The sequence below is a fragment of the Methylobacterium sp. E-016 genome (assembly GCF_022829745.1).
GTDB lineage: Bacteria > Pseudomonadota > Alphaproteobacteria > Rhizobiales > Beijerinckiaceae > Methylobacterium.
The window spans coordinates 56095-104237 of sequence record NZ_JAKSYF010000103.1; the positions used below are offsets into that span (position 1 = coordinate 56095).

Below are 48143 nucleotides of genomic sequence, written 5' to 3' on the forward strand. Positions count from 1 at the left end.
CCCGGCGGGCCTCGCCGGCATGCGGCGGGAGCGCCCGCTCGAGCCCGGGCTGGCGCTGGCGCGGCCCTTCCTCGACATCGCCAAGGTTGACCTCGTGGCCTGGTGCGAGGCGCAGGGCGTCGGCTTCGCGCGCGACCCCTCGAACGCCGACGAGCGCTACGGCCGGGTGCGCCTGCGCCGATTGCTGGAACGCGAAGGCCTCAGCGTCGATCGCCTCGTCCGCCTGGCCGAGCGCGCGGCCCGCGACGAGGCGGCCTTGGGAGAGGCGGCGGCGGCGGCCTTCGCGAGCGTGCATTCAGATCTCGTGTCAACGAACGCGCACGGGCCTCCTCTCCCAGGGGGGGAGGGAGCCGCGCCTCTCCCTCCCCCCGCAGTGGGGGGAGGGGGTGCTGCGGCGATCGTCCCGCTCCGTCTCGACGGCCAAATCCTCGCCGCGCTCCCCGACGCGGTCGCGCTGCGCGTCCTCGACCTCGCCCTCGACCGGGCCGGCGGCACGCTGCCGCGGCGGCTGGAGCGGCTGGAGCGGCTGGTCCTCGTCGACCTGCTGCCGGCGCTGAGATCGGGGCGCGCGGTGCGGCGCACCCTGCGCGGGCTCGCCATCGCCGCCGACCCGGCCCGCCGCGTGACGATCCGGCCCGCTCCGCCCAGGCGAGGGGACGGCCTTGCCGCAGGGGCGCCCGACTTACTTGGCAAGGGGGAGGGCTCTGCCTACATTGGCTTGGCGTGCGCGGACGAACCCGCAGCGGCGGGCAGCCGGCCCACACGCCCCAGGGATTGATCGATGAACCCGAATTTTCGCAATTTTGCTCTGTGGGTCGTCATCTTCCTCCTCGTCCTGGCCCTGGTGACCCTGTTCCAGAATCCGGGTCACCGCGGCGGCGGGAGCGAGATCGCCTACAGCCAGCTTCTCAACGACGCCGATGCCGGCAAGATCCAGTCCGTCGTGATCTCGGGCCAGGACGTGTCCGGTTCCTACGTCGGCGGCGGCAGCTTCACCTCCTACGCGCCGAACGATCCGGGCCTCGTCTCGAAGCTTTCGGGCAAGGGCGTGCAGATCACCGCGCGCCCGCCGTCGGACAACACGCCGTGGTTCATCCAGCTGCTGGTGAGCTGGCTGCCGATCCTCGTCTTCATCGGCGCCTGGGTGTTCCTGTCCCGGCAGATGCAGTCGGGTGCCGGCCGCGCCATGGGTTTTGGGAAGTCGAAGGCCAAGCTCCTCAATGAAGCGCACGGGCGCGTCAGCTTCGATGACGTCGCCGGCGTGGAAGAGGCGAAGGAGGATCTGCAGGAGATCGTCGAGTTCCTGCGCGACCCCCAGAAGTTCCAGCGGCTCGGCGGGCGCATCCCGCGCGGCGTGCTCCTGGTCGGCCCCCCCGGCACCGGCAAGACCCTGATCGCCCGCGCGGTGGCGGGCGAGGCCAACGTGCCGTTCTTCACCATCTCCGGCTCGGACTTCGTCGAGATGTTCGTCGGCGTCGGCGCCAGCCGCGTGCGCGACATGTTCGAGCAGGCCAAGAAGAACGCCCCCTGCATCATCTTCATCGACGAGATCGACGCGGTCGGCCGCCATCGCGGCGCCGGCCTCGGCGGCGGCAACGACGAGCGCGAGCAGACCCTCAACCAGCTGCTCGTCGAGATGGACGGCTTCGAGGCCAACGAGGGCGTGATCATCATCGCGGCGACCAACCGCCCCGACGTGCTCGACCCCGCGCTGCTGCGTCCCGGCCGGTTCGACCGCCAGATCATGGTGCCGAACCCGGACGTGACCGGCCGCGAGCGCATCCTGCGCGTCCACGTCCGCAAGGTGCCGCTGGCGCCGGACGTCGACCTCAAGGTCATCGCCCGCGGCACCCCCGGCTTCTCGGGCGCCGACCTGATGAACCTCGTCAACGAGTCGGCGCTGCTGGCCGCGCGCCGCGGCAAGCGCATCGTCACGATGCACGAGTTCGAGGACGCCAAGGACAAGGTGATGATGGGCGCCGAGCGTCGGACCCTCGTCATGACCGAGGACGAGAAGCGGCTCACCGCCTACCACGAGGGCGGCCACGCCATCGTCGCCTTCAACGTGCCGGCCACCGATCCCGTCCACAAGGCGACGATCATCCCGCGCGGCCGGGCTTTGGGCATGGTCATGCAGCTGCCCGAGCGCGACAAGCTGTCGATGTCGTTCGAGCAGATGACCTCGCGGCTGGCGATCATGATGGGCGGCCGCATCGCCGAGGAGATGACCTTCGGCCCGGACAAGGTGACGTCGGGCGCCCAGTCCGACATCGAGCAGGCGACGCGGCTCGCCAAGATGATGGTCACGCGCTGGGGCTTCTCGCCTGAGCTCGGCACCGTCGCCTACGGCGACAACAACGACGAGGTCTTCCTCGGCATGTCGATGGGCCGCCAGCAGACGGTGTCCGAGTCGACCGCCCAGAAGATCGACGCGGAGGTCCGCCGCCTGGTCGAGACCGGCCTTGAGGAGGCCCGCCGCATCCTCGCCGACAGGAAGGACGACCTCGAGGCGCTCGCGCAGGGGCTGCTCGAGTACGAGACGCTGTCCGGCGACGAGATCAAGAACCTGCTCAAGGGCCGTCCCCCGGTCCGCGACGGTGGCGACGTGCCCCCGACGCCGGCCCGCGGTTCCTCGGTCCCGTCGGCCGGCCGCGGCCGCCCGAAGGAGAGCGACGGCGGCCTCGAGCCGCAGCCGCAGGGCTGAGAGCCTCACCACCGACGAACGGGAAGGGCGCCACGACGGCGCCCTTTTTCGTATGTCCAGCATCCGAGACGGACAGGCATGGGAGACGCAGCGCGGGTTTTCCCTCACCCCTCTGCGGGGGAGGGAAGAGGCGGCGTCGATTCACCGTAACGGGACGCGATCCGTGCGTGCCGTGCGATCGATGATAGGTTGCCCGCAACGTCGCGTGCCCGATGGGACGGAGAGTTTCGTGAGAAAGTATTTCGGCACCGACGGCATTCGCGGCCGGGCCAACGGGGTGATCACGCCGGAGCTGGCGCTGAAGGTCGGCCAGGCGGCGGGCCTGGTGTTCCAGCGCGGCGACCATCGCCACCGCGTCGTCATCGGCAAGGACACCCGCCTGTCGGGCTACATGATCGAGACCGCGCTCATCGCCGGCTTCACCTCGGTCGGCATGGACGTGCTGCAGCTCGGGCCGATGCCGACGCCGGCGGTGGCGATGCTCACCCGCTCGATGCGCGCCGACATCGGCGTGATGATCTCCGCCTCGCACAACCCGTTCGAGGACAACGGCATCAAGCTGTTCGGGCCGGACGGGTTCAAGCTCAACGACGCGATCGAGCGCGAGATCGAGGCGCTGATCGACGGCGAGCTGCACACCCGGCTCGCCGGCTCCATGTCGCTCGGCCGGGCCAAGCGCATCGAGAGCGTGCATGCCCGCTACATCGAGTTCGCCAAGCGCTCGCTGCCGCGCAACGTGACGCTGGACGGCCTGCGCATCGTGGTCGACTGCGCCAACGGCGCCGCCTACCGCGTCGCCCCCGAGACCCTGTGGGAGCTCGGCGCCGAGGTCATCGCCATCGGCGTCGAGCCGGACGGCTTCAACATCAACCGCGACGTCGGCTCGACCGCGCCCGCCGCCCTGGTCGGCAAGGTCCGCGAGCTGCGCGCCGACATCGGCATCGCGCTCGACGGCGACGCCGACCGGGTGCTGATCGTCGACGAGAAGGGGCAGGTCGTCGACGGCGACCAGCTCATGGCCGTCGTCGCCCGCTCGTGGAAGGAGGACGACCTCCTGACCCAGCCGGGGATCGTGGCCACGATCATGTCCAACCTCGGGCTGGAGCGCTACCTCGGCGGGATCGGCCTCTCGCTCGCCCGCACCGCGGTGGGCGACCGCTACGTGCTCGAGCACATGCGCGAGCACGGCTACAACCTCGGCGGCGAGCAGTCCGGCCACATCATCATGTCGGACTACGCCACCACCGGCGACGGGCTGGTGGCCGCGCTGCAGGTGCTGAGCGTGGTCCAGCGCAGCGCGCGGCCGGTGAGCGAGGTCTGCCACTGCTTCGACCCGCTGCCGCAGATCCTGAAGAACGTGCGCTATCGCTCCGGCGAGCCGCTGCGCGCCGACAGCGTCGTCACCGCGATCGAGCACGCCCGCGAGCGCCTCGGCAACGCCGGCCGCCTCGTCATCCGCCCGTCCGGCACCGAGCCGGTCATCCGCGTCATGGCCGAGGGCGACGACCGCGGCCTCGTCAACGACGTCGTCGACGCGGTCGTCGACGCGGTGACCCGCGCCGCGGCGTGAGCGTTTCGGCCTGAGCGATCCCGTCTTCCCTCCCCCGTGGGGGGGACGGGCTGCGGCGACGACGCGCTTCCTGAGCCGATCTGAGAATGAACGTTCATTGACACTAGAATGAACGTTCATTACACGGGGGGCGGCACGCAGGAATCCGCCATGGGCCTTTCCGTTTCCGTTTCCGATCCCGGCACCGCCCTCCGCCTCGCGGAGCTTCGCGCCGTGGCCACGCCGGCGAACCTCGCGCTCGTCGGGATCCTCGGGCTCGCCTGGGTCGCGCTGATCGGCTGGACCGGGGCCGGTCCCGACGGATGGCAGGTGCGGTCCTGTGCCGGGCTCGCGGTTCGTCCCGCCGCCTGCCAGGGCGTCCCGCCCGCGAAGGACGCGAGCCGCATCGTGCCCCACGTCTTGGCGGCGAGCCTCGCGCGATGAGCGCCGGCAGCGCCGTCTCGGCGCGGATCGAGCCGTCGGCCCGGCGCGAGCACATCCTGGCGGCGGCCGAGGCCTGCTTCGTGCGCAACGGCTTCCACCGCACCACGATGCAGGACCTCGCCCGCGAGGCGGCGATGAGCGCCGGCAACGTCTACCGCTACTTCGCCTCGAAGGAGGACCTCGTCCTCGGGCTCGCCGAGTGCGAGCGCGCCCGCGGCGCCCTGCTCGTGGCCGAGCTGGAGCGCGACGGCGACCGCCGCGCGGCGCTGCTCGGCATCATCACCCGCTACTTCGTCTCGATCACCCGTGAGACCGCGATCCTGCGGGTCGACATCTGGTCGGAGGCGACGCGCAACCCGGCGATCGCCGCGATGACCGCGCGGGCCGAGGCCGAGGCGCGGGGCTGGTTCGTCGAGACCTTCGCCGCCCTGGCGCGGTCCCCCGCCTGCGACCCGGCCGCGCTCTACGCCCTGCTCGGCCCCCTGATGAAGGGGATCATCGTCGACCGGGCGCTGCTGCCCGGCTACGACCCGGCCGCCGCCGTCGCCCAGCTCCTCGCCCTGCTCGATGCGGGCCTCGACGGGCGCCTTCCCCTCGCCTCGACGCCCGCGGAGACCGGCCGATGACCGTTCGCGCCCATCGCCTCGGCCTCGCCGCCCTGGCCCTCGCGCTCCCCCTGTCCCTGCCGGCACGGGCCGAGACCGCCCCGGCGCCCGCCGCGGCGAGCCCCGCGCCCGCGGTCAGCGTGGTCGAGGCGGCGCGCCGCGAGATCGTCGAGAGCGTGGTCGTCACCGGCACGCTGGTACCGCGCGACGAGATCCTGGTGACGCCCGAGATCGACGGCTACCGCGTCACCGAGGTCCTGGTCGAGGAGGGCGCGCGCGTCGCCCGCGGCCAGGTGCTCGCCCGCCTGTCGCACGACTTGATCGACCGCCAGCTCGCCCAGCAATCCGCCCTGGTGGACAAGGCCACCGCCGCCGTCCCGCAGGCCGAGAGCACCATCGAGCAGGCGGAAGCCGCCGCCGTCGAGGCGCGCCTCGCGTTCGACCGCGCCAAGCAGCTGATGCAGACCGGGAACGGCACGGCGGCGATCCTGGAAGGGCGCACCTCCACCCTGCGCCAGGCCGAGGGCAAGCTCGCCTTCGCCCGCAACGGCCTGGTCATCGCGAAGGCCGAGCTGGCCCAGGCGAAGGCGGTGCGCGACGAGCTGGAGCTGCGGCTCGCCCGTACCGAGATCCGCGCGCCGGAAGCCGGCATCGTCAACCGCCGCACCGCGCGCGTCGGCATCACCGCCTCGTCCGCGGCCGAGCCGCTGTTCCGCCTGATCGCCCGGGGCGAGATCGAGCTCGAAGGCGAGGTCGTCGAGACCAAGCTGCCGCTGCTGCGGGAGGGCCGCCCGGCCTGGATCGAGATCGGCGCGGGCGCACGCGTCCAGGGCAGCGTCCGCGCGGTCTACCCGGAGGTCGACCGGGCGAGCCGGCTCGGCAAGGTCCGCGTCCGGCTCGAGGCCGACCCGCGGCTGCGCATCGGCACCTTCGCCCGCGGCGCGGTCGAGATCGCCCGCACCCGCGGCGTCGCCGTTCCCCAGGCCGCGGTGCTCTACGGCGGCCCGGCGCGCAGCAGCGTCCTCGTGGTCGCCGGCGACACGGTCGAGGCCCGCCAGGTCCGCACCGGCCTGTCCGACGACGACGACATCGAGATCCGCAGCGGGCTCTCCGAGGGCGAGCGCGTCGTCGCCCGCGCCGGCAGCTTCCTGCGGGACGGCGACAAGGTCCGCCCCGTTCCGCTGGCGGCCGTCGCCCCGGCCGTGGCCGAGGCGCCGTCGCCCGAGGCGAGCGCCGACGCCGGCGTCCCCTGAGCCGACGCCGCCCCGCCAAGTGATGCAGAAGGAACGGGCCGCCCGATGCGCCTGAACGTCTCGGCCTACGCGATCCGCAACCCGATCGGGCCGCTGGTCCTGTTCCTCGTGCTGATCGTGCTCGGCCTCGTCAGCTTCCGCGGGCTCGCGGTGACGCGGATGCCGAACGTCGACGTGCCGATCGTCTCGGTGGCGATCACGCAGTCGGGCGCGGCGCCCTCCGAGCTCCAGACCCAGGTCACGAAATGGGTCGAGGACTCGATCGCCGGCGTGCGCGGGGTCAAGCACATCACCTCGGCGATCACCGAGGGCTCGTCCGTCACCACCGTCGAGTTCCGGCTCGAGGTGAACACCGACCGGGCCGTCAACGACGTCAAGGACGCGGTCTCGAAGATCCGCATCAATCTGCCGCGCACCATCGACGAGCCGGTGATCAGCCGGGTCGAGATCGCCGGCCTGCCGATCCTGATCTACGGCGTCACCGCGCCGGCGATGACGCCCGCCGACCTGTCCTGGCTCGTCGAGGACAGGTTCGCGCGCATCCTCCAGGGGGTGAAGGGCGTCGGCGGCGTCGAGCGGGTCGGGGGCGTGGCGCGCGAGATGCGCATCGAGCTGCAGCCCGACCGGTTGCTCGCGCTCGGCATCACCGCGGCCGACGTCAACCGGCAGGTGCGCCTGACCTCGGCCGACATGGCGGGCGGGCGCGGCGAGGTCGGCGGGCGCGAGCAGTCGATCCGGACGCTGGCCGCCTCGCGGACGCTCGCCGACCTCAAGGCCACCTCCATCGTCCTGCCCGGCGGCCGCAAGGTGCGCCTCGCGGATCTGGCCACCGTGCGGGACGCGATCGAGGAGCCGCGCACCTTCGCCCGCTTCGACGGCCGGCCGGTGGTCGCCTTCGCGGTCTCGCGCGGCTCGGGCGCGAGCGACGCCGAGGTCGCCGCCGGCGTCGAAAGGAAGATCTCGGAGTTCGCGACCAGCTACCCCGACGTCAAATTCGAAAGGATCGACTCCTCGGTCTCGGCCACGATCGGCTCCTACGATTCGGCGATGCACACCCTGATCGAGGGCGCGGCGCTCGCCGTGCTGGTGGTGTTCCTGTTCCTGCGCGACTGGCGCGCGACACTGATCGCGGCCTTGGCCCTGCCGCTCTCCGTGTTCCCGACCTTCTGGGCGATGGACGCGCTCGGCTTCACCCTGAACGGCATCAGCCTGCTGGCGATCACCCTGGTGACCGGCATCCTGGTCGACGACGCCATCGTCGAGATCGAGAACATCGTCCGCCACATGCGGATGGGCAAGTCCGCCTACCGGGCGGCGATCGAGGGCGCCGACGAGATCGGGCTCGCCGTCATCGCCATCACCGCGACCCTGATCGCGGTGTTCGCGCCGGTGTCGTTCATGCCGGGGATCGCCGGGCGCTACTTCATCCAGTTCGGGCTCACCATCGCGGTCTCGGTGTTCATGTCGCTGCTGGTCGCGCGGCTGATCACGCCGATGCTCGCGGCCTACTTCCTGCGCGACCACGCCCACCACGCGGAGCGCGAGGGGCCGGTGATGCGCGCCTACGGCCGCCTCGTCGGCTGGTCGGTGCGCCACCGGGTGGTCACCCTCCTCGTCGGGCTGGCCCTGTTTGCCGGCTCGCTCGCCTCCACCGGCCTGCTGCCCTCCGGCTTCGTGCCGAAGCAGGACAACGCCCGCACCCTGTTCATGATCGAGCTGGCGCCGGGCGCGCGGCTCGCCGACACCATCGCCGTGTCCGACCGGGTGGTCGCGCGCATCCGCGCCCTGCCCGAGGTGGTCTCGGTCTTCGTCGACGGCGGCCGGCAGGTCGGCGGCAAGCGGGAGACGCGGCTGGCCACGCTCACCGTCAACCTGACGCCGAAGAACGCCCGCGCCCAGTCGCAGGCCGCCGTCGAGACCGAGATCGCCGGGCTGATCGCGCAGGAGCCCGACATCCGCTCGTGGTCCCTGCGCGACTCGGGCCAGCGCGACCTCGCCCTCGTGGTCGGCGGCCCCGATGCCGGCGTGGTGGCCGAGGTCGCCGCCAGGCTCCAGCGCGACATGGCCGCGATCCCCCATCTCGTCGCGGTGATGTCGACGGCGCCCCTGAACCGCACCGAGGTCCGCATCCGCCCGAAGCCCGGCGTCGCGGCCGATCTCGGCGTCTCGACCGACGCCATCGCCGAGACGGTGCGGGTCGGAACGATCGGCGACATCGGCCTGAACCTCGCCAAGTTCAACGCCGCCGACCGCCAGATCCCGATCCGGGTGCAGCTGCCCGACAGCGCCCGCGGCACGGTCTCGCGGCTGGAGAACCTGAAGGTGCCGGCCAACAACGGCACCGCGGTGCCGCTGGCGGCGGTGGCCGACATCGAGCTCGACCAGGGTCCGGGCGCGATCGACCGCTACGACCGCGTCGTGCGCGTGGCCGTGGAGGCCAACATGGAGGGCTCGGACGCGCTGGGCTCGCTGATCGCCCAGGCGCTGGAGACGCCGACCGCCAAGAGCCTGCCGCCGGGCGTCACCATCCGACAGACCGGCGACGCCGAGATCATGGGCGAGGTCTTCTCCGGCTTCCTTCTGGCGATGGGCGCCGGGATCATGATGGTGTACGCCGTGCTCGTGCTGCTGTTCGGCTCGTTCCTGCAGCCGCTGACGATCCTGTTCTCGCTGCCGCTCTCGATCGGCGGCGCGATCCTCGGCCTGCTCGTGATGAGCATGCCGATCTCGATGCCGGTGGTGATCGGCATCCTGATGCTGATGGGGCTGGTGACCAAGAACGCGATCATGCTGGTGGATTTCGCCGTCGAGGAGATGGGACGCGGCGTTGATCCCGTTACCGCGATCGTCGAGGCCGGCCGCAAGCGTGCCCGCCCGATCGTGATGACGACGATCGCCATGGCCGCCGGCATGGTGCCCTCCGCGATGGCGCTCGGCGTCGGCGGCGAGTTCCGCGCGCCGATGGCGGTCGCGGTGATCGCCGGGCTGATCGTCTCGACCCTGCTCTCGCTGGTCTTCGTGCCGGCGGTGTTCCTGCTGATGGAGGGCTTGAGCCGCGTCCTCGGACGGGTGCTCGGCCGCTTCGTCGGCGCCCGCGACGAGGCCGGCACCGCGCCCGCGGCCCATCCCTCCCCTTCCCCCTGAGGAAACCGAATGACCGTCATGTCCGCCCGCGTCTCGACCTTCGCCCTCCTCGGCCTCGCCGCCGCCTCCGCCCTCGGGGCCAGCCCGGCGGCCGCGGCCGACCCCACCGGCACCTGGTTCACCGAGGACGGGCGCGCCCGGGTGCGGACCGAGCATTGCGGGCCGGGCGGCGCGAACCTGTGCGGCTACGTCGTCTGGGGCTCGAAGCCGCTGGGCGAGGACGGCAAGCCGAAGATCGACCGCTACAACCCCGACCCGAAGCGGCAGGCCCGGCCGCTCCTCGGCCACCAGATGATCCTCGGCCTGAAGCGCAACGAGGAGGGCCGGTTCGTCGGCAAGATCTACAACGGCGACAACGGCAAGTCCTACGACGTGACGATCTGGAGCGAGACCCCCGCCGAGCTGTCGGTGAAGGGCTGCCTGATCTCCGTGCTGTGCCAGACCCAGACCTGGACGCGGGTGGGCGACGTGGTGCCCGGCCAGCTCACCACCGCGACCGACACCCCCGGCGGCCCGCGCTCGGACCCGGAATGGGCGGGGAAGCCCGTAGCCGCGCCGAAGCCCGCGGCCGCCAAGCCGGCGGGTGCGCCAACGCCGAAGTAGCGGCGCGGCGTTCTGGCGAACGCGCCTCGCCCCAAACCACCCCCTCGTCCTGAGGTGCGGCCGCGCGGCGGCCGCCGCGAAGGAGCCTTCCAGTGGTCGCGCGATCCCCGGGAGCCTCCTTCCAGGCGTCCGCTTCGCGCAAGCACCTCAGGATGAGGGCGCGGGCGGGACGAGTGGCTGGAAGTTCCCGAGAACGGGGCCGCTGTCCGCGGCGGGTCAGCCGGTGGTTCCCGGCACGCGGGTCGATCGCGAGTTGAGCGTGCCGTGGCTTTCGGCCAGCGCCCGCGTCGCCGCCGCGACCGCCGCCGCGCCGTCGTCGAAGCCGCGCGTGGCCAACGCCGCGGCGAGGCCGTCGAGGGCGGCTTCGAGCTCGCGGGTCAGCACGTGCTCGCCGAGGGCGGAGAGCGAGCGCTGGGCGATGCCGGCGAGGCGGTCGGCCGTCGGCGCGGCGACGTGGCCGAGCAGGATCGCCAGGCTGTCCATCGCCTCGGCGAGGGTCTGGCACTGGATCGATTCCGAGGCGACGACGATCACCGCCTCCAGCGCATCGGTGGCCGCGGTCGGGGCGTGGTCGGCCAGGATCACGTGCGCGCCCAATGCCTCCGGCGGGTCGACCTCGCCGGGGCTCCAGCGGGCGACGATGTCGCGCAAAGCCAGGAGGACGACGCGGCCGGGGCTGGGGTTCGACTTCGCGGTCGAGACCGAGGTCCAGGCGATGGTCGCGAGCTGGTGCAGGCCGTAGCCGGCATCGTGCCCGAGGTCGCGCCCGTCGTCGAAGGTGAGCGCCCGCCCGCACGCGGCCTCGACCGCCTCCCGCGCTTCCGCTTCCAGCACGAAGCCCGGCCGGGCCCGGATGTCGAAGAGCGGGTCGCCGAGCGCCCGGAAGGTGCCGACCGGAACCCGCATCCGAACCTCGACGGCGTCCGGCGCGGCGCGCGCGATCGCCGCCTGGATCCGGTCTGCGTCGAGGCCGACGACGTAGCCGCGCTCGGTCGCGCGCACCACCGCGCGGACGTCCCAGCCCGGCCGGGGCGTCCGGCGGGTGCGCGCGAGCAGGCGCTCGTCGTCGGCGCGGGCCTCTAGGATCTGCTCGTGGATGAACTGGACGATGCGCTCGGGCCGCATCTGATCGATGGTGTTGTAGAGCATCACGATGACGAGGCAGAGGGCGAAGGTCGTCATTACCAGCGCCAGGCTCGTGCCGAAGACCGGCCGGTGGAACTCGGTGTTGGTCACCAGGGTCATCAGCACGAAGACCGACAGGCCGACGAAGTAGCCGAAGTAGAACTGGTTGGTGCGCCGGGCCATGAACTGGTCGGTGACCTGCGCGGTGAGCGAGGCCGCGCCCTGCTGCACGGCGATGAGCAGCAGCGAGAAGGTGATCGACGTCACGGTGATGATGCTCGACGCCACGGTGGTGAGCAGGCCGCCGAGCGCGGCGCGGTCTCCGAGCAGCGCGCCGAGCCAGCGGAAGCCCGTGGGCGCCGCGCCGCCGGACCACGAGCGGTCGGCGAGGTAGACCAGCGCATTGAGCCCGACGAAGCCGACGATCGTCGCGAGCGGCAGCGCCAGGAACTGCCGGAAGGACCGCCGGACGGCGGCGACGACGCGGTTCGGGACCGTCTCGATGGCTGGCATGGTGGGTGGCGTCGCTCCTGTGTGCCCCTCCTATACGGACATCGACCCGAAAAGGACCGGCCGAAGCGCGAGAGCGACGGAAGCGGCCGCGCCTCAGGATGAGGGCGGTGGCTGGATCGCGGCCAAGGCCGTCGGCGACAGCCGGGATCGCTTCCTCGAAGACGCCCTCAGGCGGTGCCCGCCAGCGCCGCGGCGTAGATCGCGCGCGCGTCGGCGCGGGTCACCGTCCGCGGATTGTTCACCAGGAGCCGCGTCTGCTTCATCGCGTCGTCGGCGAGGCGGTCGAGGTCCGTCTCCGCGATGCCGACCGCCGCGAGCGAGGCCGGGACGCCGCAATCGCGGCAGATCGCGGCGAGCGCCGCGACGAAGCGGTCGGCCGCCTCCGCCGCCGGCCGGTCGCGGGCGTCCGGGTCGAGGATCGGCGCGAGCTCGGCGTAGAGCGCTTGCGCCTCCGGCAGGTTGAAGCGCAGCACGCCCATCAGCACCAGCGCGTTCGAGAGCCCGTGCGGCACGTGGAACAGCGCGCCGATCGGGTAGGCGAGCGCGTGCACCGCCGCCACCGGCGCGTTGGCGAAGGCCATGCCGGCGAGCATCGACCCGAGCAGCATCCCGGAGCGCGCCTCGACATCTCCGCCGTCGGTGCAGGCGATCCGGATATGGCAGGCGAGCAGCCCCAGGGCCTGCCGGGCGAGGCCGTCGGAGATCGGGTTCTTGCGGTGGCGGCTGGTATAGGCCTCGATCGCGTGCACCATCGCGTCGATGCCGGTGGCCGCGGTGACGGCGGCGGGCAGGCCCAGCGTCAGCTCCGGGTCGAGCACCGCCCAGTCGGGCAGCAGGCGCGGGGCGACGACGCCTTTCTTCTCTTGCGTGGGCGTGGTGACGATGGCGATCGGCGTCACCTCCGATCCGGTGCCGGCGGTGGTCGGCACCAGGATCAGCGGCAGGCGCTCGCCCGTGGCGAGGCCGACGCCGTAGATCGCGTCCAGGGCGTCGTCCGAGCGGGCGAGGTAGGCCACGAGCTTGGCGGTATCGAGCGCCGAGCCGCCGCCGATCGCGAGCACCAGCTCCGCGCCCGACGCCCGCGCGAAGGCCGCGGCGGTCTCGACCACGTGGCTCGGCGGGTCCGCGACCACGTCCGCGAACACGTCGATGCGGCAGCCGGCCTGCGCCAGCGCCGCCTCGGCCGCCCGCGTCAGCCCGGCGGCGCGCACGCCCCGGTCGGTCACCAGCAGGATGGTTCGCGCGCCGAACTTGGCGACCAGCTCGGGGATCTTGCCCGCCGCCCCGGCCTCGAACAGCAGGTTCGGCGTGGTCTGGAACAGGAACGGGTTCATGGCCGGGAGCCTCGGCGGACGGATGTTTCGCCGCGCCAGCCTAACCGCTCGGCGCGCGATCGCCAGCGGCGACCCGGGATGCCGCGTCGGGGCGCTTCGGCCTCACCAGACCACCGCCTGCCCGTCGCGGCGCGGGTCGCTGGCGGCGGCGTAGCCTTCGACGCCGGGGTCGCCCATCCGCCAGATGAACTGGCCGGCGCCGAAATCCTGGTAGCTGTCCCGGATCACCGCGACCCGGTGGCCGCGGGCGACGAGGCCGTCGAGCGTGTCCGCCGGCATCGCGGATTCGGCGTTGATCTCGAGGCCCTGGTTGAAGCGCCAGCGCGGGGCGTCGCAGGCGGCTTGCGGGTTCTGGGCGTGGTCGATCATCCGCACCAGCGTCTGCACGTGGCCCTGCGGCTGCATGTTGCCGCCCATTACGCCGAAACTCATCACCGGGGCGCCGCCCTGCGTGAGGAAGCCGGGGATGATGGTGTGGAACGGGCGCTTGCCCGGCGCCACGCAATTCGGGCTCGCTTCGTCGAGGACGAAGCCGTAGCCGCGGTTCTGCAGCGACAGGCCCCACTCCGGCACCACCACGCCGGAGCCGAAGCCCATGAAGTTCGACTGGATGAAGCTCACCATCATCCCGGATTCGTCGGCGGCGGTGAGGTAGATCGTGCCGCCGCGCACCGGGTTGCCGGCGCCGAAATCCTGCGCGCGGCGCGGGTCGATCAGCTTGGCGCGGGACGCGAGGTAGGCGTCGTCGAGCATCGCCTCGGGGCTCACCCGCATCGCGGGCCCGTCGGCGACGTGGGCGTAGGTGTCGGCGAAGGCGAGCTTCATCGCCTCGATCTGCAGGTGCTGCGCCTCCGCCCCGTCCACCGCCATCCCGTCGAGGTCGAAGCTCTCGAGGATGCCCAGCGCGATCTGCGCGGCGATGCCCTGCCCGTTCGGCGGGATCTCGTGCAGCGTGTAGCCGCGGTAGTCCTTGCGCGTCGGCGTCACCCATTCCGGGCGGTAGGCGGACAGGTCCGCCACCGTCATCGCGCCGCCGTTCGCGCCCGCGTGCCGCGCCATGGCCTCGGCGATCTCGCCCTCGTAGAAGGCTTTGCCCTTCGTCTCGGCGATGGCGCGCAGCGTCCGCGCGGCGGCCTTGAGCGTGACCAGCTCGCCGACATCCGGCGCGCGGCCGCGGGGCAGGAAGAACTCCGAAAAGCCCGGCTGGCGCACGAGGTCGGGGACCGCTGCCGCGGCGGCCCATTTCTGCTGCACCACGATCGGCGCGAGGTAGCCGCGCTCGGCGATCTCGATGGCCGGCTCCAGCAGGTCGGCGAAGGGCAGCTTGCCGAAGCGCTCGGACAGGGCGACCCAGGCGCCGACGGCGCCCGGCACCGTCACCGAATCCCAGCCGCGCATCGGCGGCCGCGTGGCCGGGCCGTATTTCCGGGCGAAGTAGTCCGGCGTCCAGGCGGCCGGCGCCCCGCCCGAGGCGTTCAGGCCGTGCAGTTCCTGGCCGTCCCAGAGGATGCAAAAGGCGTCCGAGCCGAGCCCGTTGCTGCACGGCTCGGTCAGCGTCTTCGCCGCGGCGGTGGCGATCGCCGCGTCGACCGCGTTGCCGCCCTTGCACAGCATCCGCATCCCGGCCTGCGCCGCCAGCGCGTGCGAGGTCGCGACCACGTTGCGGCCGAACATCGGCATGCGGATCGAGGGATAGGCGGAGGTCCAGTCGAAGGTTTGCGACATGTCGGGTCAGCTCACTGAGGGTCGGCGCGTGACGTCCGGGTTTCGATAAGGGGTGATCCCTTGTCCGGGGCCGAGGGCGAAGCCCGGTCGGTTCGTCGGGCTCCGCCCGACCCCCGCCGAAGGGACGATCCCATCGGACTTCCCTTCGTTGCGACGCAGGATTCGTGCGCGGATCAGCGCGCCTGCATGCGCAACGCGCCGTCGAGGCGGATGGTCTCGCCGTTGAGCATCGGGTTGCGGACGATCGCCAGCACGAGGTCGGCGTATTCCTCCGGCCGGCCGAGGCGGGCGGGGAAGGGCACCGCGGCCCCCAAGCTGTCCTGGACGTCCTGAGGCAGGCCGAGCAGCATCGGCGTGCCGAAGATGCCGGGCGCGATCGCGCAGACGCGGATGCCGAGCGGCGCGAGCTCGCGGGCCGCCGGCAGCGTCAGCCCGACGATGCCGGCCTTCGAGGCGGCGTAGGCGGCCTGGCCGACCTGTCCCTCGTAGGCGGCGATCGAGGCGGTGGAGACGATCACCCCACGCTCGCCCCCGTCGAGGGGATCGAGCCCGGCGGCGCCCGCCGCCACCAGCCGCATCAGGTTGAACGAGCCGACGAGGTTGACCTGGATCACCCGGACGAAGCCGTCGAGCGAGGCCGGGCCGTCGCGCCCGACGATGCGGGCGGCCGGCGCGATGCCGGCGCAGTTGACGAGGATGCGGGCGGGACCGTGCGCCTCGGCCGCCCGCGCCACGGCGGCCTCGGCGCTCGCCGCGTCCGCCACGTCGCAGGCGATGCCGATCCCGCCGAGCACGGCGGCCCGGGCTTGCGCCGCCGCCCCGTCGAGGTCGAGCAGCGCCACCCGCGCGCCGGCCTCGGCCAGCGCCTGCGCCGTCGCCGCCCCGAGCCCGGAGGCCCCGCCCGTCACGATCGCCGAGAGACCCTGGATCCGCATCGCCCGCTCCCGCCAAGCCCCGCGCGCGCGGCGCGGAGCTCGATGTCTAGCGGATCGAGCGGCGGGCGGAAGAGGCCGGCGCAACATGCTTTTCCCTCCCCCGCAGAGGGGGGAAGGGCGGCACGTCCCCGTTCGGGTCGGGCGCGCTGCGAAAGCCGCCTCAGCGCGGCGGCGGCTCGTTGTACATCGGAACGTTGTCGTTGCGCGGCAGGTAGGCGCGCACGACCGGGCCGTAGACGCGCGGCCCGGCATAGGCGCCGTACCGGCGGTCGAGGCCGGCCGGGGGGAGGGGGCGATGCGCGAGGCGGCGCGGCGCGGCGCGCGGGGCCGCCTCGGCGTAGCCCGGCCCCTCGGCAGCGGCGGGGTCGGCGGCGAGCGTCGCCAGCAGGCCCGCGAGGGCGGCGAGGGGGAGCGAGATCCGAACGGGCATCGGGGTCATCCGGCGCGAGGGAAGGCGGTCGGCGGCTTGCCGGTCAGAACTTGACGGCCGCGCCGCCGCGGACGGTGTTGAGGTTGGCCCTGTGCCCGTCGAAGTCGTTGAACAGCACGTACTGGTATTCGGCGCGGAGCAGGATGCTCGGCGTGATCGCGTATTCGAAACCGCCGCCCAGAGCGACGCCGCCGACCGTCTTGGTCTTCGACTTGCTGACATAGGTGGAGTAGGGGACGCCCGTCGTGGGATCGGTCTGGCTGAACGTTCCGGCACGATAACCGAAGTTCTCGACGTAGGCCGGCTTGCCGACCGTCAGAGCCTGGTTAGCGTTGTAGGTGGTGGCGTTGTATCCCGAATCCTCAATGAACACGCCGTCCGCGATGCGGGCGCGACCGATCGCGAAACCGCCCGTTACGTAAGGCAGAAGGTTGCCGAAGGCGTAGCCTGCGCGCGCGCGGATTGTCCCGAAATCGTTGATCTTGGTGCTCGAGGCGCCGTTCAGGCTGACCGTCTCGAGATAACCGAGGCTGTTGGTCTTGAAACGGGAGATGCCGTCCGAAGACGAGCCGCTGCGCCCGAAGCTGGTGTAGTCGACTTCGATACCGAGGACGACGTCGTCGAACTGGACATTGTAGCCGGCGTACCCGCCGAAGCTCACGTCGCCCACGCGTCTGGGCTTCGACGTTAACAGGTTGGAGGCGCCGAAGTCCGACTCGGCAGTCGAGTTGTGCGTCTGCTGGATGATCAACGGCTGATACGACCTCTGGAACCCGAGCGCAGCCGAGCTGTACCCGCCGTGCCCGCCGACATACACGCCGCTCCAGTCGATCGCCGTGACCGCGACCGGCGGGTCGTAGTCGGGGCCGCGGAGGAAATCGTAGTCGAGGTCGGCGGCGCGGGCCGTGGTCGGGCCGGCCAGGCTCAGGGCGGCAAGAAGTGCGCGGGAAGTCTTACGCATCGCGGTCGTCCTCGGGGCGGCAACACGACCGCACTACGAAACCTGTTCTCTCTTGATAGGAGAGTAACCTTAATGGCTGGTTTCGATATCGGCCGGCGTGCCGTGCCAATGCGGGGATGCGACGCGAAAACCGGAACGAAGACGGGATTTTACCGCACGCCCGCGCCCGGCGACCGGGCCGAGGCTTCGATCCGCGGATCGCGACGCCACCCCGACCGCCGACGCCCGTGGCTTCGGGCGTCGGCTCGCCCGCCGTGCCGCGGACGAGCGCCCGCATGCGACGGTCGCGAGGTGGGAAATCCGATACCGTCCGGGGGCGGTCACGCCCCCGATCCAGCCATCTCGCCGCAGGGCAAGGGGCCGCGCGAGGCCCGCGGCCGCTTCGCGTCCGTCGGCGATCGCCCGGTCGCGGATCAGTTGCCGTAGGCGCTGCCGCCGAGGCCGGCGAGGCTCGGGCCGCTGCCGAAGCCACCGAGGTCGTAGCGCAGGCCGAGGCGGAACTCGTTGGCGGCGATGTCCTTCAGCCGCGTGCCGGCGTTGTAGGCGTCGAGCCCGCTCTTGGCGTTGCCGAAATCGACGTAGCGATAGGCCGCGTCCAGGCTGAAGCCGCCGCCGATCGCGTAGGAGACGCCGCCGGTCAGCGCCCAGGCGAGCGAGGCGACCGAGCGGTTCGGGCGCGTCACGGCGGTGCGCAGGCCGGTGCCGGGGTTGCCGTCGCAGGCGTCGACCGTGCAGGTGGTCTGGGTGTAGCCCCGCGCCACGCCCATGTCCGAGACGCCGATGCCGGCGCCGACATAGGGCGTCAGCCCCCACCAGGTGCCGAGGTCGGCGTAGACGTTGACGAGGGCGGTGAGCGCGGAGACCTGCGCCGCCTCGACGTTGTAGCCGGTGGCGAAGTTCGAGCGCGAGGAGGCGGCGCCGTAGCGGGCCGGCTCGCGCTGGTCGACGGTCGCGTCGACGCGCAGCCACGGGGTGATCCGGTAGCCGACGCCGCCGCCGTAGCCGGCCGCATCGCTCAGGCGCAGGCCGACGAGCGGCGGCATGCCCGGGTCGTTCGCGTCCGCCCGGGTGTCGTCGTGCGGGCGCGCGTAGGCCGATTCGGTGAAGTCGGCCCGCAGGTACCAGCCGCCGCCGACCGCGACCGGCGGCGCCATCGGCGGGGGCGGGGGCAGCAGGTCGGCGGCCTCGGCTCGGCCGATCCCGAGGAGAAGCAGCGCCGCGGCGGCGAAGCGGCGTTCGAGCGCAGCCATGGGGAAAGTCCTCACGCAAGATCAACGGTTGCATCCCGTAGGACGACTTGACGAGGACCCTAAACCCCAAATCTTGTGAACGGCTTAACCGTATTTCGCGGTCCGTGGCGCGCGTCTTGGCCCTGAAACGAAAGAAGACGGCGCGGATCGGATCCGCGCCGTCTTCGATGTCGAGGCCGTGCAGGTTCGGTACGTGTCTCAGTACTTGCGGACGAGCGGGCCCGGGGCCGGCTGATAGTCGGGCACCAGCGGCGGCAGCGGCGCGGCGACGAGGCCGCCGAGCAGGTAGCGCACGCCGATCTTCACGTCGTGGGCCTCGATGTCCTTGATCTTCACGCCGGCTCCGGCCTCGCCGCAGCAGGTGGAGAAGCTGGCGCCGGTCGAGGCGTGGCCGAGGTTCAGGTAGCGATAGGCGAGCTCGACCTTGAACGCGTCGGTGACGTTGTAGGCGAGACCGGCATGGAGCGCCCAGGCGAAGCTGCCGGTGGTCTTGTCCTTGTACGACTTGGTCGTCGCCTGGCTGTTGTAGACCGGCGTCGCGTTGCCGTTCGCGTCGACCGTGTAGGTCGGGGTGTAGTTGTAGGTCGGCGGGGCGCAGGGGCAGCCGCCGTATTGCGGGTTGCCGTAATCGTAGGCGTAGGTCGGGCTCGTGAACTGGCCGTTCGTGCCGTAGCCGGAGACGTGGTTGAAGGCGTAGCCGGCGCCGGCGCCGATGAACGGCGTGATGCCGTACCAGGTGCCGAGGTCGAAGTAGGCGTTGGCCAGAACGACGGCCGAATCGAAGTGGCCGCTCGACTTGTTGATGCCGTACGAGCCGAGGCCGTTGTCGTAGTCGGGGCCCCTGTAGTACTCGCTGCCGCGCAGGCCGGTGGAGTAGCGGTACTCGCCGGTCACGTCGCCGCGCAGGAACGGGGTGAACTGGTAGCCGACGCCGACCCCGGCGAAGCCGCCGCCGCCGACCTCGTTGCCGTAGGAGCGGTTCGCCTCCGGGTATCCGGCATAGTCGTAGGACGTGCTGTACTTCGCCCGGTCGTAGACGCTGGCCCCGACGTCGCCGCGCAGGTACCAGCCGCCGCCGACCTCGATCGGCGGGGCATAGGGCGGCGGGGGCGGGGGCGGCAGCAGGTCGGCGGCTGCGGCCAGTGAGGGCGCGCCGACGCTCGCCGCGAGCGTCAGGGTGCGCACCAAAGCGACGAGCTTGGAGCGGGCCATAAGAATTCCTTCACGCTTAAATGTGCCGGAAGCTTTCGGTGCCGGCTCTGGTGACCTCCCGGACCATGGCGGCAAGGTCTTAAAGCTGGCTTAACGTTAAAACTTAGCGTTATGGATTGTTTGAGGTGCGCAATCCTGCACGTCGCCGATGCGGTCCTGCGGACACAATCGCCGTTCCGGGCGTTGCCTGCACAGCCTCCACCGAGCGAGATCGACATGACGCGCCTGTTCATCGCCGACGTCCGGACCCCGTCCGGCCCGCGCCCCCTGGTCACGGTGCGCGCGGCCTCGGAGGCCGAGGCGCTGCTGTTCCTCGAGGCGCACTACCCCGAGGACCGGATCGAGGCGGTGGCCGAGCCGGGCGAGTGGGCCAGCGATGCCGCGACCGGATCGAACCCCGGCGACGTCCGCGAGCATCCCGGCAGCACCTGGCCGACCAGCCTGTCGCGGGCGCCCGCCGGGCCCTGAGCGGTGCTGCCGGAGGACGTGCGCGCCCTCGCGCTGATGCTGCCGGAAGCGATCCCCGGCGCGCACAAGGGCAACCCGGATTTTCGCGTGGGCGGCCGGGTCTTCGCGACGCTGTGGACCGAGGAGGACCGGCTGGTGCTGCGGCTGTCGCCGGAGGACCAGGAGCGCCTGCTGGAGGCCGAGCCGGGCCTGTTCTCGGCCATCGACGGCGCCTGGGGCCGCCGCGGCTGGACCAACCTCGACCTCGACGCCTGCGAGGAGGAGATTTTGCGGGACGCCCTGCTCGCCGCCTGGCGCGCCACGGCGCCGGCCGGGCTGGTGTCGGTCTACGAGCCGACGGCGTGAGGGCGGCCGTCCCGTGAGCCGGTGCTGAGCGCCGCCCGCTTGCGTCATTCGGCCCGGCGCCGTGGTGGTGATCGGGACGGCCCGGCGGCCCGTCGATCGCCGGGCGGGTCGTCGGGCTCGCCTCAGGCCTCGGCGAGCAGCTTGGCCGCGAACGCACCGAGCATGCCGCCCATCAGCCAGCGCTGCGCCCGCATCCAGGACGGGCGCCGGGCGAGGCCGGCCGCCAGCGCCCCGGCCGTGGTGGCGATGACGACGCCGAAGGCGAGGTTGAGGGCGATGTGCATCAGGCCGAGCACCAGGGTCTGAGCCAGCACGCTGCCGTGGCCGGGGATCACGAATTGCGGCAGCAGCGCGAGGTAGAGCAGCGCCGCCTTGGGGTTCAGCAAGGTCGTGGCCAGCCCCATCGCGAGCACCCGGCATGGGCCGGCCTGCGGCAGGTCCGCGGCCTGGAACGGCGAGACGCCCCCGGGGCGCACTGCGGACCAGGCGAGGAGCAGCAGGTAGGCCGCCCCGGCGAGCCGCAGGGCATCGTGGGCGTAGGGCACCGTCGCAAGCAGTGCCGTGATCCCGAAGGCGGCGCAGGTCATGTAGAGCAGAAACCCCAGCGCGCTGCCCACCAGCGAGACCAAGCCGGCCCGGCGCCCCTGCGCGATCGAGCGCGAGATCAGGTAGATCATGTTCGGCCCCGGCGTGATCGCCAAGCCGAGGATCACCGCGCCGTAGGCGACGAGGGTGGGATGGTCGGGCATCGTCGGGCTCCTGCCGCACGCTTCGTGGCGGCGCAGCCCCGGATTTCCCATCCGCCCTTCGATCGGTAAAATACCATTTTAAGATCCCTGTGATACGGCTGGGCTATCGAAGTGACCGTGGACGTCCGGTTGATCCGGCACCTCTGGCTGTTCCTGGCAGTGGCCGAGGCACGGCATTTCGGGCGTGCCGCCCAGCGGCTCGGCATGTCGCAGCCCCCGCTGAGCGAAGGCATCCAGACCTTGGAGCGGATGCTGGGCGCGCGGTTGTTCGACCGCGACCGCCGCGGCGTGCGGCTCACGCCCGCGGGCGCCGCGATCCTGCCGGCGGTGCAGGTCTTCGCCGGCCAGGTCGAGCGCTTGGAGCGGGCCGTGCGCGAGGCGGTCGCAGGCCGGACCGGCACGCTGACCGTCGGCGCGATCAACTCGGCGCTTCTGGAGGACTTGCCGCCGATGGTGGCGCGCCTGCGTGCGGCCCGGCCGGGGCTGACGATCGCCGTGCGCGAGATCGACAGCGTCGAGGCGGTGCCGCTGATCGAGGCGGGCGAGATCGATCTCGCCTTCGCGCGCCTGGAAGGGGAACTCGGCCCGAACATCCGCTCGCGGCCGGTCGCCACCGATCGTCTCGCCGTCGCCCTGCCGCGCGATCACCGGCTGACCGGGATGGCGGCGGTCCCGCTGGCGCTGCTGGCCGATGCGGATTTCGCGATGTTCGCTCGCCGCTCCAGCCCGGTCTACTTCGACCGGGTGACGGCAGCCTGCCACGCGGCGGGGTTCGCGCCGCGCATCGTGCACGAGGTCCGCGCCGTGACCTCGCAGATCGCCTTCGTGGCCTGCGGGCAGGGTGTCGCGCTGGTGCCCCTGCGCTTCGAAGGGCTCGCCCCGCCCCAGGTCGTGATCCGACCGCTGGCCGAGAACGTCGAGATCGTCGCGGCGGCCCTGGTCTGGTCGGACGCCCGCAGCAATCCCCTGGTCGACGCGGCCATCGCGTCGTTCACGGAGCCGACCGGATGAGGCTTCCCACCCCGAGCGGTCCCTCCGGTCACGACACCGGGCCCGACCGGAGCCGCCGCCGCTACAGCCGGAAATCCTCGCCGAGGTAGAGTCGGCGCGCGTCGGCGTTGGCGACGATCTCCTCCGGGGTGCCCTCGGTGAGGATGCGGCCGGAATGGGCGATGTAGGCGCGGTCGATCAGGCCGAGCGTCTCGCGGACGTTGTGGTCGGTGATCAGCACGCCGATGCCGCGCTGCTTCAGGTGCTTGACGAGGTCCTGGATGTCGCCGACCGCGATCGGGTCGATGCCGGCGAAGGGCTCGTCGAGCAGCATGAAGGTCGGCGACGAGGCCAGCGCCCGGGCGATCTCGCAGCGCCGCCGCTCGCCGCCCGAGAGCGCGATCGACGGGGACTTGCGCAGGCGCGCGATGTCGAATTCCTCGAGCAGCGAATCGAGCTTCCTCGCCCGCGCCTTGCGGTCGGGCTCGGCGACCTCGAGCACGGCGCGGATGTTGTCCTCCACCGTCAGGCCGCGGAAGATCGAGGCTTCCTGCGGCAGGTAGCCGATGCCGAGGCGCGCGCGCTGGTACATCGGCAGGTGGGTGATGGCTAGGCCGTCCAGCGTGATGTGGCCGCGGTCGGCCGCCACCAGCCCGGTGATCATGTAGAAGATCGTGGTCTTGCCGGCGCCGTTCGGCCCGAGCAGGCCGACCGCCTCGCCGGTGCGCACCGTGAGCCCGGCCTCGTGCACGACGGTGCGCGCGCCGTAGCTCTTGCGCAGGCCGCGGACGCTGAGGATACCGGGGCCGCCCTCGACCTCAGACGGCACCGCCTCGGGCCGGGCGCGGCCGAGCACCCGCCCGAGCCAGGACGGGCGCGGGCTCGCGGTCTCGGACCGGTGCGGGGAGAGGGCCTGACCGCCGGGGACGCCGATCGAACCGCTCAATTGGCCTGGGCCCGCGTCTTGCCGTCGGACTTGCCGTCGCCCTTGGCGGCATCCGTCTTGGCTGCGTCACCCTTGGCTGCGTCGGCCGGCTTCGGCGCGGTCCTGGCGATGCCGGCGGGCTGCGCGCAGCCCTTGGCGGGCTTGTCCTTCTCGGCCTTCTCGCCCGGCACGAACAGGGCGGAGACGCGCCCGCCCGGCACCGGGTCCATGTTCGCGCGGCCGGTGTTCATGTCGTAGACGAGGCGTTGGCCGCGGGTGACGTTCTGGCACTGGCTCAGCACGACGTTGCCGGTGAGCACGATGCGCTTGGCCGCCTGGTCGAACACCGCGCTGTCGCCGGTGGCGACCTGGTCCTTCTGCACCACCGTGACCGGGCCGGCGCATTCCACCTTCTGGATGCCGTTCTCGCCCATGCCGGCCGCATCCTTGGGCTTGTCCTCGGCCTCCGCGGCCGGGCTCGCCTTGTCCTTGGCGTCCTTGTCCTTGCCGCGCTTGTAGTGGACCGTCATCGTCGAGCAGCGGATGGTGCTCTCGCCCTGCACGGCCACGACGTTGCCGGCGAAGATCGCCTTGCTCTCGCGGTCGAACACGTCGAGCCGGTCGGCGTCGATCTTGATCGGCTCCTTGCCGCCGCCCATCGATCCGAACGGCGAGGTCGGATCCTTCTTCGGCGCCGCCGCGACGGCCGGCTTCTCGGCCCGGGCGGGCGCGACCGGCAGCGCAACGGAGAGAAGCGACGCGGCCGCGAAGGCGGCGGCGAGCCGCGCCGGCAGACCGGACAGGCCGGTCATGGGCGGCCGTCCGTCGGCTCGGCCGAGGAGGTGAGGACGCGCAGGGGCGCCTTGGCCGGCTCGGCCTTGTCGTCGGCCTTCGCGTCCTTGGCCTTGTCCTGGTGGAACACGGTGTGGACGTTGCCGATGAACGAGATCACGCGGCCGTTCTCGACCACGTCGAGCCCGTCGGCGACCACCTGGCCGCTCGGCACCGACACGGTGACGGTCTCGGCCGATTTCACGCTGCCGGCCTTGAAGTCGACGGCGGCCGATTGCAGCCGCGCCTCCTCGCCCTTGTCGGTCCAGATCCGGATGTCCTGCTTGAGGTCGAGCGCCTCGCGGGTGGTGTCGAACAGCCCGGTCGCCGCCTCGATCCAGGCGAGGCCGCCCTTGTCGTCGGTGGCGACGTGGCCGCGCATCGCCTCGAGCTCGATCAGGCTCGGCTTGCGCATGTCCTGCAGCGCGGCGGTGGCGGTGACCTCGTAGCCGCGGTCGCCCTTGCGGAAGCCGGAGAGCTTCGGGTTCTCCATCCGCACCTTGGTGCCCGACAGCGTCACCGGCCCGACGCTGACGCCGGGGATGACGGCCGCGAACGGGTTGAACAGCCAGGCTCCGAGCGCGATCACCGCGCCGCCCGCGACCAGGGGCAGCACCCGGCGCAGCGTGCGCACCTGGGCGCTGTGGCGATGGGCGCGCGCATGCGCGCGGGTGCGGCGCAGGTCGGTCCGACCGCTCGCCTGGGCGTACCCGTTCATCTCGACCGCGTCGACGACCTGCATGACGATTCCGATGCGCGACGCTGGGGCGATGCGCCCGCGAGCCCGGCCCCGACGCTTCGCGCGCCGCGCCGACTCGTCCGGGATGCGCCCGGCCGATGGCGAAGTTATGGCCCAAGCGTTTCCGAATGTTCAACTGTCGCCTGCATCCGGAAGCCGTGCGGGCGAGGATTCGGCGGACGCGCCGTGCGTTCGCGCACGGCGATGGCGCGGCCGTTCCCGGATGGCGTGCGCTGGCGGCGCCCGACCCGGGCGGGCCGCTGTCGGACTGTCCTGCGACGCCCGATCGCCCGTCCCTCCCGCCCGGCGGGGGAAAGGGCGCCTTTCCCGTTCGAGAGAGGCGGCGCGGTGCGTGGCGGGATCGATCCGGCGCCGAGACCCCGCGCAGCCGCGAACCGACGGGCCGGGCAGGAAGGCGTCGCGGCGGCGCCCCCGAGGCGGGACCGCAGGCCGGACGAGGCCCGGCCTGCCTCGGCCGCCTTACGCCTGCGCGGCGTCCGCCGGCGCGCCGGCCTTCGGGCCGCCCTTGGCGACGCCGACCAGGGCCGGGCGCAGGGTCCGGTCGCCGATGACGTAGCCCGACTGGACCACCTGCACGACGGTGCCGGCCGGCACCTCCGGGTCGGGCACCTCGAACATCGCCTGGTGGCGGTTCGGGTCGAAGCGCTGGCCCTTGGGCTCGACCACCTTCACGCCGTGGCGCTCCAGGGTCTTGGCGAGATCCCGCTCGGTCAGCTCGATGCCGTCGATCAGGCCCTTCAAGGCGCCCTCGGCCGAGGCCCGCGCCTCGGCCGGGACGCTGTCGAGCGCGCGGCGGATGTTGTCGGCGACGTTGAGCACGTCGCGGGCGAAGTTGGTGACCGCGTAGGTCCGGCCGTCGGCGACCTCGCGCTCGGTCCGGCGGCGCAGGTTCTCCATCTCGGCCAGCGTGCGCAGCGTGCGGTCCTTCAGCTCGTCGCGCTCGGCGGTCATCGCCGCGAGCTTCGCGTCGGCGGCCGACCCGTCCTGGGACGCGGGGGCGTCGTGCGGCGCCTCGTGCGCCACGCCGGCCCCGGCCTCGACCGTGCTCTGGCGCGGGTCGTCATGCTGCATGTCGTTGCTCGTCATCGCGAAAAGGGCTCGCCGGGTGATTTCGGGGTCGGCGTTGATATCAGGCGCGCGGGCCGCGAAATCAACCCGGCGAAGCACATCACGCCTCCCGCGGCGGCGGCGCGGCGACGAGCGCCTCGAGCCCTTCGGCCTTCATCACCGCCACGTCGCCGGCGAAGACCTCCATCACCGCGCTGCGGATCGCCGCCTGGCGGTCGGGCTGGGTGACGCGGGTGCCGGTCAGGTCGGTGACGTAGAACACGTCCACCGCCCGCTCGCCGAAGGTCGCGACATGCGCCGAGGTGATGTTGAGGTTGAGGCGGTTCAGCGCCGTGGTCAGCTCGTAGAGCAGGCCCGGCCGGTCGAGACCGGTGACCTCGACCACCGTCTCGCGGCTGGACAGCGCGTTGTCGATCGCCACGTCCGGCGGGACCAGGAAGGTCTTGGCCCGGCCGGCGGAGGGCGGGTGCTTGTCGGCCACGAGCTCGGCGATCTTGATCTCGCCCTTGAGCGAGCGCTCGATCGAGGCGGTGATGCGCCGGCCGCGGCGCATCTCGTCCTCGTCGCGCTCGAAGGCGCGGGAGATGAAGATCGAATCGAGGGCGAAGCCGTCGCTGGTGGTGAAGGCCTGGGCGTCGACGATGTTGCCGCCGGCCGCCGCGCAGGCCCCGGTGACGATGGCCAGCAGCCGCGGGTGGTCGGGCGAGTACACCGTCAGCTCGGTGACGCCGCGGACCGGATCGGTCTCGACGTCGGTGGCGCTGGTGCGGCCGGCCTCGATCGCCTGGCGGATGAAGCCGGCGTTCTTGAACTGGCGCACGCCGTCGACCTTCAGCCAGTAGGCCTGGTTGTGGCGCGCGGCGTAGGCGTCGAACACCTCCGACGACCAGTCGGGCAGCTGCTCGCGCAGGCCCATCTGGATCAGCCGGACGCGGTCGGTGCGGGCGATCTCGGAATGGCCGCCCGACAGCACCACCTCGGTCTCGTCGTAGAGGGTGCGGATCAGCGTGCCCTTCCACGCGGTCCAGACGCCGGGGCCGACGGCGGTGATGTCGGCGACGGTGAGGATCGTCAGCAGGCGCAGGCGCTCCAGCGTCTGCACCACGGCGGCGAACTTCTCGATGGTCTTCGGGTCCGAGAGGTCGCGGCTCTGGGCGGTCATCGACATCAGGAGATGGTGCTCGACGAGCCAGGCCACCGTCTCGGTCTCGGCCTGGGTCAGGCCGAAGCGCGGGCACAGCTTCTGCGCGATCGCCGCGCCGGCGATCGAGTGGTCCTCGGGCCGGCCCTTGGCGATGTCGTGGAGCAGGATCGCGACGTAGAGCGCGCGCCGGTTGTGGATCGCGTTGACCAGGCGCGAGACCAGCGGGAACTGCTCCTCGGTGCGCCCGGAATCGATCGCCGCGAGCACGCCGAGCGAGCGCAGCAGGTGCTCGTCCACCGTGAAGTGGTGGTACATGTTGAACTGCATCATCGCGACGATGCGGCCGAAATCCGGGATGAAGCGGCCGAGCACGCCGGCCTCGTTCATCTGCCGCAGCACCGATTCCGGCGAGTTCTTCGAGGTCAGGATCTCGAGGAAGAGGCGGTTGGCCTCCTCGTCGGCGCGCAGGGCGTGGCCGATCAGGCGCAGGGAGCGGTTCGCCAGGCGCTTGGCGTCGGGATGGATCGCGAGGTTGTGCCGGTCGGCGAGCCAGAACAGGCGCAGGAGGTTGACCGGATCGCGCTCGAACGCGTCCTCGGCGCGGACGTTGACCCGGCCGTGGTCGAGCCAGAAATCCTCCGCCTCGATCGCGGTGGCGCGGAACCGGTCGCGGAACTTGCCGATCCAGCGGTCGAGCACCGGCGTGCGCTTGGCGTGGCGCGCCTCCAGCTCGGCGCAGACGATGGCGGTGAGGTCGCCGACGTCCTTGGCGATCAGGAAGTACGCCTTCATGAAGCGCTCGACGCCCGACAGCCCGCCGCGCGGCCCGAAGCCGAGGCGCTCGGCGATCTTCGGCTGCAGCCCGAAAGACAGCCGCTCCTCCGCGCGCCGCGTGACGAAGTGCAGGTGGCAGCGCACCCGCCACAGGAACTCGTCGCAGCGCTCGAACAGGCGGTACTCCTCCGCCGTGAACAGGCCGGCGGCGACGAGCTCGACCTGGTCGCGAACCCGGTAGGTGTACTTGGCGATCCAGAACAGGGTGTTGAGGTCGCGCAGGCCGCCCTTGCCGTCCTTGACGTTGGGCTCGACCAGGTAGCGCGAGGAGCCGGCCTTGGTGATACGGCCGTCGCGCTCGCGCAGCTTGGCCTCGACGAACTCGTGCGCGGTGCCCATCACCAGCTCGGCGTCGAAGCGCGTCACCAGCTCCTCGAACAGCACCCGCGTGCCGAACAGGAAGCGCGCCTCCAGGAGCGCCGTGCGGATCGTCATGTCGGCGCGGGCCTCGCGCAGGCATTCCTCGACCGAGCGGGTGGCGTGGCCGACCTTCAGCTTGAGGTCCCACAGCACGTAGAGCATCGCCTCGACGACGCTCTCCGACCACGCGGTCTGCTTGTAGGGCAGCAGGAACAGGAGATCGATGTCGGAGCCCGGCGCCATCGTGCCCCGGCCGTAGCCGCCGGTCGCCACCACCGCGAGCTGCTCGCCGGTGGAGGGGTTGTCGTTCGGATAGAGCCGCCAGACCACCGCGTCGTGGATCGCGCGCACCACCGCGTCGGTCAGGTTCGACAGGGCGCGGGCGCAGCGCATGCCGTCCCGGTCCTTCAGAAGCTGCGCCTCGGCCGCCGCGTGGCCGGCCTCGATGACCCGCTTCAGCTCCGGCACCAGAACGGCGCGGAGCTTCGTCGGCTCACGAGCCTCGCGATCCAGGGCATCCAGAACCTTGTCCAGGGCAGCGACGGCATCGAACATGGGTACCCGTTAGCATGAACTGCCGGTGCTGCCAGCGGGGCCGGGCTTCCGGACCGGCGCGCGGCGTCGAGCCAGGGTCCTCGAGCCGGGGCTCGTCAACGAAGGGCCTCGGGCGAGGGGCCGCGAGCAAGAGCCACGCCGAAGCCACGCTCGATCCGGATCCGCCGGAGCGGGCGGGGTGCCGGTGGGCGAGCTTTGACGCGCCGTCCCGGGGATCGTATATACGAAGTCGATACGTTGATGCGAGCGCGGCACGGTGCCGTTCGAAGCTTGGTCATAGCCATGCCAGGGAGGTGCGCGTGATCGTTCAGTTCTCCCGATGGGGCAACAGTCTCGCCCTCCGCATTCCGGCGCAGATCCTGCGAGACGTCGGCGCTGCGGAAGGCAGCACGGCCGAACTGAGTGTCGAGGAGGGGCGGATCGTCATCGCGCCGCGCGCAGAGCCGCCGCGCTACACCTTCGACGGCCTGCTTGCCGGCATCACCAAAGAGAACCTGCACGACGACCAGTTCGAGGGGCGGACGGTCGGTGACGAGATCTGGTGAGCCGCCCTATTGCCCTGATCTCGGCGACCTGATCTTCCTCGAGTTCAGTCCGCATCTTGGGACCGAGCAGGGCTTCACCCGGCCCGGGCTCGTCCTCACGCCGCGGTCCTACAACGGCCTCGTCGGGCGCTGCTTCGCGTGTCCGGTCACCAGCCGCGGACGTGGCTACCCTTACGAGGTGGCCCTGCCGTCCGGGCTGAAGATCCACGGCTTCGTCCTTGCGGACCAGGGCAAGCCGCTCGCCTGGGCCGAGCGCTACGCGCGCTTCGTCGACGTCGCGCCGGCGGCCGTGATCGATGACGTGAAGGCGAAGATCGCAGCGTTCCTGCAACTTGGTTGATGCCGATCGTCCACGGCTGTGCGTCCTATATTGCGGAATTGTCGTTTGACATAAAGAACGCACCGGCCTAGCTCGGATCAAACGCCCGATCCGAAAAGGACTATCCTCATGCGCCTTGCCCGCCGCGCGCTTCTCGGTGCCGCCCTCGCGCTCGCTCTCCCGGTCGCCCTGCCCACCGCCTTGTCTGCGCCCGCCGGCGCCGCCGAGGTCAAGGAGGTCCGCCTGGACTGGGCGACCTACAATCCGGTCGGGCTGGTCCTGAAGGACAAGGGGTTTTTGGAGGAGGCGCTGAAGCCGAGGGGCATCACCGTGCGCTGGGTCCAGTCGCTCGGCTCCAACAAGGCGCTCGAATTCCTCAATGCCGGCGCGATCGACGTCGGCTCCTCGGCCGGCGCCGCCGCCCTCGTGGCGCGCATCAACGGCAACCCGATCAAGGCGGTCTACGCCTTCTCGCGGCCGGAATGGACCGCGCTCGTCACCCGCAAGGACAGCGGCATCGCCCGGGTCGCCGACCTGAAGGGCAAGCGCATCGCCGTGACCCGCGGCACCGACCCGCACATCTTCCTGATCCGCGCCCTCCAGGGCGCGGGCCTGACCGAGCGCGACGCCAAGCTCGTCCTGCTCCAGCACGCCGACGGCCGCACGGCGCTCGACCGCGGCGACGTCGACGCCTGGGCCGGCCTCGACCCGATGATGGCCGCGGCCGAGATCGAGAACGACGACGTGCTGTTCTTCCGCGACGCGAGCGCCAACACCTGGGGCCTGCTCGACGTGCGCGAGGCGTTCGCCCAGGAGAACCCCGAGCTCGTCCGCACCGTGATCGCCGCCTACGAGCGGGCGCGGCTGTTCGCGATCCAGAACCCGGACGCGCTGAAGGCGGCCCTGGTCGCCGCGACGAAGCTACCCGAGCCGGTGATCGCCCGGCAGGTCGCCCGCACCGACCTTTCCGAGCCGGCGGTCGGCAAGGCCCAGGCGGCCTCGATCCAGGCGGCCGGCCTCGCCCTGCAGCAGGCCGGCATCATCCCCGCCGGCACCGACGTCGCCGCCGCCGTCGACGGGCTGATCGACACGCGCTTCAACCCGGCGCGGTAGGCGAGGGCGTATCGAGCCCCGCTCGCATCGTTCGTCGCAGAGCCGTATCGTCCGCGCGATCCGCAGCGCGGCTCCTTCTCCCAGGGGGAGAAGGGTGGGATGAGGGGCGTGCCTCAGACGGAAAGGTCACACCCCTCACCCTGTCCCTCTCCCCTTGGGAGAGGGGGCCCGCGCCGCGATATGCCCACGGTTCGGTCGACGCACACAGCAGGAGCGACCGGAGGCATGCCCGAGATCACGAACCTCCTCGCCTTCGCGCTGGTCTCCCTCGGCATGGTGCTGACGCCGGGGCCGAACATGGTCTACCTGGTCTCGCGCTCGCTCTCGCAGGGGGCGGGCGCCGGGCTGGTCTCGCTCGGCGGGGTCGCGGCGGGGTATCTCGTCTACATGCTGGCGGCGGCCTTCGGCATCACCGCGCTGCTGCTCGCCGTGCCCTTCGCCTACGACGCCCTGCGCCTTTCCGGCGCGCTCTACCTGCTGTGGCTGGCCTGGCAGGCGGTGCGGCCGGGCGGGCGCTCGCCGTTCCAGCCGCGGATGCTGCCGCCCGACGGGCCGCGGCGGCTGTTCGCGATGGGGTTCCTGACGAACCTCCTCAACCCGAAGATCGCGGTGATGTACCTGTCGCTGCTGCCGCAGTTCATCACGCCGGGGCACGGCAGCGTGCTGGTGCAATCGCTGGTGCTGGGGTCGGTGCAGACCGGGATCAGCGTCGGCGTGAACGCGCTGCTCGCCGTCACCGCCGGGTCGGTGGCCGGCTTCCTCGGCGGGCGCCCGGCCTGGATGGTGGCGCAGCGCTGGCTGATGGGCACCGTGCTCGCCGGCCTCGCGGTGCGGATGGCGACCGAGGCGCGGCGCTGAGCCCGCGGCGGTGCTATAGGGCCGCCGACCCTCCAGCTCCCGACGGTCCGATGCCACACCTTTCCGAGCTCTACGCCCGATGACCGGACCCGCGGCCGCTCCGGCGGCGAACGCCGCTTCCAACCTCGCGCCAAGCGCCGCCCCACGGGCCGGACGCGCGGTCTCCCCGCGCTTGGGCCGGGCCGGCCTCGGCCTCCTGCTTCCGCTGGCGCTGGCTCTGGGCTGGGAGGCGGCGGTCCGTGCCGGCCTGGCGCAGGGGCGGCTGCTGCCGCCGCCGAGCCGGATCGCGGCGACGCTGTGGGAGCTCGCCCGCTCGGGCGACCTGTGGATGCACGTCTCCGCGACGCTGGTGCGCGTCGGCCTCGGCTTCGCGCTCGGCGCGGCGGCGGGGATCGTCGCGGGCGCGCTGACCGCGACCCTGCCGACCCTGCGCCGGCTCGTCGACCCGAGCCTGCAGGCGTTGCGCGCGGTGCCGTCGCTCGCCTGGGTGCCGCTGTTCATCCTGTGGTTCGGCATCCTCGAGACGCCGAAGGTGATGCTGATCGCGGTCGGGGTGTTCTTCCCCGTCTATGTCGGGGTCGCGGGCGCCATCGCCTCGGTCGACCGCAAGCTCGTCGAGGTCGGGCGGATCTTCCGGCTGTCGCGGGCGGCGCAGGTGCGGCGCATCCTGCTGCCCGCGGTGCTGCCGGCCACCGTCACGGCCTTGCGCACCGGCCTCGGGCTCGGCTTCCTGTTCGTGGTCGCGGCCGAGCTGATGGGAGCGTCCGAAGGTCTCGGCTACCTGCTGATCGACGGCCAGCAATTCTCCAAGCCCGAGCAGATCCTCGCCGCGATCATCGCCTTCGCGGTGGCGGGCAAGCTCGCCGATGCTTTGCTGGTGGCGCTCACGACCCCGCTGGTGCGCTGGCAGGACACGGCGCGGGACGCGCTCTGATCACGATCGCCGCGGGACGCGCTCCGACGGGAGACGCGTCGGGTTTCGCGCTCGGGGCGCGTCGCCTCAGTCCTGGTCGGGCTCGTCGGTCTCGGCCCGGTCGCGATCGTGGACCGGGCGCGGGTGCGTCGTCACCGGCGGGAACAGCTCGGCGAGCCCGGCGGCCACCCCGTAGAGCACCGGATCGGACCCGGGCCCGGAATGCGGCGGGTGGAGATCGCTCTTGACCATGGAATTCGTCACCTTCGGCGCCCTATTCATCCCGTTGCCAGCGCCGTCGTAAGCCTGACGGACAGCTCCAAGACTGCCCTTAGGGCTTGTCAAGTCGTGCTTTGGTCCAGGGTTTCATGCCGGCGAAAAGAAAGTTTCGGTGTGCCCGTCGATGGTTGCAGACGACCGCGGGCCGAACCATCCGAGGGTTGAGGCCGGGATGCGAACCGGTAGTTTATTGCACGGCAGCATGACGTGCACTCCGAGGCTCCGTTCTGTTGCGGTGCAGCATGACAAATCGGACGCGTTGAAAATGCCGCGCTCGTGGGTTCGTCCGTAGGGAAGCAGAGGGCCGGACCCCGATTTCGACAGAAGACCTTTGTCGAGCGACCGATCTGCACGATTGAATGCAATCGGCATTTCTGTTCCAGTCGCCACTTAGAACGGGAACAATCTGGGCAGGAAATCATGCCGCGTTTCGAGCCCTGGGATGCGCAGCGCGCTTCCGGGATCATCGCCGAGCACCGTCACCTGGAAGGCGCCACCCTTCCGATCCTGCACGCGCTGCAGGAGACCTTCGGCTACGTCGATGCCGGCGCGGTGCCGCTGATCGCCGATGCGCTCAACCTGTCGCGGGCCGAGGTCCACGGCTGCATCACCTTCTATCACGACTTCCGCGCCCACCCGACCGGCCGGCACGCGGTGAAGCTGTGCCGCGCCGAGGCCTGCCAGGCCATGGGCTCGGACCGGCTGCACGCCGAGATCCTGTCGCGCCTCGGCACCGGCTGGCACGGCACCACCGCCGACGGGAACGCGACGGTCGAGCCGGTCTACTGCCTCGGCCTGTGCTCCAACGCCCCGGCGGCGCTGGTGGACGGCGAGCCGATCGCACGCCTCACCGCCGACAGCCTCGACGCGGCCCTCAGCGAGGCGCGCGCATGAGCACCCCCATGAGCATCACCCTCTACGTCCCCCGTGACGCCGTGGCCCTCGGCCTCGGCGCCAACCGCGTCGCCCGCGCGCTGTTCTCCGGCGCCGAGCGCCGCGGCCTCGACGTGTCGATCGTCCGCACCGGCTCGCGCGGCCTGTTTTGGCTCGAGCCGATGGTCGAGGTCGCGACCCCAGAGGGCCGCGTCGCCTACGGCCCGGTGACGCCCGCCGACGTCGACGCGCTCCTCGATGCCGGCCTGGCGGAGGGCGGCGACCACCCGCTCCGCCTCGGCGACCCGGAGGCGATCCCGTTCCTGGCCCGCCAGCAGCGACTCACCTTCCACCGCTGCGGCGTGATCGATCCGGTCTCGGTCGACGACTACAAGGCCCATGGCGGCTATCGCGGCCTCGAGGCCGCGTTGCGGCTCGGCCCCGAGGGCACCGTCGGCGAGGTCCGCGAATCCGGCCTGCGCGGCCGCGGCGGCGCCGGCTTTCCCGCCGGCATCAAGTGGAACACGGTGATGCTGGCGCGGTCGCACCAGAAATACGTGGTCTGCAACGCCGACGAGGGCGATTCCGGCACCTTCGCCGACCGGATGATGATGGAGGGCGACCCCTTCAACCTCATCGAGGGCATGACCATCGCCGCCGTCGCCGTCGGCGCGACTCGGGGCTACATCTACCTGCGCTCCGAGTACCCGCAGGCCTTCGCGACGCTGAAGGAGGCCATCGCCAACGGCATCGCGGCGGGCGTCCTCGGCGACGACGTGATGGGCTCGGGCAAGAGCTTCCACCTCGAGGTCCGGCTCGGCGCCGGCGCCTACATCTGCGGCGAGGAGACCTCGTTGCTGGAGAGCCTCGAGGGCAAGCGCGGCATCGTCCGCGCCAAGCCGCCGATCCCGGCGCTGAAGGGCTTCCTCGGCCAGCCGACGCTCGTCAACAACGTGATGACCTTCACGGCGACGCCCTGGATCCTGGAGCACGGCGCTAAGGCCTACGCCGATTACGGCATGGGCCGCTCGCTCGGCACCCTGCCGATCCAGCTCGCCGGCAACGTGAAGCACGGCGGGCTGATCGAGACCGCCTTCGGCATCACGCTGCGCGAGGTGATCGAGGGCTACGGCGGCGGCACCTTCTCCGGCCGGCCGGTCCGCGCGGTGCAGGTTGGCGGCCCGCTCGGGGCCTACTTCCCCGATCACCTGCTCGACACGCCCCTCGATTACGAGGCGATGGCGGCCAACAAGGGTCTCGTCGGCCACGGCGGCATCGTCGTGTTCGACGACACCGTCGACATGGCGAAGCAGGCCCGCTTCGCCTTCGAGTTCTGCGCCACGGAATCCTGCGGCAAGTGCACCCCGTGCCGCATCGGCGCGACCCGCGGCGTCGAGACGATGGACAAGGTCATCGCCGGGATCAGCCCGGAGAGGAACCTCACCGTCATCGCCGACCTCTGCGAGGTCATGACCGACGGTTCGCTCTGCGCCATGGGCGGGCTCACGCCGATGCCCGTGATGAGCGCGATCACCCATTTCCCCGAAGACTTTTCGCGCGCGGGCGACCTGCCCGTCGCGGCGGAATAGGGAGGCGTCCATGGCCCTCATCAAAGAGATCGACTACGGCACCCCGATCCGCGTCAGCGATCAGACGGTGACGCTGAGCATCGACGGCATGGACGTCACCGTCCCGGCCGGAACGTCGGTGATGGCCGCCGCGATGACGGCGGGCACGCAGATCCCGAAGCTGTGCGCGACGGACTCGCTGGAGCCGTTCGGCTCCTGCCGCCTCTGCCTCGTGGAGATCGAGGGGCGGCGCGGCACGCCGGCCTCCTGCACCACGCCGGCCGAAAACGGCATGGTGGTGCGGACGCAGACCGACAAGCTCGCCAAGCTCCGCAAGGGCGTGATGGAGCTCTACATCTCCGACCACCCGCTGACCTGCCTGACCTGCGCCGCCAACGGCGACTGCGAGCTGCAGGACATGGCCGGGATCGTGGGCCTGCGCGACGTGCGCTACGGCTACGACGGCGACAACCACGTCGTGCCCACCGCCGAGAAGTACCTGCCGAAGGACGAGTCGAACCCGTACTTCACCTACGATCCGTCGAAGTGCATCGTCTGCAACCGCTGCGTCCGCGCCTGCGAGGAGGTGCAGGGCACCTTCGCGCTCACCATCGAGGGCCGCGGCTTCGACAGCCGCGTGGCGGCCGGCAACACCAACTTCATGGAATCCGAGTGCGTGTCCTGCGGCGCCTGCGTGCAGGCCTGCCCGACCGCGACGCTCCAGGAGAAGTCGATCCACGAGCACGGCCAGCCCGAGCATTCGGAGGTCACGACCTGCGCCTATTGCGGCGTCGGCTGCTCGTTCAAGGCGGAGATGCAGGGCACCAAGATCATCCGCATGGTGCCCTACAAGGGCGGCAAGGCCAACGAGGGCCACAGCTGCGTCAAGGGCCGCTTCGCCTACGGCTACGCCACCCACAAGGACCGCATCACCAAGCCGATGATCCGCGAGAAGATCACGGATCCGTGGCGCGAGGTGTCGTGGGAGGAGGCGATCGGCCGCGCGGCCTCCGAGTTCAAGCGCATCCAGGCGACCTACGGCCGGGACTCGGTCGGCGGCATCACCTCGTCGCGCTGCACCAACGAGGAGGCCTACCTCGTCCAGAAGCTGGTGCGCGCCGCCTTCGGCAACAACAACGTCGACACCTGCGCCCGCGTCTGCCACTCGCCGACCGGCTACGGCCTGATGTCGACGCTCGGCACCTCGGCCGGCACGCAGGACTTCAAGTCGGTCGAGCAGTCCGACGTGATCCTGGTGATCGGCGCCAACCCGACCGACGGCCACCCGGTCTTCGGCTCGCGGATGAAGCGGCGCCTGCGCCAGGGCGCCAAGCTCATCGTCGCCGACCCGCGCAAGATCGACCTGGTGAAGTCGCCCCACATCAAGGCGACGCACCACCTGCCGCTGAAGCCCGGCTCCAACGTCGCCTTCATCAACTCGATGGCGCACGTGATCGTCACCGAGGGGCTGATCGACGAGGCCTACGTGCGCGAGCGCTGCGACCTCGCCGAGTTCGAGTCCTGGGCCCGCTTCATCGCCGACGAGCGCCACTCGCCGGAGGCGCAGGCGCAATACACCGGCATCGACCCCGTTGAGCTCCGCGCCGCCGCCCGGCTCTACGCCACCGGCGGCAACGCCGGCATCTACTACGGCCTCGGCGTCACCGAGCACAGCCAGGGCTCGACCATGGTGATGGGCATGGCCAACATCGCCATGGCCACCGGCAACATCGGCAAGCTCGGCGCCGGCGTGAACCCGCTGCGCGGCCAGAACAACGTCCAGGGCTCCTGCGACATGGGCTCGTTCCCGCACGAGCTGCCGGGCTACCGCCACGTCTCGGACGACGCCACCCGCGAGAGCTTCGAGGCGCTCTGGGGGGCCAAGCTCGACAACGCGCCGGGCCTGCGCATCACCAACATGCTCGACGAGGCCGTCGATGGCGCCTTCAAGGGCATGTACATCCAGGGCGAGGACATCGCCCAGTCGGACCCGGACACCCACCACGTCACGTCCGGCCTGATGGCGATGGAGTGCATCGTTATCCAGGACCTGTTCCTGAACGAGACCGCCAAGTACGCCCACGTCTTCCTGCCGGGCGCCTCGTTCCTGGAGAAGGACGGCACCTTCACCAACGCCGAGCGCCGGATCTCGCGCGTGCGCAAGGTGATGCCGCCGATGGGCGGCTACGGCGACTGGGAGGGCACGATCCTGCTCTCCAAGGCGCTGGGCTACGAGATGGACTACAGCCATCCGTCGGAGATCATGGACGAGATCGCGGCGCTGACGCCGAGCTTCGCCGGCGTCTCCTTCGCCAAGCTCGACGAGCTCGGCTCGGTGCAGTGGCCCTGCAACGACAAGGCGCCGATGGGCACGCCGATGATGCACGTCGACCGGTTCGTGCGCGGCCTCGGCCGGTTCATGATCACCGAGTTCGTGGCCACCGAGGAGCGCACGGGGGCGAAGTTCCCGCTCATCCTCACCACCGGCCGGATCCTGTCGCAGTACAATGTCGGCGCGCAGACCCGGCGCACCGAGAACTCGCGCTGGCACGAGGAGGACGTGCTGGAGATCCACCCGTTCGACGCCGAGGTCCGCGGCGTGGTCGACGGCGACCTGGTCTCGCTGGAGAGCCGGTCCGGCGACATCGCGCTCAAGGCGCGCATCACCGAGCGGATGCAGCCGGGCGTGGTCTACACCACCTTCCACCACGCCAAGACCGGCGCGAACGTCATCACGACGGACTTCTCGGACTGGGCGACCAACTGCCCCGAGTACAAGGTCACGGCGGTGCAGGTCCGGCGCACCAACCGCCCGTCGGACTGGCAGGCGAAGTTCTACGAGGAGGACTTCTCGCTCACCCGCATCGCGCAGCAGCTCGACGCGGCGGAGTAGCGGCAGGCCTTTCCCTCCCCCCTCTGCGGGGGAGGGACACGCGCTGCTCGCGCATCGTTCGGCAACGCAGGCAAGCAAAGGTTTTCGATGAGCGCGCTGACGAGCGACGAGAAGCTGGTACGGATGGCCAACCAGATCGCGTCCTTCTTCCGGTCCTACCCGGATGACGAGGCGGTGACCGGCATCCACAAGCACGTGGTCGCGTTCTGGACCCCGAAGATGCTCGCGAGCCTCGAGGCCTGCCTGCCGGCGATGGGCGAGCGGGTCGACCCGCTCGTGGTCCGCGCGATGCGCGAGGGCCGGACCGAGGCCGAGAGCCCGGTGCGGTCCGCCACCCGCGATCCGCAGAAGCTCGGCGAAGGTGCGAGCGACGCCGGTTGACGCCGACGCGGTTTTGTCATGATCGGACGGATGAAACGTCCGACTCGTCGACATCCGCGCATAGTCGCGCTTGAATTCAATCCTTAGAATTCACCTCGATTGACGGCCCGCTCAACAGGGCCGCTTCGGGGGAACCTCACCGATGACCGCACGGACCGCCGACGTCACCTTGCTGCGCGAGCGGCCGACATCCTGGTTGTCGCGCGAATACATCGTCGCGAAACCCGGGTTCAACCGCTGGCTCGTGCCGCCGGCGGCCCTGGCGATCCACCTCTGCATCGGCATGGCCTACGGCTTCTCGGTGTTCTGGCTGCCGCTCTCGCGCGCCCTCGGCATCACCGCGTCGAAGGCCTGCCCGGACATGTCGCTGGCGACCGCGCTGGTGACCACCACCTGCGATTGGCGGGTGGCCGATCTCGGCTGGATGTACACCCTGTTCTTCGTCTTCCTCGGGGCCTCGGCCGCGGTGTTTGGCGGCTGGCTCGAGCGGGCGGGGCCGCGCAAGGCCGGCATCGCCGCGGCTTTGTGCTGGTGCGGCGGCATGGCGATCTCGGCGCTGGGCATCGTCACCCATCAGCTCTGGATGATGTGGCTCGGCTCGGGCGTGATCGGCGGCATCGGCCTCGGGCTCGGCTACATCTCGCCGGTCTCGACCCTGATCAAGTGGTTCCCGGACCGGCGCGGCATGGCCACCGGCATGGCGATCATGGGGTTCGGCGGCGGCGCGCTGATCGGCTCGCCGCTGGCGGCGATGCTGATGGACGCGTTCAAGTCGCCGACCTCGGTCGGCGTGTGGCAGACCTTCCTGGTGATGGCCGCCGGCTACTTCGTGTTCATGATGGCCGGCGCGCTCGGCTACCGCGTGCCGCCGGCCGGCTGGAAGCCCGAGGGCTGGAGCCCGGCGCCGGCCAAGGCGGGGATGATCACCAACGGCCAGGTCCACCTCGACGACGCGCACAAGACCGCGCAGTTCTGGCTGATCTGGGCGGTGCTGTGCCTCAACGTCTCGGCCGGGATCGGCGTCATCGGCATCGCCTCGCCGATGCTGCAGGAGATCTTCGGCGGCCGCCTCGTCGGCGCGCCGGATGTCGGCTTTTCCGCCCTCGAGGCCGGCCAGAAGGCGCAGGTCGCCGCGATCGCGGCGGGCTTCGTCGGGCTGCTGTCGCTGTTCAACATCGGCGGCCGCTTCTTCTGGGCCTCGATGTCGGACAAGCTCGGGCGCAAGACCACCTACGCGATCTTCTTCGCGCTCGGCATCGCGCTCTATGCCGGTGCGCCGTCCTTCGCCGCCGCAGGCTCGCAGGCGCTGTTCGTGCTCGCGTTCTGCGTCATCCTGTCGATGTACGGCGGCGGCTTCGCCACGGTGCCGGCCTATCTCGCCGACATCTTCGGCACGCAGTTCGTCGGCGCGATCCACGGGCGGCTGCTCACCGCGTGGTCGACGGCCGGCATCGTCGGGCCGGTGGTGGTCAACTACATCCGCCAGGCGCAGGTCGATGCCGGCGTCGCCGGCTCGCGCCTCTACGACGGCACCATGTACATCCTCGCCGGCATGCTGGCGCTCGGCTTCGTCGCCAACCTGCTGGTGCGCCCGCTCAAGGCCAAGTGGTTCATGTCGGACGCCGACGTGGCGGCGCTGAACAGCCGGGGCGCGGCGGGGACGATCCCCTCGGGCTCCTTCGGCATCGGCCGCGGCGGCTTCGGCCTGGCGGCGCTCGCCGCCTGGGCCGTCGTCGGCATCCCGATCGCCTGGGGCGTGTGGACGACGCTGGCCAAGGCGCTGATCCTGTTCCGCTGAGCGGGCGCGGTCGGCCGAATGGGTATAGCCTTCCCGGCACGCCGCCGGGGAGGGTGCCATGATCGACAAGCTCGACTTCCTGCTCGCGCTCTCGCGGGAGCAGCATTTCGGGCGCGCCGCCGAGACCTGCGGCGTCACCCAGCAGACCCTGTCGGCGGGGGTGAAGCAGCTCGAGAACCGCTTCGGGGTGCAGCTGGTGCGGCGCGGCTCGCGCTTCCAGGGCTTCACCCCGGAGGGCGAGCGCGTGCTCGAATGGGGCCGGCGCATCGTCGCCGACAGCCGCGCCATGCACGAGGACGTGGCGGGCCTGCGCCGCGGCCTCACCGGGCACCTGCGCATCGCCGCGATCCCGACCGCGTTGCCGATGGTGGCCAACCTCACCACGCCCTACCGCGAGAAGCACCCCGACGTGCGGCTGACGGTGGAATCGACCACCTCGGCCGACATCTTCTCGTTGATCGAGAACCTGGAGGCCGATGCCGGCCTGACCTACCTCGACAACGAGCCGCTCGGCCGGGTGATCTCGGTGCCGCTCTACCGCGAGCGCTACCGGCTGCTGACCGCGGAAGGCGGCGCCTTCGACGCACGCGCCTCGGTGACCTGGGCCGAGATCGGCCGCCTGCCGCTGTGCCTGCTCACGCCGAACATGCAGAACCGGCGCATCATCGACCAGCAGATCCGCGACGCGGGCGGCGAGCCCTCGGCCTCGCTCGAATCGAACTCGATGATCGTGCTGATGACCCATGTCCGCACGCTCAAGTGGGCGAGCGTGATGCCGGCGATCCTCGCCGACGCCCTCGGGCCGATGGTCGGCGTGCGCGCGATCCCGATCGTCGCGCCGGAGCTGGAGCACACGATCGGCCTGGTGGCGCCGCGGCGCGAGCCCTCCACCCCGATGATCACGGCGCTGGTCGCCATCGCGCGGACATTGGCGAAGACGCTCGACGCGCCGGACCTGTAGGAGCGCCGCACCGGCGTGCACGAAAAAGGCCGCCCCGGTCGGGGGCGGCCTCGTCGTCCGATCCGGGCTGCCGGACCGAAACGCTTACTTGATCTTCGATCAAATCCAATGAAATTTAGTGCAATCAGACGAAACGGCTAAAGCACTGATACCGCTTCTCTTTGCGTATCAGCTTGTTTCAGATAATTCCGTGCAGTATCGTATTTTCGTGACCCGGACGTGACCCGTCCTCGGGATGGCGAGTTCACTCTTGGCTGCAAAAAACCTGACCGATGTCGAAGTTCGCTCGCTCAAGCCCGAGGCTGGCCAGCGCCTGATGATCTACGACGCGAAGGCCCGCGGTCTGTGCCTCCGGGTGTCTGCCGGCACGAAGGCCTGGAGCTTCGTCTACCGGCCTCGGGGAACTGCTCAGCAGCGACGGTTCACGATCGGTGACTATCCCGCCTGGAGCCTGTTACAGGCCCGAGAGAAGGCGCTGGCACTCCGTCGGCTAGTCCAAGACGGCGGCGACCCGGTAGCCGCCGCCAAGGAGCGCCGTGAAGCCCTCACCGTGGCCGGCCTCATCGAACGCTTCATCGAGCAGCACGCGAAGAAGAAGCTCCGGTCATGGCGCGACTACGAGGGCCTCCTCAAGCGCGACGTCGTCCCGGCTCTTGGCCATCGGCTTGCTCAGGAGCTCACCCGCGGCGAGGTCGCCAACCTGATCGACAAGATCGCCACACGGGCACCCGTGGTGTCGAACCGCAATCTGCAGACCCTCTCCTCGGTCTATTCCTGGGCCGTGAGCGAGGGGCTCGTTCAATCGAATCCCGTCACCGGGCTGAAGCAGCGGCATGCCGAGGTGCCGAAGGACCGGGTGCTTTCGGATGCGGAGATCAAGGCCTTTTGGTACGCGAGTGCCAACTCAGCGCCGGCCTACAGGGATGCCTTCAGACTGATCCTCCTTACCGGCCAGCGCCCTGGCGAGTGCGCTGGGATCCGAGCTGAGGAGGTCGACCTCGTGAAGGGAACGTGGTCACTTCCGGTGGCGCGCACCAAGAACAAGCGAGCTCACTCGATTCCTCTCGTGGGCGAAGCTCTGGCCATCGCCGTCCGCCTCTGTGCTGAGACCCGGGCTGGCCCACTGATCCTCAGCCCGCGTGGGCGAGCACTCTCACCGCAGAACATGGCGAAGGCCTTCGAGCGCCTGCGGGAGGGCATCTTTGAGACTGGCGCCACACCGCATGACCTCCGGCGCACCGCGGCAACCTTGTTGGGGCGCCTCGAGATAGATCGCATGACGATCGCCTACGTCCTCAACCATGCGTCGACGACAAAGGCCACCGTTACGGGCTCAACATACGATCAGCACGACTACCTGCCGCAGAAAAAGCGAGCTCTCGAAGCGCTGGATACGAAGTTGAAAATGATCTTCGAGGTCGTCACCTCAGGTGGCCTTGCCCCATCCGCCAAAGATTGAGCCTGAAATGGGAAGCTTTAACGATCTGGCAAGAAAATGGAACGTTCGCAAGGCAAATGACGCGCTCAACGAGAAGTCGCCGTCACACATCGTTGGGTGCACAGATTTCTTTAACGAACTTATAGTCCTTCAAAGTCTCACTTTTGATAATAGGTTCCTAGCCGCGAGAAAGATCATATCGGATGCTTGTGCTGAGTATGGGCTTACAGACGGGCGTGGTAATTGGAAGAAAGATTTTCGCCCTTTAGATGATCTCCCTCCCCCAGATTATCACAGCCAAGTCGCGAACTTGCTCGCAAGAGGAAAAAGCATTCGAGAGGCGTGCGCGACTGTGGTGGTGAGCAATCATGTGAACGCCGCCAGCTTCGAGGCTGCCGTCGCGCAGGTGAAGCGGATTTGGCAGAAAGAGAAGGCCCGCAAAGTTGAACAATTGGGTGGGGGCAAAAATCCATAGTTGGACATTTGGGGACCTCCCAGAAGTCCTATGACAGGCTGAAAAAGCCTGCACATTGTCCGTGTCGCCCGACAAAAGGAGCGACGCGATGGAACAGAAAAAGGGATTGGTTCGCTGGCCTGAGGTGCATCAGCGGACCGGCTTGAGCCGCACGACGGTGTGGCGGCGGGTGAACGAAGGCAGCTTCCCCGCCCCGGTAAAAATCAGCGCGCAACTCGTGGCTTGGCGCTCAGCCGACCTCGACGTGTGGGAGGCCTCGCTGCAGCCGATTGGCACAGCGGGCTCCAAGGTGGCCGCGTGAGACGGCCTGGTACTCTCCCCGGGGACCAGTCGGTCTACGCCGGGAATCGCCTCCTCGGTCACGTGCGAGGTTCGGTATCCGGAGTCACGGCATACCGGCCCGACGGTTCAGTGCTGGGGACATTTACCGGCCGTAAGGAGGCCATCGGCGCAATCCATGCCTTCAACGCCAACAACAGATCTGGAAGCGAGCCCGCAACATGAACACCGCCCCGCTACGGGGCGAAGAGCACCCTAGAACGCGAGAGGCGGTCGCTGGGAACGGCCGCCTCTCAAAATCAAGTTCTGGTTTGCTTGGGAAAGCCCCCTCAACATACAGCGCCGCTACGGCCTCGCCAACAGAGAACGTCAAAGTTTTCCCACTCGATTGGAAGACGAGACGTGCTCGCGCGGCATTCCGGCTTGCTGACATCATCAAGCTGGCAATTCAACGCCGGCATCGCGGCCTCTCGGTTGATCCCGGCAACTTTGCCTTCGCGTTGGCATCCACACTCGGCGGAGTTCCCGCTGGGCCTTACGTGATACCGCGACGCCAGCGGTTTCTGAGGTGGTTCGGGTTAGACTTTGAGTCCCTCAGCCACACGATCAAGCGCGCCGACCTTGGCGCGTTCGGTGATGCCGAGCTGGAAACGATCATCCAGGGCGTATCGCGCCACCAAATCGCCCATGGACAGAAGGTGATGAGCGCGGCCGCAGTTGGCCGCCTGCTAGCCATGACGTCGGCAGAGCGTGAGGAATTCGGGATCACGCAGATCGAGGCGATCGACGAGCCGAGGGTGGATCGGATCGCCAGACAGAAGGAGGCGAGGCAGCAACGCGATCGAGAGCGGAAGCGGGTTCAGCGCGGGTGCATATCTCGCCAACTGTATGAGGAGCGATCGACCGCTCGGGAGAAGCCTTGGATCCGAGCGGGGGTCAGTCGCGCCACTTGGTATCGGCAGCGTGAGACAGGTGTGTCCACCCGCGTTCTCTTCTCACAGAATGCAGCGACAGACCTGTCTCACGGCGTGGCTCCAAAAAGAACACATACCGAACCGGGTCCAGCGAGACTCGGCAGTGACTATCCGGGCGTTGGCGCTGACGTGCCTTCGCACAGTGGCAAGACGAGGAACGCTGCGGTCACGGAAGGCGATGAGCAGCCGCCTACGAGGGGTGCCGGGCAGACCTGTGGCGCTCGATCCGAACCACGCGGCGATCAGCACGGGAGGGCAGCATGACGGTCCCAGGCCAATTCGATGTTGAGGCTGCATGGTACGGCCTGCCACCCGATCTGCGCGACCGCATCGGCATCATCGCGGTCGACATCGTGTTCCAGGGCTTCGTCTACGGCGACGCCTTCGTGGTGTTCGGCCGACCTGCGGGTATGCCGGTTGGAGACGAGGTTGCTCAAGGCGCAGCATGCGAGGCGAAGACCCGACGCCTGAATGAGCTGACGCGCGTGATCGAAGCCGCGTTGCCCGATCTGTTCGCCCCGACCATCGGGACACCGGTGCGGAGCGACAACCCGGGGCCGCGCCCATGAGCCATCCAGCGCTCGACCTCACGCGGTTCGCGAAGATCCGTGCCTTGCATGATGGAGCCGCCACCGCCGGCGAGAGGGAAGCGGCTGCAGGACGGATGCAAAGCCTTGTTGATACAGCCGGGATGACCCTCAACGAGGCTCTGTCCAAATTGGACGCCCCGGCACCGCAGAAGACGCGTGCCGAAGCGATGGCGTCGGCATTCAGCGAGCTGTTCAATACCCCCGAGATGCGGGCGCAGCGGGCTGAACGCGAGAGACAGCGTGCAGAACGGCGGGCCGAGCTTCTGGTCGAATACGGAAGCGAAGACGCTGTCTGGGCGCCCTGCGAACGGGAACGGGCGTTGGAGGCCGCATGCCGCCCTGTGATTATCCGCAAGCCGATCATCGGCGGCGAGGTGGATACACTCGAAGGATGGGACGGGGGTCGCTGGTCACGACTGCCCGCCAACGCGCAGAAAGCTGTCGCCAGCGCCTACGAAGCCCCGGCGACAGTTCGGGAGACGTTGTCCGAATGGCGCTACTGGGAGAGGCGTGGAAACGACCAGTATGCATTCTGGCCCGATGCATCCCCCTTCGTATGGGTGAAGGCGCGGATTGAATACCTCGAGCTTCGCCTCGACACGCTGCCAGCCGTGTCACTGAATGACCTCCAGTCTCGGCTCGACTGGATGCGCATTCTGAATGAGCGGGAATGGCACCGCGATGCGATTGAGGAGAGAGCGCTCCTCGATCGGCTCGCCGCCGACGTAGAGCGGATGGGCACGCTCATTCGAGACCAGGACACCGAGACCCCGACTGTCCAAGATGGACACGATCCAGATCTAGATGATGGGCTGAAATCTCAGCCGATCCCATCTGTCCAATCTGGACAGCGGCGAGGGGAGGCACACGGTGCCTACCCATTTCACCGCACCAACGCGGACAAGCGCCGTGACGTGATCGCCCTCCTCGCCGAGGGCCTTACGGATCGCGAGGTGGCACGACGGGCCGGTGTCTCACCAACCACAGTCGGCAACCTACGTCGTGCCGGCACTGCAGCTGAGGATGCGCCATGACCGACCGCCATTCCTCCGGCTTCAAGGCAGGCGTGGATGGGATCAGGAACCGGCGCATGACGGTGTCAGCCGACGTCGCCGACTCCCAGCCGGTGGTGCACCTCCGCCTCAGAGATGGCTCGGGCACGCTGAAGCGGGCCACCGACACGATCGACCTCAGCCTTCGTCAGGCCAATACCCTGGTGAAGGCCCTGAACGCGGCCATCGAGGCAGCCGAGATCGATCCCCGCCGCGATGGGTAGGCTCAGCGCGCCCGCCCTGGATCACCGAGGACCTGGAGCTTCATCGGCTCCAGCGACATCCAGCAACTCGTCGCGGCTCATCCAAAGGACCCCGCCTTCCGAGTGGATAGCGTGCGCAACCAAGCCCATGCCAATCTTCGTCTTCGCAGCATCGAATGCCTTGTCAGAGCTGTCGTGTTCCTCGTGGTTCCACTGCCCGCTCGATTGGTTGATGCTGTCGCCCCATTCCAAGATCCACATCGTGCTCTCCTCTGACCCGCGAGAATCGATCAAAGCCCGCCTGTGGTTCCATGAGGCCCTCTCCCACGCAGCGGGGGGGGCATCGAAAGTCTACGGTGTAGGGGAGCGGCAACCGCATCAGGTCCCATTCGCGGATTTAATTTTGGCCAGTGGTTCAGAAAAAACGCAAAGAGTGTCGGACCTGCAGGCCACAGGTGCCCATTCGGTTCACCGCTCATGCTTGATGGCAATCAAGCCACGAGCCGTTGCCGGTAGGGGCCAAGTCCAACCGTTGGTGCTCTGATAGAAAATGCCTAAGCAACTCGCTGGGCTGCTGGCCAGCATCCGTAGCTGGACATCGCCGCATCGCGATGAATGCCCATGCGCATGAAATCTCGCAATTAAATTCTTGACGTTTTTCCGAGGCGGCAAAATCGGGATCTGACCACCGGGCGCTTCCGCTTGGATCGGATGCGCCTGTCTCGCGCCAAAGATTTTTCAAGCTATCTATCAAAACGGTCTAGATGATAGATAAGGCCTATCATTGGAGCGATGTGGTCATGCGGCTCGAACTCTTCCATCGGAGGCGGTTGCTCGGAACGGTCGTACGATCGGCTGGCCAGACCGCTTTCGCCTACGATCCGACCGGCATCGTCGTTGGCCAATACGCAGATCTAGACGCTGCCGCCGCAGCGCTCGCCCGCCGGCAACGGGAGGCTGCATGACCATCAGGGGAATCGCTGCCGTCGCCGAGGAGTTGGACGTCCAGCAGTATGTACTCCGGTTCTGGGGCGTTCAGTTCCCAGAGATGCGTCCCATTCGTCGGAGCCGCCACCGCTACTACCGGCCCGAGGATGTGGAGCTGCTGCGGGGCGTACGCGAGCTTCTGCACGTGCAAGGCTTCACCATTGCAGGTGCCCAGGCGGTTCTCCGCACCAGGGGCATCAACTTCGTTCGAGCCATCGGACGGGGGCAGGTCGGTGCACTCGATCATGTCGACATGCCGGGTGATGGGATCGCCCTGGCCGATCTCTCACCGGAACAGCGGGATGCTTTGATGTCGGCGCTGGCGGATTCGGCGGCCTGCCGCGCGCTTGCTGATCGGTGCCTTGCTCAGGCCAAGGGCAGAGAGGCACACCATGACTGATCGGATCGTCGGTGAGGTTCGGAAATCGGCGCGCGAGAGCATTCGGGTCATCCTGCGCAAGAAGCGCGGCGACGTCGGCCTTGATCTTCGCATCGCCGCCACCGACGGCCGGGGTGGGTTTACCGAGACCACCAAGGGCATCCGGATCCCGCTGGCACAAATCGGCGACGTTATCAGCGCGCTGCAGGAGGCTCAGCGATTGGCTGGGCCGCTTGATCCGTAACAGCGATGCGGCCGGTAGCCTCGGGCGAAGTCGCTGCAGGGCAGAGGCACGCTTGATTATCCCTGCGCCTACATCTCCACCTGCGTCCCCAGCTCGACGACGCGGGGTGGCGGGATCCGGTAGTAGTCGGGCGACCGCACAGCGTTGCGCGCCATGAACGCGTAGAGCGGCTCCTGCCATGAGGATAGCTCGGGGCGTAGCGACG

Annotated in this window: 47 protein-coding genes (1 of these 47 running past the window's edge); 30 read left to right on the forward strand and 17 right to left on the reverse strand. The window is 70.0% G+C overall.

What is annotated here, in order from left to right; all coding sequences use genetic code 11:
• From tilS to MKK68_RS12795, 8 genes are all read left to right on the forward strand, one after another.
• Nucleotides 1-778 carry the 3' portion of a tRNA lysidine(34) synthetase TilS gene (gene tilS, locus MKK68_RS12760; RefSeq protein WP_409567233.1) on the forward strand. Its footprint begins 437 nt before the window's first position, so 778 of the gene's 1215 nt are visible here — the last part of the coding sequence; the start codon falls outside the window, past its left edge; it ends in the stop codon at nt 776-778.
• Between the two features lie 3 nt (nt 779-781).
• Nucleotides 782-2704, forward strand: a complete 1923-nt coding sequence (ftsH, locus tag MKK68_RS12765) for an ATP-dependent zinc metalloprotease FtsH (protein WP_147728678.1) — start codon at nt 782-784, stop codon at nt 2702-2704.
• A 229-nt stretch (nt 2705-2933) separates the two neighbouring features.
• Nucleotides 2934-4274, forward strand: a complete 1341-nt coding sequence (gene glmM / locus MKK68_RS12770) for a phosphoglucosamine mutase (RefSeq protein WP_147728677.1) — start codon at nt 2934-2936, stop codon at nt 4272-4274.
• Between the two features lie 108 nt (nt 4275-4382).
• Nucleotides 4383-4697 (forward strand): hypothetical protein, encoded by a 315-nt coding sequence (locus tag MKK68_RS12775; protein WP_244030583.1) that lies wholly within the window; start codon nt 4383-4385, stop codon nt 4695-4697.
• Nucleotides 4694-5323, forward strand: a complete 630-nt coding sequence (locus tag MKK68_RS12780; protein ID WP_147728675.1) for a TetR/AcrR family transcriptional regulator — start codon at nt 4694-4696, stop codon at nt 5321-5323. The genes MKK68_RS12775 and MKK68_RS12780 overlap by 4 nt, the downstream gene beginning before the upstream one ends.
• A complete protein-coding gene (locus MKK68_RS12785) occupies nt 5320-6555 on the forward strand; it encodes an efflux RND transporter periplasmic adaptor subunit (RefSeq protein ID WP_147860021.1) in 1236 nt (411 codons plus the stop codon). The genes MKK68_RS12780 and MKK68_RS12785 overlap by 4 nt, the downstream gene beginning before the upstream one ends.
• A gap of 45 nt (nt 6556-6600) precedes the next feature.
• Nucleotides 6601-9699: an efflux RND transporter permease subunit gene (locus MKK68_RS12790; protein WP_244030584.1), complete on the forward strand. Its 3099-nt coding sequence runs from the start codon at nt 6601-6603 to the stop codon at nt 9697-9699.
• A gap of 9 nt (nt 9700-9708) precedes the next feature.
• Nucleotides 9709-10302: a DUF2147 domain-containing protein gene (locus MKK68_RS12795; RefSeq protein ID WP_244030585.1), complete on the forward strand. Its 594-nt coding sequence runs from the start codon at nt 9709-9711 to the stop codon at nt 10300-10302.
• Between the two features lie 216 nt (nt 10303-10518).
• On the opposite strand, the gene MKK68_RS12800 is transcribed toward MKK68_RS12795, so the two are convergent.
• The 8 genes from MKK68_RS12800 to MKK68_RS12835 all read right to left on the reverse strand — a co-directional run bounded on the left by MKK68_RS12800 (nt 10519) and on the right by MKK68_RS12835 (nt 19787).
• Complete coding sequence (locus tag MKK68_RS12800; protein WP_243933682.1) at nt 10519-11940, reverse strand: DUF2254 family protein; 1422 nt, start codon at nt 11938-11940, stop codon at nt 10519-10521.
• A gap of 167 nt (nt 11941-12107) precedes the next feature.
• Complete coding sequence (locus MKK68_RS12805) at nt 12108-13274, reverse strand: iron-containing alcohol dehydrogenase (protein WP_243938197.1); 1167 nt, start codon at nt 13272-13274, stop codon at nt 12108-12110.
• A gap of 102 nt (nt 13275-13376) precedes the next feature.
• Entirely contained in the window at nt 13377-14999 is a 1623-nt protein-coding gene (locus MKK68_RS12810) for a gamma-glutamyltransferase family protein (RefSeq protein ID WP_244030587.1), read from the reverse strand.
• Nucleotides 15000-15172: 173 nt separating this feature from the next.
• Nucleotides 15173-15934, reverse strand: a complete 762-nt coding sequence (locus MKK68_RS12815; protein WP_147860026.1) for an SDR family NAD(P)-dependent oxidoreductase — start codon at nt 15932-15934, stop codon at nt 15173-15175.
• Nucleotides 15935-16094: 160 nt separating this feature from the next.
• Nucleotides 16095-16364 carry a hypothetical protein gene (locus MKK68_RS12820; RefSeq protein WP_244030589.1) on the reverse strand — a complete coding sequence of 90 codons (270 nt, stop codon included), beginning with the start codon at nt 16362-16364 and terminating at the stop codon, nt 16095-16097.
• A gap of 43 nt (nt 16365-16407) precedes the next feature.
• Nucleotides 16408-17325 carry an outer membrane protein gene (locus MKK68_RS12825; protein WP_244030591.1) on the reverse strand — a complete coding sequence of 306 codons (918 nt, stop codon included), beginning with the start codon at nt 17323-17325 and terminating at the stop codon, nt 16408-16410.
• 413 nt (nt 17326-17738) lie between these two features.
• Entirely contained in the window at nt 17739-18575 is an 837-nt protein-coding gene (locus tag MKK68_RS12830) for an outer membrane protein (protein WP_147729206.1), read from the reverse strand.
• A gap of 198 nt (nt 18576-18773) precedes the next feature.
• A complete protein-coding gene (locus MKK68_RS12835; RefSeq protein ID WP_147858285.1) occupies nt 18774-19787 on the reverse strand; it encodes an outer membrane protein in 1014 nt (337 codons plus the stop codon).
• Nucleotides 19788-20003: 216 nt separating this feature from the next.
• On the opposite strand from MKK68_RS12835, the gene MKK68_RS12840 reads away from it, so the two are divergent.
• Nucleotides 20004-20255 (forward strand): hypothetical protein, encoded by a 252-nt coding sequence (locus MKK68_RS12840; protein ID WP_147729946.1) that lies wholly within the window; start codon nt 20004-20006, stop codon nt 20253-20255.
• Between the two features lie 36 nt (nt 20256-20291).
• Complete coding sequence (locus MKK68_RS12845) at nt 20292-20600, forward strand: MmcQ/YjbR family DNA-binding protein (protein ID WP_147729947.1); 309 nt, start codon at nt 20292-20294, stop codon at nt 20598-20600.
• 122 nt (nt 20601-20722) lie between these two features.
• Here MKK68_RS12845 and MKK68_RS12850 read toward each other — a convergent pair whose 3' ends face one another.
• Nucleotides 20723-21349 (reverse strand): LysE family translocator, encoded by a 627-nt coding sequence (locus MKK68_RS12850; RefSeq protein WP_243933671.1) that lies wholly within the window; start codon nt 21347-21349, stop codon nt 20723-20725.
• 117 nt (nt 21350-21466) lie between these two features.
• Here MKK68_RS12850 and MKK68_RS12855 point away from each other — a divergent pair, with 117 nt between their 5' ends.
• Complete coding sequence (locus MKK68_RS12855; protein ID WP_210248639.1) at nt 21467-22360, forward strand: LysR family transcriptional regulator; 894 nt, start codon at nt 21467-21469, stop codon at nt 22358-22360.
• Nucleotides 22361-22421: 61 nt separating this feature from the next.
• Here MKK68_RS12855 and lptB read toward each other — a convergent pair whose 3' ends face one another.
• From lptB to MKK68_RS12880, 5 genes are all read right to left on the reverse strand, one after another.
• Nucleotides 22422-23195: an LPS export ABC transporter ATP-binding protein gene (lptB, locus tag MKK68_RS12860; RefSeq protein ID WP_243933721.1), complete on the reverse strand. Its 774-nt coding sequence runs from the start codon at nt 23193-23195 to the stop codon at nt 22422-22424.
• An 86-nt stretch (nt 23196-23281) separates the two neighbouring features.
• Complete coding sequence (locus tag MKK68_RS12865) at nt 23282-24076, reverse strand: LptA/OstA family protein (protein ID WP_147843208.1); 795 nt, start codon at nt 24074-24076, stop codon at nt 23282-23284.
• Nucleotides 24073-24837, reverse strand: a complete 765-nt coding sequence (lptC, locus tag MKK68_RS12870; protein ID WP_147728819.1) for an LPS export ABC transporter periplasmic protein LptC — start codon at nt 24835-24837, stop codon at nt 24073-24075. The genes MKK68_RS12865 and lptC overlap by 4 nt, the downstream gene beginning before the upstream one ends.
• A gap of 477 nt (nt 24838-25314) precedes the next feature.
• The gene (gene grpE / locus MKK68_RS12875; RefSeq protein ID WP_243938182.1) at nt 25315-25941 is read right to left on the reverse strand and encodes a nucleotide exchange factor GrpE; all 627 of its coding nucleotides are present in this window, start codon (nt 25939-25941) and stop codon (nt 25315-25317) included.
• Nucleotides 25942-26023: 82 nt separating this feature from the next.
• Nucleotides 26024-28816 (reverse strand): [protein-PII] uridylyltransferase, encoded by a 2793-nt coding sequence (locus MKK68_RS12880; RefSeq protein ID WP_147843209.1) that lies wholly within the window; start codon nt 28814-28816, stop codon nt 26024-26026.
• A 299-nt stretch (nt 28817-29115) separates the two neighbouring features.
• Between MKK68_RS12880 and MKK68_RS29750 the strand changes: the two genes are divergently transcribed.
• The 5 genes from MKK68_RS29750 to MKK68_RS12905 all read left to right on the forward strand — a co-directional run bounded on the left by MKK68_RS29750 (nt 29116) and on the right by MKK68_RS12905 (nt 32585).
• The gene (locus tag MKK68_RS29750; RefSeq protein WP_210246691.1) at nt 29116-29361 is read left to right on the forward strand and encodes an AbrB/MazE/SpoVT family DNA-binding domain-containing protein; all 246 of its coding nucleotides are present in this window, start codon (nt 29116-29118) and stop codon (nt 29359-29361) included.
• Nucleotides 29345-29701 carry a type II toxin-antitoxin system PemK/MazF family toxin gene (locus MKK68_RS12890; protein WP_147728174.1) on the forward strand — a complete coding sequence of 119 codons (357 nt, stop codon included), beginning with the start codon at nt 29345-29347 and terminating at the stop codon, nt 29699-29701. Before MKK68_RS29750 ends, MKK68_RS12890 begins: the two co-directional genes overlap by 17 nt.
• Nucleotides 29702-29809: 108 nt before the next feature.
• Entirely contained in the window at nt 29810-30793 is a 984-nt protein-coding gene (locus MKK68_RS12895) for an aliphatic sulfonate ABC transporter substrate-binding protein (RefSeq protein WP_244030595.1), read from the forward strand.
• A 225-nt stretch (nt 30794-31018) separates the two neighbouring features.
• Nucleotides 31019-31651, forward strand: a complete 633-nt coding sequence (locus MKK68_RS12900; RefSeq protein ID WP_147728172.1) for a LysE family translocator — start codon at nt 31019-31021, stop codon at nt 31649-31651.
• A 79-nt stretch (nt 31652-31730) separates the two neighbouring features.
• Nucleotides 31731-32585: an ABC transporter permease gene (locus tag MKK68_RS12905; RefSeq protein ID WP_243933663.1), complete on the forward strand. Its 855-nt coding sequence runs from the start codon at nt 31731-31733 to the stop codon at nt 32583-32585.
• A gap of 66 nt (nt 32586-32651) precedes the next feature.
• Here MKK68_RS12905 and MKK68_RS12910 read toward each other — a convergent pair whose 3' ends face one another.
• Nucleotides 32652-32816 (reverse strand): hypothetical protein, encoded by a 165-nt coding sequence (locus MKK68_RS12910; protein ID WP_244030596.1) that lies wholly within the window; start codon nt 32814-32816, stop codon nt 32652-32654.
• A gap of 447 nt (nt 32817-33263) precedes the next feature.
• Between MKK68_RS12910 and MKK68_RS12915 the strand changes: the two genes are divergently transcribed.
• From MKK68_RS12915 to MKK68_RS12970, 12 genes are all read left to right on the forward strand, one after another.
• On the forward strand, nt 33264-33737 hold the full coding sequence (locus tag MKK68_RS12915; RefSeq protein ID WP_147726809.1) for a formate dehydrogenase subunit gamma: 474 nt from the start codon (nt 33264-33266) through the stop codon (nt 33735-33737).
• Nucleotides 33738-33745: 8 nt separating this feature from the next.
• Nucleotides 33746-35305, forward strand: coding sequence for a formate dehydrogenase beta subunit (locus tag MKK68_RS12920; protein ID WP_244030617.1), 1560 nt, complete (start codon nt 33746-33748; stop codon nt 35303-35305).
• A gap of 10 nt (nt 35306-35315) precedes the next feature.
• Complete coding sequence (gene fdhF, locus MKK68_RS12925) at nt 35316-38177, forward strand: formate dehydrogenase subunit alpha (protein WP_147726811.1); 2862 nt, start codon at nt 35316-35318, stop codon at nt 38175-38177.
• Nucleotides 38178-38264: 87 nt separating this feature from the next.
• Entirely contained in the window at nt 38265-38558 is a 294-nt protein-coding gene (locus tag MKK68_RS12930; protein WP_147726813.1) for a formate dehydrogenase subunit delta, read from the forward strand.
• Nucleotides 38559-38700: 142 nt separating this feature from the next.
• The gene (locus tag MKK68_RS12935) at nt 38701-40356 is read left to right on the forward strand and encodes an OFA family MFS transporter (protein ID WP_147726816.1); all 1656 of its coding nucleotides are present in this window, start codon (nt 38701-38703) and stop codon (nt 40354-40356) included.
• Between the two features lie 58 nt (nt 40357-40414).
• Entirely contained in the window at nt 40415-41317 is a 903-nt protein-coding gene (locus MKK68_RS12940; RefSeq protein ID WP_147726817.1) for a LysR family transcriptional regulator, read from the forward strand.
• A gap of 235 nt (nt 41318-41552) precedes the next feature.
• Nucleotides 41553-42776, forward strand: a complete 1224-nt coding sequence (locus MKK68_RS12945; protein WP_244030597.1) for a tyrosine-type recombinase/integrase — start codon at nt 41553-41555, stop codon at nt 42774-42776.
• Nucleotides 42748-43230 carry a hypothetical protein gene (locus MKK68_RS12950; RefSeq protein ID WP_244030598.1) on the forward strand — a complete coding sequence of 161 codons (483 nt, stop codon included), beginning with the start codon at nt 42748-42750 and terminating at the stop codon, nt 43228-43230. The genes MKK68_RS12945 and MKK68_RS12950 overlap by 29 nt, the downstream gene beginning before the upstream one ends.
• A gap of 88 nt (nt 43231-43318) precedes the next feature.
• Nucleotides 43319-43531: a helix-turn-helix transcriptional regulator gene (locus tag MKK68_RS12955; protein WP_244030600.1), complete on the forward strand. Its 213-nt coding sequence runs from the start codon at nt 43319-43321 to the stop codon at nt 43529-43531.
• Between the two features lie 1212 nt (nt 43532-44743).
• Nucleotides 44744-45052 carry a hypothetical protein gene (locus tag MKK68_RS12960; RefSeq protein ID WP_244030602.1) on the forward strand — a complete coding sequence of 103 codons (309 nt, stop codon included), beginning with the start codon at nt 44744-44746 and terminating at the stop codon, nt 45050-45052.
• A complete protein-coding gene (locus MKK68_RS12965) occupies nt 45049-46107 on the forward strand; it encodes a helix-turn-helix domain-containing protein (RefSeq protein ID WP_244030604.1) in 1059 nt (352 codons plus the stop codon). Before MKK68_RS12960 ends, MKK68_RS12965 begins: the two co-directional genes overlap by 4 nt.
• A complete protein-coding gene (locus tag MKK68_RS12970; RefSeq protein WP_244030606.1) occupies nt 46104-46349 on the forward strand; it encodes a hypothetical protein in 246 nt (81 codons plus the stop codon). The genes MKK68_RS12965 and MKK68_RS12970 overlap by 4 nt, the downstream gene beginning before the upstream one ends.
• Before the next feature lie 21 nt (nt 46350-46370).
• On the opposite strand, the gene MKK68_RS12975 is transcribed toward MKK68_RS12970, so the two are convergent.
• Entirely contained in the window at nt 46371-46589 is a 219-nt protein-coding gene (locus MKK68_RS12975; protein ID WP_244030608.1) for a hypothetical protein, read from the reverse strand.
• Between the two features lie 700 nt (nt 46590-47289).
• On the opposite strand from MKK68_RS12975, the gene MKK68_RS12980 reads away from it, so the two are divergent.
• Nucleotides 47290-47715: a MerR family transcriptional regulator gene (locus tag MKK68_RS12980; protein WP_244030609.1), complete on the forward strand. Its 426-nt coding sequence runs from the start codon at nt 47290-47292 to the stop codon at nt 47713-47715.
• The gene (locus MKK68_RS12985) at nt 47708-47938 is read left to right on the forward strand and encodes a hypothetical protein (protein ID WP_244030610.1); all 231 of its coding nucleotides are present in this window, start codon (nt 47708-47710) and stop codon (nt 47936-47938) included. The genes MKK68_RS12980 and MKK68_RS12985 overlap by 8 nt, the downstream gene beginning before the upstream one ends.
• 68 nt (nt 47939-48006) lie before the next feature.
• On the opposite strand, the gene MKK68_RS29930 is transcribed toward MKK68_RS12985, so the two are convergent.
• A partial coding sequence (locus MKK68_RS29930) for a KUP/HAK/KT family potassium transporter (RefSeq protein WP_409567236.1) occupies nt 48007-48143 on the reverse strand: 137 nt, incomplete at its 5' end.

Coding starts and splice junctions, on each gene's coding strand:
- ftsH (WP_147728678.1), top strand. CDS start 782: ATGAACCCGAATTTTCGCAATTTTGCTCTGTGGGTCGTCATCTTCCTC.
- MKK68_RS12775 (WP_244030583.1), top strand. CDS start 4,383: ATGAACGTTCATTACACGGGGGGCGGCACGCAGGAATCCGCCATGGGC.
- MKK68_RS12780 (WP_147728675.1), top strand. CDS start 4,694: ATGAGCGCCGGCAGCGCCGTCTCGGCGCGGATCGAGCCGTCGGCCCGG.
- MKK68_RS12785 (WP_147860021.1), top strand. CDS start 5,320: ATGACCGTTCGCGCCCATCGCCTCGGCCTCGCCGCCCTGGCCCTCGCG.
- MKK68_RS12790 (WP_244030584.1), top strand. CDS start 6,601: ATGCGCCTGAACGTCTCGGCCTACGCGATCCGCAACCCGATCGGGCCG.
- MKK68_RS12795 (WP_244030585.1), top strand. CDS start 9,709: ATGACCGTCATGTCCGCCCGCGTCTCGACCTTCGCCCTCCTCGGCCTC.
- MKK68_RS12800 (WP_243933682.1), bottom strand. CDS start 11,940: ATGCCAGCCATCGAGACGGTCCCGAACCGCGTCGTCGCCGCCGTCCGG.
- MKK68_RS12805 (WP_243938197.1), bottom strand. CDS start 13,274: ATGAACCCGTTCCTGTTCCAGACCACGCCGAACCTGCTGTTCGAGGCC.
- MKK68_RS12810 (WP_244030587.1), bottom strand. CDS start 14,999: ATGTCGCAAACCTTCGACTGGACCTCCGCCTATCCCTCGATCCGCATG.
- MKK68_RS12815 (WP_147860026.1), bottom strand. CDS start 15,934: ATGCGGATCCAGGGTCTCTCGGCGATCGTGACGGGCGGGGCCTCCGGG.
- MKK68_RS12820 (WP_244030589.1), bottom strand. CDS start 16,364: ATGCCCGTTCGGATCTCGCTCCCCCTCGCCGCCCTCGCGGGCCTGCTG.
- MKK68_RS12825 (WP_244030591.1), bottom strand. CDS start 17,325: ATGCGTAAGACTTCCCGCGCACTTCTTGCCGCCCTGAGCCTGGCCGGC.
- MKK68_RS12830 (WP_147729206.1), bottom strand. CDS start 18,575: ATGGCTGCGCTCGAACGCCGCTTCGCCGCCGCGGCGCTGCTTCTCCTC.
- MKK68_RS12835 (WP_147858285.1), bottom strand. CDS start 19,787: ATGGCCCGCTCCAAGCTCGTCGCTTTGGTGCGCACCCTGACGCTCGCG.
- MKK68_RS12840 (WP_147729946.1), top strand. CDS start 20,004: ATGACGCGCCTGTTCATCGCCGACGTCCGGACCCCGTCCGGCCCGCGC.
- MKK68_RS12845 (WP_147729947.1), top strand. CDS start 20,292: ATGCTGCCGGAAGCGATCCCCGGCGCGCACAAGGGCAACCCGGATTTT.
- MKK68_RS12850 (WP_243933671.1), bottom strand. CDS start 21,349: ATGCCCGACCATCCCACCCTCGTCGCCTACGGCGCGGTGATCCTCGGC.
- MKK68_RS12865 (WP_147843208.1), bottom strand. CDS start 24,076: ATGACCGGCCTGTCCGGTCTGCCGGCGCGGCTCGCCGCCGCCTTCGCG.
- lptC (WP_147728819.1), bottom strand. CDS start 24,837: ATGCAGGTCGTCGACGCGGTCGAGATGAACGGGTACGCCCAGGCGAGC.
- grpE (WP_243938182.1), bottom strand. CDS start 25,941: ATGACGAGCAACGACATGCAGCATGACGACCCGCGCCAGAGCACGGTC.
- MKK68_RS12880 (WP_147843209.1), bottom strand. CDS start 28,816: ATGTTCGATGCCGTCGCTGCCCTGGACAAGGTTCTGGATGCCCTGGAT.
- MKK68_RS12895 (WP_244030595.1), top strand. CDS start 29,810: ATGCGCCTTGCCCGCCGCGCGCTTCTCGGTGCCGCCCTCGCGCTCGCT.
- MKK68_RS12900 (WP_147728172.1), top strand. CDS start 31,019: ATGCCCGAGATCACGAACCTCCTCGCCTTCGCGCTGGTCTCCCTCGGC.
- MKK68_RS12905 (WP_243933663.1), top strand. CDS start 31,731: ATGACCGGACCCGCGGCCGCTCCGGCGGCGAACGCCGCTTCCAACCTC.
- MKK68_RS12910 (WP_244030596.1), bottom strand. CDS start 32,816: ATGGTCAAGAGCGATCTCCACCCGCCGCATTCCGGGCCCGGGTCCGAT.
- MKK68_RS12915 (WP_147726809.1), top strand. CDS start 33,264: ATGCCGCGTTTCGAGCCCTGGGATGCGCAGCGCGCTTCCGGGATCATC.
- MKK68_RS12920 (WP_244030617.1), top strand. CDS start 33,746: ATGAGCATCACCCTCTACGTCCCCCGTGACGCCGTGGCCCTCGGCCTC.
- fdhF (WP_147726811.1), top strand. CDS start 35,316: ATGGCCCTCATCAAAGAGATCGACTACGGCACCCCGATCCGCGTCAGC.
- MKK68_RS12930 (WP_147726813.1), top strand. CDS start 38,265: ATGAGCGCGCTGACGAGCGACGAGAAGCTGGTACGGATGGCCAACCAG.
- MKK68_RS12935 (WP_147726816.1), top strand. CDS start 38,701: ATGACCGCACGGACCGCCGACGTCACCTTGCTGCGCGAGCGGCCGACA.
- MKK68_RS12940 (WP_147726817.1), top strand. CDS start 40,415: ATGATCGACAAGCTCGACTTCCTGCTCGCGCTCTCGCGGGAGCAGCAT.
- MKK68_RS12945 (WP_244030597.1), top strand. CDS start 41,553: ATGGCGAGTTCACTCTTGGCTGCAAAAAACCTGACCGATGTCGAAGTT.
- MKK68_RS12955 (WP_244030600.1), top strand. CDS start 43,319: ATGGAACAGAAAAAGGGATTGGTTCGCTGGCCTGAGGTGCATCAGCGG.
- MKK68_RS12960 (WP_244030602.1), top strand. CDS start 44,744: ATGACGGTCCCAGGCCAATTCGATGTTGAGGCTGCATGGTACGGCCTG.
- MKK68_RS12965 (WP_244030604.1), top strand. CDS start 45,049: ATGAGCCATCCAGCGCTCGACCTCACGCGGTTCGCGAAGATCCGTGCC.
- MKK68_RS12970 (WP_244030606.1), top strand. CDS start 46,104: ATGACCGACCGCCATTCCTCCGGCTTCAAGGCAGGCGTGGATGGGATC.
- MKK68_RS12975 (WP_244030608.1), bottom strand. CDS start 46,589: ATGTGGATCTTGGAATGGGGCGACAGCATCAACCAATCGAGCGGGCAG.
- MKK68_RS12980 (WP_244030609.1), top strand. CDS start 47,290: ATGACCATCAGGGGAATCGCTGCCGTCGCCGAGGAGTTGGACGTCCAG.
- MKK68_RS12985 (WP_244030610.1), top strand. CDS start 47,708: ATGACTGATCGGATCGTCGGTGAGGTTCGGAAATCGGCGCGCGAGAGC.